The organism is Chelatococcus reniformis, assembly GCF_014640075.1.
Taxonomy (GTDB): Bacteria; Pseudomonadota; Alphaproteobacteria; order Rhizobiales; family Beijerinckiaceae; genus Camelimonas; species Camelimonas reniformis.
This window is the reverse complement of sequence record NZ_BMGG01000001.1, coordinates 1,027,976-1,079,485: the sequence shown is the minus strand read 5'-3', so window position 1 is coordinate 1,079,485 and position 51,510 is coordinate 1,027,976. Positions and strand designations below refer to the sequence as shown.

The 51,510-nt window shown below is 69.7% G+C and carries 44 protein-coding genes (1 of these 44 running past the window's edge); 26 read left to right on the top strand and 18 right to left on the bottom strand.

The window, feature by feature from the left end; all coding sequences use genetic code 11:
* The first annotated feature begins 228 nt into the window (after positions 1–228).
* On the top strand, positions 229–915 hold the full coding sequence (gene trmB / locus IEW34_RS04615; RefSeq protein ID WP_188607897.1) for a tRNA (guanine(46)-N(7))-methyltransferase TrmB: 687 nt from the start codon (positions 229–231) through the stop codon (positions 913–915).
* 68 nt (positions 916–983) lie between these two features.
* On the opposite strand, the gene IEW34_RS30270 is transcribed toward trmB, so the two are convergent.
* Positions 984–3,053: an adenylate/guanylate cyclase domain-containing protein gene (locus IEW34_RS30270; protein WP_210324435.1), complete on the bottom strand. Its 2,070-nt coding sequence runs from the start codon at positions 3,051–3,053 to the stop codon at positions 984–986.
* A gap of 356 nt (positions 3,054–3,409) precedes the next feature.
* Between IEW34_RS30270 and msrB the strand changes: the two genes are divergently transcribed.
* Entirely contained in the window at positions 3,410–3,829 is a 420-nt protein-coding gene (gene msrB, locus IEW34_RS04605; RefSeq protein WP_188607896.1) for a peptide-methionine (R)-S-oxide reductase MsrB, read from the top strand.
* A gap of 87 nt (positions 3,830–3,916) precedes the next feature.
* On the opposite strand, the gene IEW34_RS04600 is transcribed toward msrB, so the two are convergent.
* Together IEW34_RS04600 and lepA are read right to left on the bottom strand one after the other, a co-directional pair.
* Complete coding sequence (locus tag IEW34_RS04600; RefSeq protein ID WP_188607895.1) at positions 3,917–5,494, bottom strand: gamma-glutamyltransferase family protein; 1,578 nt, start codon at positions 5,492–5,494, stop codon at positions 3,917–3,919.
* 739 nt (positions 5,495–6,233) lie between these two features.
* Complete coding sequence (gene lepA / locus IEW34_RS04595; RefSeq protein WP_188607894.1) at positions 6,234–8,039, bottom strand: translation elongation factor 4; 1,806 nt, start codon at positions 8,037–8,039, stop codon at positions 6,234–6,236.
* Positions 8,040–8,435: 396 nt separating this feature from the next.
* Here lepA and IEW34_RS04590 point away from each other — a divergent pair, with 396 nt between their 5' ends.
* Positions 8,436–9,845, top strand: coding sequence for an MFS transporter (locus IEW34_RS04590; protein WP_188607893.1), 1,410 nt, complete (start codon positions 8,436–8,438; stop codon positions 9,843–9,845).
* 357 nt (positions 9,846–10,202) lie between these two features.
* Here the strand turns inward: IEW34_RS04590 and IEW34_RS04585 are convergent, their stop codons facing one another.
* Both IEW34_RS04585 and hrcA read right to left on the bottom strand, forming a co-directional pair.
* Complete coding sequence (locus IEW34_RS04585) at positions 10,203–11,018, bottom strand: SDR family oxidoreductase (protein ID WP_188607892.1); 816 nt, start codon at positions 11,016–11,018, stop codon at positions 10,203–10,205.
* A gap of 180 nt (positions 11,019–11,198) precedes the next feature.
* Positions 11,199–12,293 carry a heat-inducible transcriptional repressor HrcA gene (gene hrcA / locus IEW34_RS04580; protein WP_188607891.1) on the bottom strand — a complete coding sequence of 365 codons (1,095 nt, stop codon included), beginning with the start codon at positions 12,291–12,293 and terminating at the stop codon, positions 11,199–11,201.
* 177 nt (positions 12,294–12,470) lie between these two features.
* On the opposite strand from hrcA, the gene rph reads away from it, so the two are divergent.
* Positions 12,471–13,184, top strand: a complete 714-nt coding sequence (gene rph, locus IEW34_RS04575; RefSeq protein ID WP_188607890.1) for a ribonuclease PH — start codon at positions 12,471–12,473, stop codon at positions 13,182–13,184.
* The gene (locus tag IEW34_RS04570; protein WP_188607889.1) at positions 13,184–13,858 is read left to right on the top strand and encodes a non-canonical purine NTP pyrophosphatase; all 675 of its coding nucleotides are present in this window, start codon (positions 13,184–13,186) and stop codon (positions 13,856–13,858) included. The genes rph and IEW34_RS04570 overlap by 1 nt, the downstream gene beginning before the upstream one ends.
* A 114-nt stretch (positions 13,859–13,972) precedes the next feature.
* Here IEW34_RS04570 and IEW34_RS04565 read toward each other — a convergent pair whose 3' ends face one another.
* A complete protein-coding gene (locus IEW34_RS04565; protein ID WP_188607888.1) occupies positions 13,973–14,413 on the bottom strand; it encodes a DUF2852 domain-containing protein in 441 nt (146 codons plus the stop codon).
* Positions 14,414–14,580: 167 nt separating this feature from the next.
* Between IEW34_RS04565 and hemW the strand changes: the two genes are divergently transcribed.
* A complete protein-coding gene (gene hemW, locus IEW34_RS04560; RefSeq protein ID WP_188607887.1) occupies positions 14,581–15,765 on the top strand; it encodes a radical SAM family heme chaperone HemW in 1,185 nt (394 codons plus the stop codon).
* A 243-nt stretch (positions 15,766–16,008) separates the two neighbouring features.
* Here the strand turns inward: hemW and IEW34_RS04555 are convergent, their stop codons facing one another.
* A complete protein-coding gene (locus tag IEW34_RS04555) occupies positions 16,009–17,187 on the bottom strand; it encodes a penicillin-binding protein activator (RefSeq protein ID WP_244641758.1) in 1,179 nt (392 codons plus the stop codon).
* Between the two features lie 400 nt (positions 17,188–17,587).
* Between IEW34_RS04555 and rsmI the strand changes: the two genes are divergently transcribed.
* The 12 genes from rsmI (at position 17,588) to pnp (ending at position 32,056) form a co-directional block, all read left to right on the top strand.
* Positions 17,588–18,454 carry a 16S rRNA (cytidine(1402)-2'-O)-methyltransferase gene (gene rsmI, locus IEW34_RS04550; protein WP_188607996.1) on the top strand — a complete coding sequence of 289 codons (867 nt, stop codon included), beginning with the start codon at positions 17,588–17,590 and terminating at the stop codon, positions 18,452–18,454.
* A complete protein-coding gene (locus IEW34_RS04545) occupies positions 18,451–19,440 on the top strand; it encodes an ABC transporter ATP-binding protein (RefSeq protein ID WP_188607886.1) in 990 nt (329 codons plus the stop codon). Before rsmI ends, IEW34_RS04545 begins: the two co-directional genes overlap by 4 nt.
* On the top strand, positions 19,437–20,192 hold the full coding sequence (locus IEW34_RS04540) for an ABC transporter permease (protein ID WP_244641754.1): 756 nt from the start codon (positions 19,437–19,439) through the stop codon (positions 20,190–20,192). Before IEW34_RS04545 ends, IEW34_RS04540 begins: the two co-directional genes overlap by 4 nt.
* 194 nt (positions 20,193–20,386) lie before the next feature.
* Positions 20,387–21,022, top strand: a complete 636-nt coding sequence (rimP, locus tag IEW34_RS04535; protein ID WP_188607885.1) for a ribosome maturation factor RimP — start codon at positions 20,387–20,389, stop codon at positions 21,020–21,022.
* 133 nt (positions 21,023–21,155) lie between these two features.
* On the top strand, positions 21,156–22,763 hold the full coding sequence (gene nusA / locus IEW34_RS04530; RefSeq protein ID WP_188607884.1) for a transcription termination factor NusA: 1,608 nt from the start codon (positions 21,156–21,158) through the stop codon (positions 22,761–22,763).
* A 227-nt stretch (positions 22,764–22,990) separates the two neighbouring features.
* Entirely contained in the window at positions 22,991–23,704 is a 714-nt protein-coding gene (locus IEW34_RS04525) for an RNA-binding protein (RefSeq protein ID WP_188607883.1), read from the top strand.
* Between the two features lie 201 nt (positions 23,705–23,905).
* A complete protein-coding gene (infB, locus tag IEW34_RS04520) occupies positions 23,906–26,629 on the top strand; it encodes a translation initiation factor IF-2 (RefSeq protein WP_188607882.1) in 2,724 nt (907 codons plus the stop codon).
* A gap of 341 nt (positions 26,630–26,970) precedes the next feature.
* The gene (rbfA, locus tag IEW34_RS04515; protein ID WP_188607881.1) at positions 26,971–27,459 is read left to right on the top strand and encodes a 30S ribosome-binding factor RbfA; all 489 of its coding nucleotides are present in this window, start codon (positions 26,971–26,973) and stop codon (positions 27,457–27,459) included.
* Positions 27,456–28,454 (top strand): tRNA pseudouridine(55) synthase TruB, encoded by a 999-nt coding sequence (gene truB, locus IEW34_RS04510; RefSeq protein WP_188607880.1) that lies wholly within the window; start codon positions 27,456–27,458, stop codon positions 28,452–28,454. The genes rbfA and truB overlap by 4 nt, the downstream gene beginning before the upstream one ends.
* Positions 28,455–28,695: 241 nt before the next feature.
* Positions 28,696–28,983: an SH3 domain-containing protein gene (locus IEW34_RS04505; RefSeq protein WP_188607999.1), complete on the top strand. Its 288-nt coding sequence runs from the start codon at positions 28,696–28,698 to the stop codon at positions 28,981–28,983.
* Positions 28,984–29,220: 237 nt separating this feature from the next.
* Positions 29,221–29,490, top strand: coding sequence for a 30S ribosomal protein S15 (rpsO, locus tag IEW34_RS04500; protein ID WP_188607879.1), 270 nt, complete (start codon positions 29,221–29,223; stop codon positions 29,488–29,490).
* A gap of 412 nt (positions 29,491–29,902) precedes the next feature.
* Positions 29,903–32,056, top strand: coding sequence for a polyribonucleotide nucleotidyltransferase (gene pnp, locus IEW34_RS04495; RefSeq protein WP_188607878.1), 2,154 nt, complete (start codon positions 29,903–29,905; stop codon positions 32,054–32,056).
* Positions 32,057–32,297: 241 nt separating this feature from the next.
* Here the strand turns inward: pnp and IEW34_RS04490 are convergent, their stop codons facing one another.
* The 5 genes from IEW34_RS04490 to IEW34_RS04470 all read right to left on the bottom strand — a co-directional run bounded on the left by IEW34_RS04490 (position 32,298) and on the right by IEW34_RS04470 (position 36,486).
* Positions 32,298–32,615, bottom strand: coding sequence for an HPr family phosphocarrier protein (locus IEW34_RS04490; RefSeq protein ID WP_373288180.1), 318 nt, complete (start codon positions 32,613–32,615; stop codon positions 32,298–32,300).
* 241 nt (positions 32,616–32,856) lie between these two features.
* The gene (locus IEW34_RS04485; RefSeq protein ID WP_188607877.1) at positions 32,857–33,258 is read right to left on the bottom strand and encodes a PTS sugar transporter subunit IIA; all 402 of its coding nucleotides are present in this window, start codon (positions 33,256–33,258) and stop codon (positions 32,857–32,859) included.
* 174 nt (positions 33,259–33,432) lie between these two features.
* Complete coding sequence (locus tag IEW34_RS04480; protein WP_188607876.1) at positions 33,433–33,876, bottom strand: HPr kinase/phosphorylase; 444 nt, start codon at positions 33,874–33,876, stop codon at positions 33,433–33,435.
* The gene (locus tag IEW34_RS04475; protein ID WP_373288184.1) at positions 33,873–35,609 is read right to left on the bottom strand and encodes a stimulus-sensing domain-containing protein; all 1,737 of its coding nucleotides are present in this window, start codon (positions 35,607–35,609) and stop codon (positions 33,873–33,875) included. The genes IEW34_RS04480 and IEW34_RS04475 overlap by 4 nt, the downstream gene beginning before the upstream one ends.
* 178 nt (positions 35,610–35,787) lie before the next feature.
* Positions 35,788–36,486, bottom strand: coding sequence for a response regulator transcription factor (locus IEW34_RS04470; protein WP_188607875.1), 699 nt, complete (start codon positions 36,484–36,486; stop codon positions 35,788–35,790).
* Between the two features lie 316 nt (positions 36,487–36,802).
* On the opposite strand from IEW34_RS04470, the gene IEW34_RS04465 reads away from it, so the two are divergent.
* The 8 genes from IEW34_RS04465 to IEW34_RS04430 all read left to right on the top strand — a co-directional run bounded on the left by IEW34_RS04465 (position 36,803) and on the right by IEW34_RS04430 (position 46,727).
* A complete protein-coding gene (locus IEW34_RS04465) occupies positions 36,803–37,531 on the top strand; it encodes a HugZ family pyridoxamine 5'-phosphate oxidase (RefSeq protein WP_188607874.1) in 729 nt (242 codons plus the stop codon).
* Between the two features lie 6 nt (positions 37,532–37,537).
* On the top strand, positions 37,538–38,461 hold the full coding sequence (locus IEW34_RS04460) for a sensor histidine kinase family protein (protein ID WP_188607873.1): 924 nt from the start codon (positions 37,538–37,540) through the stop codon (positions 38,459–38,461).
* A 402-nt stretch (positions 38,462–38,863) separates the two neighbouring features.
* On the top strand, positions 38,864–40,477 hold the full coding sequence (locus IEW34_RS04455; RefSeq protein WP_188607872.1) for a phosphoenolpyruvate carboxykinase: 1,614 nt from the start codon (positions 38,864–38,866) through the stop codon (positions 40,475–40,477).
* 744 nt (positions 40,478–41,221) lie between these two features.
* Positions 41,222–41,986, top strand: a complete 765-nt coding sequence (locus tag IEW34_RS04450; RefSeq protein ID WP_244641753.1) for an ABC transporter permease — start codon at positions 41,222–41,224, stop codon at positions 41,984–41,986.
* A gap of 26 nt (positions 41,987–42,012) precedes the next feature.
* Positions 42,013–43,002 carry an ABC transporter substrate-binding protein gene (locus IEW34_RS04445; RefSeq protein WP_188607871.1) on the top strand — a complete coding sequence of 330 codons (990 nt, stop codon included), beginning with the start codon at positions 42,013–42,015 and terminating at the stop codon, positions 43,000–43,002.
* 13 nt (positions 43,003–43,015) lie between these two features.
* Positions 43,016–43,834: an ABC transporter ATP-binding protein gene (locus IEW34_RS04440; protein ID WP_188607870.1), complete on the top strand. Its 819-nt coding sequence runs from the start codon at positions 43,016–43,018 to the stop codon at positions 43,832–43,834.
* Between the two features lie 40 nt (positions 43,835–43,874).
* Complete coding sequence (locus tag IEW34_RS04435; protein ID WP_188607869.1) at positions 43,875–45,548, top strand: carbon-nitrogen hydrolase family protein; 1,674 nt, start codon at positions 43,875–43,877, stop codon at positions 45,546–45,548.
* A gap of 270 nt (positions 45,549–45,818) precedes the next feature.
* Entirely contained in the window at positions 45,819–46,727 is a 909-nt protein-coding gene (locus tag IEW34_RS04430; protein WP_308424358.1) for a LysR family transcriptional regulator, read from the top strand.
* Between the two features lie 32 nt (positions 46,728–46,759).
* Here the strand turns inward: IEW34_RS04430 and IEW34_RS04425 are convergent, their stop codons facing one another.
* The 6 genes from IEW34_RS04425 to murJ all read right to left on the bottom strand — a co-directional run.
* A complete protein-coding gene (locus IEW34_RS04425; protein WP_188607867.1) occupies positions 46,760–47,242 on the bottom strand; it encodes a GNAT family N-acetyltransferase in 483 nt (160 codons plus the stop codon).
* An 8-nt stretch (positions 47,243–47,250) separates the two neighbouring features.
* The gene (tsaB, locus tag IEW34_RS04420; protein ID WP_188607866.1) at positions 47,251–47,934 is read right to left on the bottom strand and encodes a tRNA (adenosine(37)-N6)-threonylcarbamoyltransferase complex dimerization subunit type 1 TsaB; all 684 of its coding nucleotides are present in this window, start codon (positions 47,932–47,934) and stop codon (positions 47,251–47,253) included.
* 168 nt (positions 47,935–48,102) lie between these two features.
* Positions 48,103–48,666, bottom strand: coding sequence for a NifU family protein (locus IEW34_RS04415; RefSeq protein WP_188607865.1), 564 nt, complete (start codon positions 48,664–48,666; stop codon positions 48,103–48,105).
* Positions 48,667–48,782: 116 nt separating this feature from the next.
* A complete protein-coding gene (locus IEW34_RS04410) occupies positions 48,783–49,283 on the bottom strand; it encodes a universal stress protein (protein WP_188607864.1) in 501 nt (166 codons plus the stop codon).
* A gap of 67 nt (positions 49,284–49,350) precedes the next feature.
* Positions 49,351–50,391 (bottom strand): tryptophan--tRNA ligase, encoded by a 1,041-nt coding sequence (gene trpS / locus IEW34_RS04405; RefSeq protein WP_188607863.1) that lies wholly within the window; start codon positions 50,389–50,391, stop codon positions 49,351–49,353.
* Positions 50,392–50,574: 183 nt separating this feature from the next.
* Positions 50,575–51,510: the 3' portion of a murein biosynthesis integral membrane protein MurJ gene (gene murJ / locus IEW34_RS04400; protein ID WP_188607862.1), read on the bottom strand. The gene runs 621 nt beyond the window's last position; only the last 936 of its 1,557 coding nucleotides appear in the window; the start codon falls outside the window, past its right edge — the gene reads right to left on this strand; its stop codon occupies positions 50,575–50,577.

Here is a 51,510-nt window from a genome sequence, read left to right as displayed (position 1 = left end):
GCGCACCTCGGCCTATGGGCACTTCGGCCGCGCGCCGGAGGCGGACGGCGGCTTCTCGTGGGAACGCACGGATCTGGCCGAGGCCATCCGCTCGGCCGCCGGCTGAGCGGCAGCTTCAGCGACCCGTCGGGTATCGTCGGGGCGCTCGACTGGAGCATGTCCCGATCGGAAGCATCATCCGATCGGACAAGGGCTTAGAGACCCGGCGGTAACTGCGGACGCGCCATCATGACCACTGGCTTGCCGCATGCCGGCGCCTTCCATGGCCGCCGCAAGGGACACCGCCTGCGCGACCGGCAGGCGGCCTTGATGGCCGACGTGCTGCCCCGGCTGCGCCCGCCCCCGGCGGGCGCCGTCGCGCCACGCACGCTCTTCCGGCGCCCGATCGGCGAAGTCTGGCTCGAGATCGGCTTTGGCGGCGGCGAGCATCTCGTCGCTCAGATGGGCCGCCACCGCGACGTCGGCTTCATCGGTTGCGAGCCGTTCGTCAACGGCGTCGCCAAGCTCCTGGCCAATGGCGAGGCGGACCTGGATCGCCTCATCATCCACGACGGCGACGCCACCGAACTCCTGCCGCGGCTGCCGGCCGCCTCGATCGACCGGGCCTTCATCCTCTATCCCGATCCCTGGCCCAAGCGCCGGCAGCGCAAGCGCCGCCTCGTCTCGCCGGCGACCCTGGCGCTGCTCGCCCGCGTCCTGAAGCCGGGCGCGACGCTGCGCTTCGCCACCGACATCGACGACTACGCCGCCTGGACGCTGGCGCGCGCCGCGGCTTCGCCCGATTTCGACTGGCCCGCAGCCTCGGCCACGGACTGGACGCGCGCTTGGCCGGACTGGCCCGGGACGCGCTACGAGGCCAAGGCCTTCCGTGAAGGCCGCGTGCCCAGCTACCTCACCTTCGTGCGCACCGGCTGAGAGGGTCGCGGCAGGGCACGCGCCGAGCCGCTGGCCGCTGAGGCCTCGGTGAATTCACGCATCCGACCTTAAGGCCGCTCGAACGTCCTGACCTCGGAGGGCGAGCCGTCGGCGTAGGTGAGCGCGACGGAGACGCCGGTCACGTCGGCCGGCACGGGCACCGAGACGCGGGCGTCGGCGGGCACCCCATAGGGCTTGATCTCGTCGCAGGGCGGCAACGGCAGCGCCATGTCGATCGGCCCATCGCCGAAGCCGATGCGCGCCTCCTTGAGCGCGCAGCGGTAGACGATGAGGTGATTGAAGTAGACGAGGTCGCGGTCCGCAGCCCAATCCAGCCACGAGCCGGAGGTCAGCTCCAGGACTTGGCGCTGGTTCGCCGCCAGCGCCTCGCGCGGGTCGAAGGGAATCGGGAATGGCCCGGCATGTCCGCCGGACAGGTCGTTATAGGACAGGTAGACCGTCGTCCGCGTCTGGTCGGCCGGCAGGTTGAAGTTCGCGGTGGCCGTCGGCTTGCGGCTGCCGCTGTCCGCGCTCTCGGCCGCGGCGACCGGAACGAAGGCGCCGCTGTCGCCGATCCGATAGGCGATTCCAGTCGCCGGCTCCGGCAGCGTGACGGCCGCCAGCCAGCCTTGATCGCCGCGGCGGAACGAGGCGGTCGGCCGCGTCGATGCTCCGTTGAAGCGTGCCTCGATGGCGGCCTTGCGGCGCTTGGCGTTGTCCACCCATTCCGCGCGCATGCGCTGGTCGAGGAAGAAGGGCGCCAGCTTGCCGTCCTCGTCGGCGCTCAGCACCCGATCCAGCGCGTCATATTCGAGCCGCCGCTCGGTCAGCGTCGGCACGCTGCCGGATTCATCACCATAGACGCCCGCGAGCGCGTACCAGCCGGGAATGAAGCCGGGATCATCGGCGACCAGCGCCTCAATCTTGCTGCGCCGCTCGGCCGGCGGCAGCTGCTGGACATAGACCAGTTGCACAGCCCGCGCCGGATTGCTGGCGGCGAGATCGGCGTAGACCTCGCGCGCCCCGGCACGTCCGTCCTGGATCCGCAGCAGCGCCGCCAGGCGCAGCTGCGGATCGATGAACTCGCCGGGCAGCCGCACCAGGGTGAGATAGGCGCGGCGGGCACCCAGCGCGTCGCCCTTGGTCTCCAGCACCCGCGCATTGTGATAGAGTTCCGCCACGGTCGACGCGTTGGCGACCGGCTTGGGATCGCGGGCAAGCTGGGCGAAGGCAGCGGACGGGTCTGCCGGCAGGGCCGGCTTGGCGGCCTTGGCTGGCCCGCCCCCCGCGGGCTTGCGGTCGGTGGGCTTGACGTCCACCGGTTTCGTCTCGGGCGGCTTGGCGCCGCCCCCTTCGCCGGCGGCGCGCGGCGGCACGACGATCTCGCCGCTGGCCAGCATGCCGCCTTCCTTCTCGATGGTCCGGCGAACCAGGCGCAGCGTCGGCAGCACGATGAAGACGATGGCGAGCGCCACCAGCATCCAGCGCAGCGCCCCCCACGGCATCCGGCCACCCCCGCGCCTGGCCGGACGGCCCGCTGTGGCGGTGGGCGCCTCCACGCGCTCGCCCGGCCAGGCCACCATGTAGGCGTGGACCGGAGTGGGTATGTGTTTCAGGGTCTGCGGACCGAGGTCTCGAAACGAGACCGGCACCTTTGTGGTCACCGCCTCGTGCACCGTGCGCGACACGCAGATGCCGCCCGGTGCCGCCAGGCTTTGCAGCCGTGCCGCGATGTTGACCCCGTCCCCCAGCAGGTCGCCGTCGCGCTCGACGACGTCGCCGACGGTGATGCCCATCCGGAATTCCAGCCGGCGGCCGGGGGCGAAAGACAGGTTGCGACTGCGCAGCGTCGTCTGGATGTCGACGGCGGCGCGCACCGCCTCGACCACCGAATCGAACTGCGACATGACTGAGTCGCCGGCGGTGTTGAAGATCCGCCCGCCGTGCCGTGCGATGCAGCCGTCGAACAAGGTGCGGTATTCGGCCAGTCGCCGCAGCGTGCCTTCCTCGTCTTCGGCCACCAGCCGGGAATAGCCGGCGACGTCGGCAGCGACGATCACCGCCATCCTGCGCTTGAGCGTGCCGGCCCCCTCGCGCGGCTCGGGCCAGGGCGCGGCCGTCGGCTTGATGACGCCCATGGCTAGTGCGCCTCGCCGGGCCGGCGGCCACCGCGCAGGCGCCACGGCAGGCCGCCGATGTGCGGGAAAAAAGCATGTGTCATGGTTCGTGACGAGGCTCTGTGCGGCGGCGGGCGGCGAATGCTCCGGGCGGCGTCCGGCTCTGTCTGTGATCCAGCGCACACCGCGGTCCAGCCACCCATAGCCTTGCGCATCGATTCGGTCATTTCGAAGTCCGCCGCGGCGCGGCGGTCCCGTCCACCGGCCTCCGCGGCCGATGGTGCGCCCGACGGCTGGGGAGTTGAGCGGAGGCTCGTTCGCAACCATATTCCAGGGCAAGCGGACATGGCCACACTGCCAGACTTCGAGGAGACGACATGTACACCGCAGCCTCCAGCCAGAGCAAAGCCTATCCCGTCAGCCACACGGACGAGGAGTGGCGCCGCCTGCTCACGCCCGAGCAGTACGAGGTGCTGCGCGGGCACGGTACCGAGCGGCCAGGCAGCTGCGCCCTCAACTACGAGAAGCGACCTGGCAGCTTCGTGTGCGCCGGCTGCGGCCAGAAACTCTTCACCTCGGGAACCAAGTTCGACAGCGGCACCGGCTGGCCGAGCTTCGACAGCCCCGAGCCCGGTTCGGTCGAGACCAGCAGCGACACAAGCTACGGCATGGTCCGCACCGAGGTGCATTGCGCCAACTGCGGCGGGCACCTGGGTCACGTCTTCCCGGACGGCCCGCCGCCCACCGGCCTGCGCTACTGCATCAACGGCGTGGCGACCAACTTCGAGCCGGAGTAGAGCACCCCTCTCGTCGATCGCAAGCCAGCGATCGGACGGCGGCTTCATGCGCCACGGCCGGAGCGGGTCGGCCGTGGCCCGCGGACCTCAGAACCCCAGCGCCATGCCGTCCTTGCGATGATCGGAGGCGCCCAGCAGCAGCCCGCGTGCAGCGTCGATCATGATCGCCTGGGAGCCGCCGATCGGCGAGGCGACGATCTCCAGGTCGTGGCCACGCCGCGCCAGATCGGCCAGCACCGCGCTCGGCACGGTGGGCTCGACCTGCAGGCGGCCGGCAGTGGCGAAGCTGCGCGGCGCTTCGTTCGCCTGCTGAATATCGAGCCCCTCCTCGAACACGTGGGCGAGGAGGTGCGCGTGGCCGGTCGCCTGGTACTGGCCGCCCATGACGCCGAAGGGCATCAGGGCTCGCCCGTTCTTCATCACCATGCCGGGGATGATCGTGTGCAGCGGCCGCTTGCCCGGCGCGATGGCGTTGGGATGGCCGGGCGTGGTGCGGAAGGCCGAGCCGCGGTTGTGCAACAGCACGCCACAGCCGGGTGCGTAGATGCCCGAGCCGAAGCTGTGGAAGATCGAGTTGATGAAGGAGACCGCGTTGAGGTCCCGATCGACCACCGTCAGATACACCGTGTCCTTGTGGGCGACGTGGTCCCAGGCGCCGAAGGCGCTGGCGCGGTCCATGCGGATATGCGCGCTCACCCGGTCGAGCCAGGCGTCCGAGAGGAAATGCTCGACCGCAACGTCGATGTGATCGGGATCGCAGAGATAGGCGTCGCGGGCGTGGTAGCCGGCCTTGGTGATCTCCGCCATCAGGTGGATGCGGTCGGCCTCGCCATGGGCATCGCCGGCGAGGCGCTCGTGCAGCCGCATCATCATCAGCGCGATCAGGCCCTGCCCATTGGGCGGGCATTCGTACACCTCCACGTCGCGATAGCGGGCGTGGATCGGCTTCACCTCCAGCGAGGCCTGCGCCGCGAAATCCGCGGCCGTGTGCAGGCCGCCCAGACCGCGCAGCTTGCCGACGATCTCCTCGGCCACCTCGCCCTCGTAAAAGGCGGCGCGGCCGCCCCGGGCAATGGCCGCGAGCGTGCGGGCCAGCGCGGGCTGGCGCACGAGGTCGCCCGCCACCGGCGCCCGCCCCCCCGGCAGGAACTGCGCCGCCGCGTCGCCATCGCGCCCGAGCTTGTCCACCGATCCTGCCCAGTCGAAGGCGACGCGCGGGGTGACCCGGTATCCCTCCTCGGCCGCGCGGATAGCCGGTGCCAGCAGCAGGTCCAGGCCGCGCGTGCCGTGCGCCTGGTTGAGCCGGCACCAGGCATCGACGGCGCCCGGCACGGTGACCGCGTGGGGCGACAGCGGATTGATCTCGGTGACGGCGCGCTCGGCGAACCAGGCGCACGTCGCCCCGGCGGGAGCCCGGCCCGAGCCGTTGAGCGCGATCGGCGGCCCGCCGGCGCGGCTGTAGAGCATGAAGCAGTCGCCGCCGATGCCGGTCATGGCCGGTTCGACGACGCCCTGCACGGCGACCGCGGCGATGGCCGCGTCCATGGCGTTGCCGCCGTCCCGCAGGACGTCGATCGCCGTCAGCGTCGCCAGGGGATGGGAGGTCGCCGCCATGCCGCCGCTGCCCATGGCGAGCGAGCGGCCGGGGCTGATGAAATTGCGCATCGCTCAATCCTCGTGTGCGAACGGCGGCGGGCTCGCGCGGTGCCGACCGGCAGGTGCCGGCGGACCCTCGCGGATGAACAGGACGCTAAAAGCGCTTCGCGATGGGGCGGAATTACCCAATCGCTGACAAGGGCTCCAGGTTCAATGGTCCGGAGGCTCCCATCCAACATGCAAAATCGCGACCGGTCGCGTCGCAATTTGCAAAGCCGCTTCGAAGACGCGTACCGACGTTTGCCCCAACAACGGCGATGAGCCCTTGAACTGTGGGGTTTCTGCCACCTGGCCCAATTGCAAGACGGTTGCACATAGGGGCATGCCCAGCGCGGCGACGACGACCGGCGGGCCAACGCGGTGATCGTGTCCCGGCTCGATTTCCGCAGCTCGATCGCCGACGTGCGCCTGCTCAAGGTGGCTGGCGACGTGGTGGTCTGCGAGTTCCGTTCCGCCTACGAGGGCGTCGACCCGATGGTCATCGAGCTGCCGGTCGCCGCGATCGGCGGCATCGTCGGCTGGCCGAGCGGGCCGCGGCGCCGGGCAAGGCCGCGGCGGCGCCGGGGCCCGCGGCCGAGCGGCGGATGCCGGAGCTGCCCCGGTGCGCCACGCCGCGGCCCCGATCGGGACCAGCCCGCGCCGCAGCCGCCGATGGCCTCGAGGCGTCAACGCCGAGGATTTCGTGCTAACCGAGGAAGAGCTCGCCTGGCTGATGCAGCCGGTGTTGGACAAGGCCGCCTGAGGTGCCTCAGCTGTCCATCTTCAGGGCGGCGATGAAGGCCTCCTGGGGGATGTCGACGCGGCCGAACTGGCGCATGCGCTTCTTGCCCTCCTTCTGCTTGTCCAGCAGCTTGCGCTTGCGCGAGGCGTCGCCGCCGTAGCACTTGGCGGTCACGTCCTTGCGCAGCGCCCGGATGGTCTCGCGGGCGATGATCTTGCCGCCGATCGCCGCCTGGATCGGGATCTGGAACAGGTGCGGCGGGATCAGGTCCTTCAGTTTTTCGCACATGGCGCGGCCGCGCATCTCGGCGCGCGCGCGATGCACCAGCATGGACAGCGCATCCACCGGCTCGGCGTTGACCAGGATCGACATCTTGACGAGGTCGCCCTCGCGGTAGCCGGTGATGGCGTAGTCGAACGACGCGTAGCCCTTCGACACCGACTTCAGCCGATCATAGAAATCGAACACCACCTCGTTCAGCGGCAGGTCGTAGACGACCATGGCGCGCTTGCCGACGTAGTTGAGGTCGATCTGCTCGCCGCGCCGGTCCTGGCAGAGCTTCAGAATGGCGCCGAGGTAGTCGTCGGGCGTCAGAATGGTGGCGCGGATCCACGGCTCCTCGATCGAGGCGATCTTCATCACGTCCGGCATGTCGGCCGGATTGTGCAGCTCCATCATCGTGCCGTCGCTCATATTGAGCCGATAGACCACCGACGGCGCCGTCGAGATCAGGTCGAGGTTGAACTCCCGCTCCAGCCGCTCCTGGATGATCTCCAGGTGCAGCAGGCCGAGGAAGCCGCAGCGGAAGCCGAAGCCCAACGCCGCCGATGTCTCCATTTCGAAGGAGAAGCTGGCGTCGTTGAGACGCAGCCTGCCCATGGCGGCGCGCAGGTTCTCGAAGTCCGCCGCATCGACGGGGAACAGGCCGCAGAACACCACGGGCTGAGCGGGCTTGAAGCCGGGGAGGGCGTCGGTGGTCGGGCGCCGGTCGTCGGTGATGGTGTCGCCGACGCGGGTGTCGGCCACCTCCTTGATCGACCCGGTGAGGAAACCGACCTCGCCCGGGCCGAGCGCGGCCACATCGCGCATCTTGGGCCGGAAGACGCCGACCTTGTCGACGCCGTAGGTGGCACCGGTGCCGAGCATGCGGATGGTCATACCCTTCTTGAGGACACCATCGACGACGCGCACCAGCACCACCACGCCGAGGTAGGCATCGTACCAGCTGTCGACCAGAAGCGCCTTGAGCGGGGCCGCCTCGTCGCCCTTGGGCGGCGGCAGGCGGGTGACGATCGCCTCGAGCACGTCGGGGATGCCGAGGCCGGTCTTGGCGGAGATCGCGATCGCCTCGGAGGCGTCGATGCCGATGACCTCCTCGATCTGCTCCTTGATGCGGTCCGGCTCGGCCGCCGGCAGGTCGATCTTATTGAGCACCGGCACGATCTCGTGGCCGGCGTCGAGCGCCTGGTAGACGTTGGCCAGCGTCTGCGCCTCCACGCCCTGGGACGCGTCGACGATGAGCAGGGAGCCTTCGCAGGCGGCGAGCGAGCGCGACACCTCATAGGCGAAGTCGACGTGGCCGGGCGTGTCCATCAGGTTGAGGACGTAGGTCTTGCCGTCCTTGGCCGGGTATTCCAGCCGGACGGTCTGCGCCTTGATGGTGATGCCCCGCTCGCGCTCGATATCCATCGAATCGAGCACCTGCTCGGTCATCTCCCGCTCGGAGATGGCGCCGGTCGTCTGGATCAGGCGGTCGGCCAGCGTCGACTTGCCGTGATCGATGTGGGCGACGATCGAGAAGTTGCGGATGTTGTCGATGGAATGCGAGCTCATTGCGACGAGATAGCAGCGCCCTGCGGCAACGCCAAGGCGGCATCGAAAGCCTCGAGAGCCTTGTGTCCCCTTGGCCGACGGCGGCCCGGCCCCGCCGCAGAGACCGCTGGAGCATGTCCGACAGATGGAATCATCCAATCGGTTAGAAATTCACCAAGTCTTTGAATCCGGATCGCTTCTCTTGCGATTGGGTGATTGCAGCCAATCGCGGCGCGATCGAGCGCCGATTTGGGGGCAGGCCGCCCCTGCACCAGCCGCACGCGGCGCCTGCCCGCCTTGTGCTAGAGCGTTGTAGGGGCGGCTGGAATTGCACACGAGCGCGCTCCGATGGCGTCGGCCCGGGCTGGCAAGCGGGTTAATGCGGACCGCCGTGCGCCGTCCGCGCGGGATCAGCCAATGCGTCTCTTGGACGAAGCACAGCCGCCGCCGGTCCGCCAGACCCCGGCCGAAGCGCCGCCCGACGGCCTGCCGCAGCGCGAGCGGCTGCCGGCGCTGCTGGCGATCCTGATCTCCGTGGGCATGGCGACGCTGGACACCGCCATCACCAACACAGCGCTGCCGACCATCGCCGCCGATACCCACTCCGATGCGGCCGCGACGATCTGGGTGGTCAATGCCTACCAGCTCGCCATGGTCGCCACGATCCTGCCGCTCGCCGCGCTGAGCGAGATCGTCGGCCACAAGCGGGTCTACATCGCCGGCCTCGTGGTCTTCACCGTCACCTCGCTCGCCTGCGGCCTGGCCTGGTCGCTGCCAACCCTGGTCGGCGCCCGCGCGCTACAGGGGCTGGGGGCTGCGGCGATCATGAGCGTCAACGCCGCGCTCATCCGCTTCATCTATCCGGCCCGCATGCTGGGCCGCGGCGTCGGCGTCAACGCGCTGGTGGTCGGTCTTGCCTTCACCGTCGGGCCCACCGTCGCGTCGGCCATCCTGTCGGTCGCGACCTGGCACTGGCTGTTCCTGATCAACGTGCCGGCGGGCGTGATCGCGGTCGCCCTGTCGCTCCGCGCCCTGCCGCACACGCGGCGCAGCGACCGACCCTTCGACGTCGTCGCGGCGCTGCTGTCGGCAGCGGTCTTCACGCTGCTCATCCTCGGCCTCGGCACGGTCGCCCACGGCGGCGCGTGGCTGCTCGTCGCCGCACAATGGGGCACGGCGATCGCCTGCGGCTATGCGCTGCTGCGGCGCGAATCCGGCCGCGCGGCACCGATCCTCGCCGTCGACCTGTTCCGGCGGCCCGCCTTCGCGCTGTCGGCCGCCACCGCCGTCTGCTCCTTCGCGGCGCAGGGGCTGGCCTTCGTGTCGCTGCCCTTCCTGTTCCAGAACGTGCTCGGCCACAGCCAGGTGGAGACCGGCTTCCTGATGACGCCCTGGCCGGCGGTCGTGGCGCTCATGGCGCCGATCGCGGGTCGCCTCTCGGATCGCTATGCGCCCGGCCTGCTCGGCGGCATCGGGCTCGTCTGTCTCGGCGCCGGCATGGCGAGCCTGGCCCTGCTGCCCGCCGACCCGGGCTTCGGCGACATCGCCTGGCGTCTGGTGCTGTGCGGCGCGGGGTTCGGCTTCTTCCAGTCGCCCAACCTGCGCGCGCTGATGACCAGCGCCCCGCGCGAACGCGCTGGCGGCGCCAGCGGCATCGTCGCCACGGTGCGGCTGCTCGGCCAGAGCATCGGGGCGGCGCTGGTCGCCCTCTGCCTGAACTCGGCCGGTCTGCTGGGGCCGGAGCTCGCCCTCTGGCTCGGCGCGGGCTTTGCAGCCGTCGGCAGCCTGATGAGCTTCCTGCGCCTGCACCCGGCCTCGCGGCGGTAGCGGGATATCTCACGGCGGCCGTTTTCGGGGAGGGGGCGCCGAGGCACCCCGGTGGCGGTCGATGTGAGACGGTGTTCCCCGCGCAGGGAAATCCTGACACTCCCGCGGGAGCGCGCCGCCCCCTCCACCGCCTTCGGCGGTCCCCCTCGCCCGCTGCGCGGAGGAGGAACAGCACGTTGTCCTCACCCGCGAAGCGGGGGAGGGGGACCATGCGCAGCATGGTGGAGGGGGCAACCGCCCGTCCCCGCCATGCCGGGCCACGGCGCCTACGAACACAAAGCCGGCGCGGTCGGCTTCGCACCGCGCCGTCGTCGCATCAGCAGCGCGCCGGTGCCGGATGTGATCGCCGAGAGCCGCTCAAGCGCCGGCTGCGCCCTCCATCTTCCAGCTGCTGCCCTCGAAGCCGCCCTTGCCGAAGGCGATGCCGCCGTCGACGGTGATCGTCGAGCCGACCACGTAATCGCCGGCGCGGGAGGCGAGGAAGATGGCAGCGCCCGCCATGTCCTCCTCGGTGCCGACGCGGCCGGCCGGCACGCGCTTGGCCACACCGTCGGCATTGTCGCGCGCGTCGATGTTCATGTCGGACTGGAACGGGCCGGGCGCGATGGCGGTGACTACGATGTGGTCGGCGATCAGCTTGGCGGCCATGCGCCGGGTCAGGTGGATCAGGCCGGCCTTGCTCGCCGCGTAGGAATAGGTCTCCAGCGGGTTGACGAAGATGCCGTCGATGGAGGCGATGTTGATCACCTTGGCCGGCCTCGCCGGGCTCGCCGCCTTGCGCAGCGGGGCGGCGAGCGCCTGAGTCAGGAAGAACGGCGCCTTGAGGTTCAGGTTCATCACCTTGTCCCAGCCGTTCTCGGGAAAGGTGTCGAATTCCGCCGCCCAGGCCGCGCCGGCGTTGTTCACCAGGATGTCGAGCTTGGACTCGCGCTCGCCGATCGCCTTGGCCAGGGTGCGGGCGCCCTCGACCGTCGAGATATCGATCGGCAGCGAAATGCAGGTGCCGTGCTGCGACAGCTCGGCCGCCGTCGCGTCGCAGGCGGCCGCCTTGCGGGCGGTGATGTAGACCTTGGCGCCGCTCTCGACGAAGCCCTTGGCGATCATCTTGCCGATGCCGCGCGAGCCGCCGGTCACCAGCGCGACCCTGCCCGCGAGCGAAAACAGATCCTTCATGGACGCTCCCACCGATTGTCTTGCAGATACACTTATCGTTGTGCGACGGGCCGGGGCTCGAGACAAGCACCTGTCGCGCCGACCTCGGAGCCTGTTTGGGAATTGGGCGCGGAGGGCTGTCGCGGGATTCTTGCGCTCTGGGGCGTCGGACCGGCCCGCCCGACATTTCCAAACAGGCTCTCAGCGCCCTTCGTAGAGGATCGATACCAGCCGGGCGGTATAATCGACCATGGGAACGATGCGCGCGTAGTTGAGCCGCGTCGGGCCGATGACGCCGACGACGCCGACGATGCGCTGCTGGCCGTCGTGGAACGGCGCCGCGATCATCGACGAGCCGGAGAGCGAGAACAGTTTGTTCTCGGAGCCGATATAGATGCGCACGCCTTCGCCGCCCTCGGCCCGAGAGAGCAGCTCGATGACGTCCTTCTGGGTTTCCAGGTCGGCAAAGAGGAGGCGCACCCGCTCCAGTTCCTCGCCCAGGGTCACGTCTTCCAGGAGGTGTGCCTGGCCGCGCACGATGAGCTGGCGGGCATCGGTCGAGGAGCCGACCGCGATCGCCAGGCCCATGTCGACCAGCCGCGCGGTCAAGGCGTCCAGCTCGCGCTCCATGTCGGAGCGGCGGTGGCTGAACTCGCTCTTGAGATCGGTCAGCGTCTTGCCGCGCGCCCGCGCGCTCAGGAAATTGCTGGCCTCCACCAACGCCGACACCGGCAGCCCCGCCGGCAGGTCGACGATACGGTTCTCGACATTGCCGTCCTCCGCCACCAGCACCACGAGGGCGCGCCGGGGGTCGAGGCGAACGAACTCGATATGCTTCAGGCGGACGTTGCTCTTGGTGGTCACCACCACGCCGGCGCTGCGGGCCAGTCCGGAGAGCATCTGCGTCGCCTGAGTCAGCGTCCCCTCGAGCGACTGACCGGCTGCGGCGGCGCGCAGCTCCGTCTCCATCCGCCCCTGCTCGTCGGCACCGAGGTCGCCGATTTCCAGCATGGCGTCGACGAAGAAGCGCAGGCCGGACTCCGTCGGCAGACGGCCGGCCGACGTATGCGGGGCGTAGATCAGGCCGGCATGTTCGAGATCCGCCATGACGTTGCGGATCGACGCCGGCGACAGCGTCATCGGGATGATGCGGGACAGGTTGCGGGAGCCCACCGGCTCGCCGGTCGCCAGATAGCTCTCGACGATCTGCCGAAAGATCTCGCGGGACCGCTCATTGAGCTCGGCCAATGCAGACGCACGGTCCGGACCGGTCCCGGCGCCGAAAGGAGCTGTCATCCACACCCTCGCACGACATGCTAAACATAAGTGGTGTTGCGCCTTTTTTTCAAGCGCCGGCAGCCGAGCGGAGCGCGGGGGCCCGGTTGCGGCGGCACGCTTCGACAAATAGCGCTTCACAGCCCTCTTCGTCCCGCTCTAGAAGCGCACTCCGGCATCGGTAACCAGGACCTGTTCATGCGGCCCTCCAAACGCCCCTCCGACGAAATGCGCAAAGTGACCCTCGAACGGGGGGTGGCGCGGTATGCGGAGGGCTCCTGCCTCGTCAAGTTCGGCGACACGCACGTGTTCTGCACGGCCTCGCTGGAGGAGCGGGCGCCGCCGTGGCTGCGCGGCCAGGGCCGCGGCTGGGTGACGGCGGAATACTCCATGCTGCCGCGCGCCACCCTCGAGCGCACCCGGCGCGAGGTGAATTCCGGCAAGCCCTCCGGCCGCACCCACGAGATTCAGCGGCTCATCGGCCGCTCTCTGCGCGCGGTCGTCGATCTGCCGGCGCTCGGCGAGCGCCAGATCTCGGTCGACTGCGACGTGCTCCAGGCCGACGGCGGCACGCGCACCGCTGCCATCACCGGGGCCTGGGTCGCCCTGCACGACTGCATCGCCTGGATGAAGGCCCGCTCGATCGTGTCGGGCCAACCGCTCAAGGACCATGTGGCGGCGGTCTCCTGTGGCATCCACCAGGGCGTTGCGGTGCTCGACCTCGACTACGCCGAGGATTCGACGGCGGAAACCGATGCCAACTTCGTCATCACCGGCACCGGCGGCATCGTCGAGGTGCAGGGCACCGCCGAAGGCAAGCCCTTCTCAGAGGCGGAGCTGATCGAGCTGCTGCGCCTTGCCAAGCTCGGCACGGGCAAGCTGGTCGACCTGCAGAAGATGGCGGTGACCTGATGGCCGGCCCGTCGCCCGCGCCGACCGCGCGCCGGCTCGAGGGGCGCGTCGTCATCGCCACCCACAACCCCGGCAAACTCCGGGAGATGCGCGACCTGCTCGGCCCCTTCGGGGTCGATGCGGTGTCGGCAGGCGAGCTGGGTCTGCCCGAACCGGAGGAGACCGGCACCACCTTCGCCGAGAACGCCGCCATCAAGGCCCGCGCCGCGACCGTTTCGGGCTGGCCGGCCCTGGCCGATGATTCCGGTATCTGCGTGGATGCGCTCGACGGCGCGCCCGGCATCTTCTCGGCCCGCTGGGGGGGCCCGGCGAAGGACTTCGCCGCCGCCATGGCGCGCATCGACGCCGAGCTCAGCCGCCGCGGCATCGGGCGCGACCGGGCGCGCACGGGCCATTTCGTCTCGGCGCTGGTCGTCGCGTGGCCGGACGGCGAGGACGCGCTGTTCGAGGGGCGGGTGTTCGGCGATCTCGTCTGGCCGCCGCGGGGCGGCCAGGGCTTCGGCTACGATCCGATGTTCCGGCCGGAGGGCTTGGCCCAGACGTTCGGCGAACTCTCTGCCGAAGCCAAGCACGGCATCGACTGGACCAAGGCCGCGGCGGGCGGCGAGCCGCCCGCGCTCTCGCACCGGGCCCGCGCCTTCGTCAGCCTCGCACGGAGCTGTCTTGGCCTGTGATGGCCGCCGTTGATGCGCTGACGCCGTTGATTCTCTGATGTGGCGCAAAGCAAAAGCCAATGGCCGGACCACGGGGGACCGGCCATTGGGCAGGATACGACCTACAAGCGAAGCTTACGCCTCGCGGGTCGGCTCGGCGGCTTGGCGCCGACGCATATAGGCGTCGAACTCCTCGCGATCCTTGGCGCGCTTCAGCTCCTCGACGAAGGCAGCAAAGTCGCGCGCCTCCTCGTCGAGGCGACGGCGCTCGGCCTCCAGACGCTCCAGCTCAGCCCGACGGTATTCGTCGAAGTGGCTGTTGCCCGTCGGCGCGTGGGCACCATAAGCGGGGCGCAGCGAGCCTTCCGAGAGGAAGGCGAAGTTGCGCTCGACGAACTCCCTGAGGTCTTTTGGCACGGGGTAGCCCATGACCTTCCAGACGATATACGCAACAGCCAGCGGCCAGAACCAGATGAAGGCGAACACGATGCCGACGATCTCGAGGGCGCGCTTGGGGGGACGGCCGCAGCGTTGGCCGGCCGCATTACCGTTCCAGGCGGAGGCAGAGGTAGACATCAACGTCTCCAAAAAGTGAACCAGACCGTTATGTGGGGGGGCGATCCCAACGCTTTCAAGAAGTGACGGAGTCGATTTCGTCGGGTGTTCATGGCAAGGCGAGTTTTGACGAGTCGAAGGATGACTTGATGCACCCGGGCCAGACGTTTCGCCCTGATGATGCTGCAATGCACCGCTCCGCCGACGCGGGCCTCTCCGCGCGGCCGCCGTTCGCGGCGGGCTTCGCCGTCTACGTGCACTGGCCTTTCTGCGCCTCCAAATGTCCCTACTGCGATTTCAACAGTCACGTGCGGCGAACGCCCGTGGACGAGCCCCGCTTCGTCGCCGCCTTCGAGCGGGAGCTCGCCCACCGCGCAGAGCTCGCCCCCGGCCGCACGGTGACGAGCATCTTCTTCGGCGGCGGCACACCCTCGCTCATGCAGGGCCGGACCGTCGGGGCGATCCTCGATGCCATCGGCCGGCACTGGGCGGTCGACAGCGACGCGGAGGTCACGCTCGAGGCCAATCCCACGAGCGTCGAGGCCGGCCGGTTCCGCGACTATCGGGCGGCCGGCGTGAACCGCGTGTCGCTGGGCGTGCAGGCGCTCGACGACGACGCCCTCAGGCAGCTCGGGCGGTTGCACACGGCGGCCGAGGCCCTGTCGGCGGTGGGGGTGGCGGCCCGACACTTCGAGCGCTTCTCGTTCGACCTGATCTACGCCCGACCTGCGCAGAGCCCGGCGGCCTGGCGCGCCGAGCTGGAGCAAGCGCTGGCGCACGCCGCCGAGCATCTGTCCCTCTACCAGCTGACCATCGAGCCGGGGACCTGGTACGAGCGTCTCTACCGCGCCGGCAAGCTCACCATCCCCGACGAGGACCTCGGCCGCGCCCTGTGGGACGTGACCCAGGAGGTCTGCGGGCGGCACGGCCTGCCCGCCTACGAGGTCTCCAACCACGCCCGCCCCGGCCGCGAATGCCGGCACAACCTGGTCTACTGGCGCTACGGTGAGTATGCCGGCGTGGGTCCCGGCGCCCACGGGCGTCTCGTCGGCCCCGCGGGGCGCCTCGCCATGGCCACCGAGCCGGCGCCGGAGGCCTGGCTGGCCGCCGTCGAACGGCAGGGGCACGGCCTGATCGAAGCCGAGCCGCTCACCGCCGAGGCCCAGGGCGACGAGTTGCTGGTGATGGGCCTTCGGCTGGCCGAGGGGGTCGAGACCGGCCGCTACGCCCTGTTGGCCGGGCGAGCGCTTCGGCGCGAGCGCATCGATGAGCTGGTTGGCGCCGGCCTGATCACCAACGAGGCCGGGCGGCTGGCACTGACGGCAGAGGGCTTCCCGCTGCTCGACGCGGTCATCGCGCGCCTCGCCGCTTGACGGCGGCACTGGCCGCGACTCGCGGGGCGGCGCATCTCGCCCCGCTTGCGGGCGAGGGGTCGGCTTGCGCGGCGGGGCAAGCCGGATGAGAAGAGCGCCAGGCCGCTCGCGGCGCGCGGCCGGGCGTCGGTCACGGTACGACTAGAGCGTTTTCGAGCGAAGTGGACGCCGGTTCGCGTGAAGAAAACGCGCCAGAACAAGCAGATAGAGCGTTTCGGCGATTCGAAGAAACGCGGAAAGGCTCTAGCTGCCGAGGCTCTTGGGCGCGGGGCTGATCGCCACGCCGTCGCCCGCCCTCACCTCGTAGACGGCGAGGGCGCGATCGTTAAGGCCGTCGCTGCGGAAGCGGAACACCCCGTCGGCGCCGCTGAAGCCGGACGGGTTGGTCAGCGTCGCCTCGGAGAAGCGCGCCGCCCCCTGGGTGCGCTCCAGCGCCGCGACCAGCGAGACGGCATCGTAAGTGAGGCTGGCGATGCGGGACGGCTCACCGCCGTACTTGGCGCGGTAGCGGTCTGAGAAGGCATAGAAGCCCGTCGACGGCGGGGCCGCGAACCATCCCCCCTGGAGGGCGGGGAGCCGCAGGAGTGAACCCTCGTTCCATTGGCTGGTGCCGAGGGGCTTCACCTTGGCCTTGTCGAATCCCGCGCCCGGCAGCGCGCCGGCAGTCGACGGCAGGGCGGCGCCGTCGGGCAGGAACAGGGCGTCGGCAGCGGCGAGGACACCGGCGAGCCGCCGCACCGCGTCGGCCCCGTTGTCGCCGGAGAAGCGCTCCAGGCCGACGATACGGCCCTGCCGGGCCGGCACCACCTGCTGGAAGGCGCCGGCCGTCACGTTGCCGTAGGGGGTCTCGGAGATGGCCGCCGCGAAGGCCGTCCGGCCCTGCGACGCGGCGTAGCTCACCACCCGCTGCACGTCGCTCGCGGGCAGGAAGCTCATGAGGTAGACGCCCGGGGAGGCGACCGAGGCGTCCGTGGAGAAGGCGATGACCGGCCTGCCCGCGGCCTTGGCCACCTGGCCCGCCGCCGCCACGGCCGGCGCCAGCAGCGGCCCGAGGATCAGCTCCACGTTCTGGGCCACGGCCGCCCGGGCCGCCGCGCGCGCCCCCTCCGCCGTGCCGCCGTCGTCGAACACCACGATCTGGATATTCGCCTTGCCGAATTCCGCGAGGGCGAGGTCGGCGGCGTTGCGCATCGACGCCGCCGTGTTGGCGACGCCGCCCTGTGCCGACAGCGGCAGGATCAGCCCCACCTTGACCGCCCCGCTGCCGAGCGTTGCGGCGGGCTGGACCGGTTCGCCCGTCGTCAGGCCGCCCATGTCGTTGGTGCAGCCGGCGGCGAGGCCGAGCACCGGCGCCGCGACGCCGAGCTTGAGGGCTAGGCGCAGCATGTCGCGGCGACTGGGAGGATCGGTCAAGAACGGCACAGGCTACTCCCCGTTCGTCGCGCCGGAAGGGCTCTCGCTCTACGCCAATACAGCCGCCATGCCGTGCGCAGAGCACAGTAGAGCGCAAATGTGTGGTTTCCGATTCATTTGTGGCGCGGCCGCCGATGCGCTCGCGGTCATCTTGCGCGGCATCGGTAAACGCCGGGTTTCGAGAGCCCTCGACCGAAGCGCTTGCCGAACGGCTGGAGCCGCCGGGATTCATCGGCTCGCCGCATGCCATTCCGCTCGCCGTTCTGATCCGCCACGCCGGCGGGCGACGCTTCCGGTTGACACCTGTTCCATGCCAGGGTGCGGCACGGGCAGGGGGTAGAGCGTGACGAAGGCACCGGAGCAGCGGGCGGCGACAGGAGCGGAGCCATCGCGCTTCACCGCCTTCGGCATGGCGGCGGAAGCCGATCGAATCGCGCCAGGGCTGCACCTGGTGGCGACGCCCATCGGCAACCTGAAGGACATCTCGTTCCGGGCGCTCGGCACGCTCGCGGCTGCCGACGCGGTCATCGCCGAGGATTCGCGCGTGACCAAGGGCCTGCTCGCCCACTATGGCATCACCACGCCGCTGCTGAGCTACCACGAGCACAACGCCGCCCAGATGCGGCCGAGAATCATGGCGCGCCTGCACGAGGGCCAGGCCCTGGCCCTGGTCTCCGACGCCGGCACGCCCCTCGTTTCCGACCCCGGCTACAAGCTGGTGGAAGACGCCCTGGCCGCCGGCATCGAGGTGACCAGCGTGCCCGGCCCGTCGGCGGTGCTGACCGCGCTGGTGGTGTCGGGCCTGCCGACCGACAGCTTCTTCTTTGGTGGCTTCCTGCCGCCCAAATCCGCGGCACGGCGGGCGCGCCTGCTCGGCCTCGCCCAGGTGCCGGGCACGCTGGTGTTCTTCGAATCGGCCCAGCGCCTGGGCGACATGCTGGCCGATGCCGCCGCCATCCTGGGGCCGCGGCCGGCGGCGGTGGCGCGCGAGCTCACCAAACTCTACGAGAGCGTCGTGCGCGGCGATCTTCCCTACCTCGCCGGCCACTACGCCGAGGCGGGGCCGCCGCGCGGCGAGATCGTGGTGCTGATCGGCGGCCCGATCGCCGCAGCCGTCGCGGAGGACGACCTCGACGAACGGTTGCGCCGTCTGCTCGCCGACCATTCCCTGAAGGAGGCGGTGGCGCTGGTCACGGCGGAGACGGGCCTGCCGCGGCGCGACGTCTACGCCCGGGCGCTGCTGATCGGCCCGAAGGACCGCGGGGAGCCCGAATGACGGCCGCGCCGGCCGCGCCCGACACGGCGGACGACGCCCGCGCGCGCCCCGCGATCGTGTTCGAGGCCGTGACCAAAGCGCTCGGCGGCCGCACCATCCTCGACCGCCTCGACCTCGAGGTACCGCCCGGCCGCTTCGTCGTGCTGATCGGCCCCTCGGGTTGCGGCAAGACGACGACTCTCAAGCTCGTCAACCGGCTGGAGAGCCCCGACGGGGGCCGGGTGCTGGTGGACGGCGAGGACATCGCCCGGCGCGACGCCGTCGAGCTCAGGCGCGGCATCGGCTACGTGATCCAGTCGGGCGGCCTGTTCCCGCACTGGACGGTTCGCGACAACATCGCCACCGTGCCGCGGCTGCTGGGCTGGCCGCGGTCGCGCATCCGGGCTCGCATCGAAGAGCTCGTCGGCCTGCTGCGCCTGCCGGCCGATCACATCGGCCGCTACCCTCACCAGCTCTCGGGAGGTCAGCAGCAGCGCGTGGGCATCGCGCGGGCGCTCGCCGCCGATCCGCCGATCCTGCTGATGGATGAGCCGTTCAGCGCGCTGGACCCGGTGACACGCCTCGAGCTCCAGGACGAGATCAAGGAGATTCAGCAGCGCACGGGCAAGACCGTGGTGTTCGTCACCCACGACGTGGACGAGGCGATCAAGCTGGCGACCGACATCGCCCTGCTCAACGCCGGCCGCCTCGCCTGCTTCGGCTCCCCGCGCCAGGTGACGGCGGCGCAGGCCGGCTCCTTCACCTATGATTTCCTGGGCGGCGGCGCGATCGGCCTGCGCCGGCTGGCGCTCGAGCAGGTGGCCGACCGGGCGCGGTCGCCGGGCCCCGGCGCCCCTGGGCGCGGCGGACCGCAGGTCGCGGCCGACGCGAGCCTGCGCGAGGCGCTCTCGGCCATGCTGGAGCATGGTGCCGACCGCCTGAGCGTCGTCGACGCGGCGGGACGGCCGGTAGGCACCCTCGGCTGGTCGGACCTGGCGCCCCGATGAGCGCGGCCGAGGCGGGCGGCGGCGGCCGGCTCGGGCGGGCCGCCATGCTGCCGGCGCTGCTGACGGGCTGGCTCGTGCTGCTGTGGGCCCTGCCCCATGCAGGGCCACTGTTCGCGGGGCTGGCGCCGGCAGGCGCACCCGCGGTCTACACACGCTCGCCGCTACTGATGCTGGCGCTCAACCACCTGCTGCTGGTTGGCGTCGCCTGCACCATCGCGCTGGGCCTCGGCCTGGGCACCGCCATCGCCGTGACGCGCGGCGCCGGCGCGGCCTTTCGGCCGCTGGTGGAATCCCTGGTGGCGCTGGGCCAGACCATCCCGCCGGTCGCCGTGCTGGCGCTGGCGGTGCCGATGATCGGCTTCGGCGCCGTGCCGACGATCGTGGCGCTGGTGCTGTACGGGCTGCTGCCCGTGCTGCAGACGGCGCTCGCCGCCTTCGACGGCACGCCCCCGCAACTCAAGGAGGCGGCGGCGGGCATGGGCCTGAGCTCCGGCCAGATGCTGCGGCAACTGGAATTGCCCTTGGCCGCCCCGCTCGTGCTCGCGGCGCTGCGCACCAGCGCGGCCACCGCCATGGGGACGGCGACGATCGGCTCCGTCGTCGGCGCCTCGACCTTGGGCGATCCGATTATCGCCGGCCTGGTCGGTTCGAACCCTGCCTTCGTGGTGGAGGGCTGCATCGCCGTCGCCGCCACCGCCATCGCGGTCGATGCGGTGCTGCGGCAACTGGAGCGCGCCAGCCGCCGGCGATGATGGCGCCCCGCGGGGATGGGCCCTGTCGGCAAGATCTTGCGGCGCGCCGTCTTTTCGATTACATGTGCGCTATTCCTACATTCCAGACGGGTCCTTCATCGGACTAATCCGGAGAGTGGTCCTTCTCGTGGGGGCCGCTCTTTTCGCACTGGCGCATCACATCGGCCTGATTTGGCATCGGGGACTGGCGGCCCATGACAGTGGAAGCATCCGACAGACGCGTCGTCGGCGAGAGCGGTGTGGCGGCGCGTGTCGCGACGATCGTCGAGCCGGTGCTCGCCGACCTCGGCTACCGGCTGGTGCGCGTGCGCGTCACCGCCCTCAACGGCTGTACGGTGCAGATCATGGCCGAGCGGCCGGACGGCACCATGGGCGTGGACGACTGCGAGGCCGTGAGCCGGGGCGTGTCGCCGGCGCTCGACGTGGATGATCCGGTCGGCCGTGCCTATCACCTTGAGGTCTCGTCGCCGGGCATCGACCGGCCGCTGGTCCGCCGCTCGGACTTCGAGCGCTGGTCGGACCACGAGGCCAAGCTCGAGCTGGCGGTGCCGGCCGCGGGCCGCAAGCGCTACCGCGGCATCATCCGCGGCGTGGACGGCGAGGAGGTGCTGCTGGAGCGCCCCGACGCCGGGCCGGACGAGGAGCGCCTGGTGCGATTGCCGCTCAGTGACATCGGCGAGGCGCGCCTGGTGCTCACCGACGCGCTGATCACCGAAGCCCTGCGCCGCGACAAGGCGGCACGGCGCGCGCGCGCCGAAGCGGTGGATGACGATGACGACCATGATGTCGATGTCGATGAGGACGAGGGTCCGCTTGAGCGGCCGCACTAGTTGATGTTCGGGCGTTTCTCTCGCGGTTGGGGTCTTCCGATCGCCGGGCGCTCCGGAGCGATGATTTTTGAGTTGCGTGCGGGCGGAGGGCCGAAGGCCGCGCCCGCGGCGGTGGTTGTAGAAGGAGAATTCCATGGCCGTCAGCGCCAACAGGCTTGAGCTCTTGCAGATCGCCGACGCGGTCGCCCGCGAGAAGGTGATCGATCGGCAGATCGTGCTCGCCGCCATGGAGGACGCCATCCAGAAGGCCGCCCGGTCCCGCTACGGCAGCGAGACCGACGTGCGCGCCGAGATCAATCCCAAGAGCGGCGAGATCCGGCTGTCGCGGCTGCTGCTGGTTGCCGACATGGTCGAGAACGACGCGACGCAGATCGCTGTCGAGGATGCCCGCCGCCGCAACCCGGCGGCGCAGATCGGCGACTACATCGCCGAGACGCTGCCTCCCTTCGACTTCGGGCGCATCGCCGCGCAGTCGGCCAAGCAGGTGATCGTGCAGAAGGTGCGCGAGGCTGAGCGCGACCGACAGTACGACGAGTTCAAGGACCGCATCGGCGAGATCGTCAATGGCCTGGTGAAGCGGGCCGAATACGGCAACGTCGTCGTCGATCTCGGCCGCGGCGAGGCGATCGTGCGGCGCGACGAGCTGATCCCGCGCGAGACCTTCCGTCCGGGCGACCGGGTGCGCGCCTATGTCTACGACGTGCGCCGCGAGACCCGCGGGCCGCAGATCTTCCTGTCGCGCACCCATCCGCAGTTCATGGCCAAGTTGTTCGCGCAGGAGGTGCCGGAGATCTACGACGGTGTCGTCGAGGTGAAGGCGGTGGCACGCGATCCCGGCTCCCGCGCCAAGATTGCCGTGATCTCCCGCGACAGCTCGATCGATCCGGTCGGCGCCTGCGTCGGCATGCGCGGCTCGCGCGTGCAGGCGGTGGTCGGCGAGCTGCAGGGCGAGAAGATCGACATCATCCCCTGGTCGCCCGACCATGCCACCTTCATCGTCAACGCGCTGCAGCCGGCCGAGGTGGTCAAGGTGGTCCTCGACGAGGACAATGAGCGCATCGAGGTGGTGGTGCCGGACGACCAGCTGTCGCTGGCCATCGGCCGCCGCGGCCAGAACGTGCGGCTCGCCTCCCAGCTCACCGGCTGGGACATCGACATCATGACCGAGGCGGAGGAATCGGAGCGCCGTCAGAAGGAGTTCGCCGAGCGCACCACCGCCTTCATGGACGCGCTGGACGTCGACGAGGTGGTCGGCCAATTGCTCGCCTCCGAGGGCTTCAGCTCGGTCGAGGAGCTCGCCATGGTGGAGCTTGCGGAACTGGCCTCGATCGAGGGCTTCGACGAGGACACTGCGCTGGAGATCCAGACGCGCGCGCAGGAATACCTGGCCAAGGTGGAGGGCGAGCAGGATGCCCGTCGCCGCGAACTCGGCGTCGCGGACGACCTGCTGGAGATCGACGGCGTCACCATGCCCATGCTGGTGGCGTTCGGCGAGAACGACATCAAGACGGTGGAGGATCTCGCCGGTGCGGTGACCGACGACCTCGCCGGCTGGACCGAGCGCAAGGACGGCGAGGCGGTCCGCCACAAGGGCGCCCTCGATGGCTTCGACCTGTCGCGGGCGGAGGCCGAGGCGATGATCATGGCGGCCCGCGTCAAGGCCGGCTGGATCGAGGCGCCGGCGCCCGCCGAGGACGACGGGGTCGAGGACGATGGCGGCGAGGAGCAGCCGGAGGCCTAGGGCATGTCGCCGTTGGATGCGGTCATCCAAGGCGCAGCAATGCTCATAAGCTTTTGATCGGGCGGAGCCCGCCCCGATCGCACGGGACGCACTCCTGATCGGGAGGGGTGGAGCAATTTTGTGCAGATGGATGATCTCGTTCATCTGCGAACGCGCGATCGCCCGTCGATCGCCGTGGCCGGGGCGCCGCAGCCGGCTATCCATTGCAACGCGAAAGGACGACCTGATTGGCGCAGCAGCAGCGCAGCAGGAACGAGGACGGGCCCGAACGATCGTGCATCGTATCGCGTGAGGTGCGCGCGCCACACGAGATGATCCGGTTCGTCGTCGGCCCGGACGGCGTGCTGGTGCCGGACCTCAAGGCTCGTCTGCCTGGCCGTGGCGCCTGGGTGACGGGGGAAGCCGACGTGGTGCGCGAGGCGGTTCGGCGCAAGGCGTTCGCCCGCCGCCTGAAGACGCAGGTCACCGTCCCGCCGACGCTGGCCGAGGACGTCGACCGGCTGCTCGAGCGCGACGCGCTGCAGGCGCTGTCCTTTGCCAATAAGGCGGGGGAGGCGGTCTGCGGCTTCACCAAGGTGGAAACCGCGATCGGCAAGGGCCATGTGGTGATGATGCTGCACGCCCGCGAGGCGGCTGCGGACGGCGTTCGCAAGCTGGAACAGGCGGTGCGGCGGCGCGGCGACGCGGCGGTAGAGCGAATAATTATTGCTCATGCCTTTGCCGGCGACGATTTGGGTTTGGCATTAGGGGCCCCACATGTGATACATGCGGCCCTTATTGCTGGCCCGGCGAGCACAGGCTTTCTGGCTCGCTGGCGACGGCTATCTTGTTTTCGGGGTCCGCGGCCGGCCGAGTCGGCCGGCGGGGCCGTTAGGCCCAGCGCCCCGGAAGCGGATGAATTACACCCGTCGCAACGCAGTGCCTCCGGGCACGACGGCTAACGCTCCGGCACGTTCTGGGGCTGCGCGTGGGGCCGAATACGGCCGCAACGGAACATCAAGGGTCGGGTGACCCGCCGGAGCATGTCTTGATCGGATGTTTCCGACCGGTGGAAATGCTCCCACTTTTGAGTCATGAGCACGCGTCGGACGGGAGGGACCACCCGATCGACGAGGCGCTGAAGGGCGAGCGGCAGGAACGGAATGAGTGAAAGCAAGAACCCGGGCGACAAGACGATCAGCGTCGGACAATCCAAGACGTTGACGCTCAAGCGTCCGGTCGAGCACGGCACGGTACGCCAGAGCTTCTCGCACGGCCGGAGCAAATCGGTCGTGGTCGAGAAGGTGAAGCGTCGTGCCCTGGGCCCCGGCGAGCTGAAAGAGGCGCCGCCGGCCCCCATCGTGCGCCAGCCGCCGCCGCAGACCGTGCCCAGCCGTCCGCCGCCGCCGCCGCAGCGCCCCACCGGGGTGGTGCTGCGCACGCTGACCGAGGACGAGCGCGAGGCGCGCATCCGCGCCCTGACTCAGGCCAAGGGCCGCGAGGAAGAGGATCGCCGCGCCGCGCTCGAGGAGGCGCGTCGCCGCGCCGAGCGGGAAGCCATCGAGCAGGCCGAGCGCGAGGCCGCCGAAGCGCGCAAGCGCGAGGAAGAGGATCGCCGCCGGCGCGAGGACGAGGGCAAGCGGCGGGCGGAAGACGAAGCCAGCCGCCGGCTGGGTGACACCCGCCCCGCAGTGGCAGGGCGCGAGCCCACGCCGCCGCTGCCCCGCGGCGAAGCGGGGCCCGGGACGCCGACCGCCATCGTGGCGCGGCCGCGCCCGTCCGGCTCGCGGCCGCCGGTGCTGCTGTCGCCGACCCCGCCGGCATCCGCCACCCCGAAGCCGACAACGACCGCACAGCCGTCGACGCCCGCCGCCGCGCGGCCTGCCCAGACGTCCGAGGACGAGACGCCGCGTCCCCGCCGGCCGCTCGGCGCCGGTGCGCCGGCCCGGCCCGCACTCGCTCCCAAGCCCACCAAGACCGCCGGCGACGCCCGCCAGCGCGGCCGCCTGACGGTGTCGACGGCGCTGACGGCCGGCGACGAGCGCACCCACTCGGTCGCCGCCTTCCGTCGGCGCGTGCAGCGCATGAACCGCGGGAACGCCAACGAGCCGCGTGAGCGCCTCTCGCGTGAGGTCGTGGTGCCGGAGACGATCACCATCCAGGAGCTCGCCAACCGCATGTCGGAGCGGGCGGTGGACGTGATCCGCATGCTCATGAAGCAGGGCCAGATGCATAAGATCACGGACGTGATCGATGCGGACACGGCCCAGCTGATCGCCGAGGAGCTCGGCCACACCGTGCGGCGCGTGGCCGAGTCGGACGTCGAGGAAGGCCTGTTCAGCTCCGACGATCCCGACGACACGCTGGTGCCGCGGCCGCCGGTCGTGACCATCATGGGCCACGTCGACCACGGCAAGACGTCGCTGCTCGACGCCGTCCGCAAGACCAACGTGGTCTCCGGCGAGGCCGGCGGGATCACCCAGCATATCGGCGCCTATCAGGTGACCTCGCCGCTCGGCGGCAAGATCACCTTCATCGACACCCCCGGCCACGCGGCGTTCACCTCCATGCGCGCCCGCGGTGCCAAGGTGACCGACATCGTCGTGCTGGTGGTCGCCGCCGACGACGGCGTGAAGCCGCAGACCATCGAGGCGATCAACCACGCCAAGGCGGCCCGGGTGCCGATCATCGTGGCGATCAACAAGGTCGACAAGCCGGACGCCAACCCGCAGCGGGTGCGCACCGAGCTGCTCCAGCACGAGGTCGTGGTGGAGTCGATGGGCGGCGACACGCTGGAGTTCGAGGTCTCGGCCAAGGTCGGCACCAACCTCGACAAGCTGCTCGAGGGCCTGCAGCTGCAGTCTGAGATCCTCGACCTCCGGGCCAATCCCGATCGCTCGGCCGAGGGCAACGTCATCGAGGCCAAGCTCGATCGCGGCCGCGGCCCGGTGGCGACCGTGCTCGTCGATCGCGGCACGCTGCACGTGGGCGACATCGTCGTGGCCGGCAGCGAATGGGGCCGGGTGCGCGCGCTCATCGCCGACACAGGCGAGCACATCAAGGAGGCGGGCCCGTCGATGCCGGCCGAGGTGCTGGGCTTCAACGGCACGCCGGAGGCCGGCGACCGCGTGGCGGTGGTGGAGAACGAGGCGCGGGCTCGCGAAATCACCGAGTTCCGCGCCCGTCAGCGGCGCGACCTGGCGGCCGCGCGCGGCGCCGCGAGCGGCCGTTCGCTCGCCGACATGATGCGCGACCTCAAGGAAGGTGCCGGCAAGAAGGAGTTCAATCTCGTCGTCAAGGGCGACGTGCAGGGCTCCGTCGAGGCCATCCGCGGCGCGCTGGAGAAGCTCGGCAACGACGAGGTCACCGCCCGTATCCTGCATGCGGCGGTCGGCGGCATCACCGAGTCCGACATCACCCTGGCGGAGGCCTCCAAGGCCGTCGTGGTCGGCTTCAACGTGCGCGCCAACAAGGAAGCCCGCGAGGCGGCCGACCGGGCCAGCGTCGAGATCCGCTACTACAGCGTGATCTACGACCTCGTCGACGACGTGAAGCAGGCCATGTCCGGTCTCCTGGCGCCGACGCTGCGCGAGCATCGCCTGGGCGAAGCCCAGATCCTGGAGATCTTCGACGTGTCGAAGGTCGGCAAGGTGGCGGGCTGCCGGGTCGTCGACGGCGTCGTCGAGCGCGGCGCCTTCGTTCGCCTGATCCGCGACAGCGTGGTGATCCACGAGGGCAAGCTCTCCCAGCTCAAGCGCTACAAGGACGACGCCAAGGAGGTCGGTGCCGGCCAGGAGTGCGGCATGTCCTTCGAGAGCTACCAGGACATGCGCAAGGGCGACGTCATCGAGTGCTACCGCGTGGAGGAGATCCGGCGCAGCCTGTAAGGGCGGCACGGATCACGCCACTGTCCGCCGGACAGAGGGCGGACCGGCGCGCGGACATGCGCCTGCGCGATCCCGCCGACCGCAAGCGGGATCGCTCCCGGACACACCTGTCCAGCGCCAGAGCATTTCGCCACTGGATGAGGTCATCCCATGGCACGGAAATGCTCATGACTTTTGAAACTGGAGCGTATCGCTTCGCGACCGGGTGACCCGCCCCGTCGCGGAGCGCCCTGACCATCGCAGCCGGACGGGCCTTGCCGGCCGGCCGCCGATCCTTTCGCAAGACGGTCGCGACAGCACGGCTGCGCGGCCACAGCCCGGTCCGAGCCCGGGAGAACCCAATGAAGAAAACAACCCCCACCGCCGGTCCATCCCAGCGCCAGCTGCGCGTGGGCGAACTGGTCCGCCACGCCCTCGCCGACGTGCTGGCGCGCGGCCATATCGCCGACGACGTCCTGGCACGGCACGTCATCACCGTGCCCGAGGTCCGCATGTCGCCGGACCTGAGGCTCGCCACCTGCTACGTCATGCCCCTCGGCGGCAAGGACGAGACGGCGGTGGTCGCCGCGCTCGAACGCAACAAGAAGGCCCTGCGCACCGAGGTCGCCCACCGGGTGAACCTGCGCTATGCGCCCGAGCTGCGCTTCCGGCGTGACGAGACTTTCGACGAGGCGAACCGCATCGATCGCCTGCTGCACTCGGACAGGGTGCGGCTCGACCTCGACCGGCCGCAGGCCGAGGCCGACGACGAGGCCCAAGAGGCCGAGCCCCAAGAGGCAAAGCTCCAAGACGCCAAGCCCCAAGACGACGAGTCCCACGACAAGCCATGACCCGCGACCTTCCGCCGGTGCCGGATCCGGCCGCCCAGCGCCCCGCCCCGCCCGAGGCCGATAGCCCTCCGCCACGCCCGCCACGCCCCAAGAAGCGCGACATCAGCGGCTGGATCGTACTCGACAAGCCGGTCGGCATGACCTCGACGCACGCGGTCGCCGCCGTGAAGCGGCTGTTCCATGCCAAGAAGGCCGGCCACGCCGGCACCCTCGATCCGCTGGCGTCGGGCCTGCTGCCGGTGGCGCTGGGCGAGGCGACCAAGACCGTGCCCTTCGTCATGGACGGCCGCAAGGCCTATGCCTTCACCGTGGCCTGGGGCGAGGAGACCGACACCGACGACGCGGAAGGCAAGGTCATTGCCCGCTCCGACGAGCGGCCGCAGCCGGAGATGATCACCGAACTGCTGCCGCGCTTCACCGGCACGATCCTGCAGGTGCCGCCGCGCTTCTCGGCCATCAAGATCGACGGCGAGCGGGCCTACGACCGCGCCCGCGACGGCGAGGAGGTGGAGCTGAAGCCCCGCGCCGTCACCATCGACCGGCTGACGCTGGTGTCGCACATCGACGACCGCTCGCTGTTCGAAGCCGAATGCGGCAAGGGTACCTATGTCCGGGCCATCGCGCGGGACCTCGGCCGCGGGCTCGGCTGCTACGGCCACGTCTCCGCTCTGCGGCGCACGCGGGTGGGCCCGTTCGGCCTTGCCCACGCGGTCACGCTGAACGCCATCGGCGAGGCCGCGGCCAATAGCGGTGCCTTGAACGATGTGCTCCTGCCGGTGGCGGCGGCGCTCGGCGAATTGACCCACATCGACGTGAGCCGTGGCGACGCCGCGAAGCTCGCCCGCGGCCAGGCCATCCTCATCCGTGGCCGCGATGCGCCGATCCACGCCGGCACCGTGGCGGTTACCGCACTCGGCCATCTCGTGGCGCTGGGCGAGCTGGAAAACGGCGAGTTGCATCCGCGCCGCATCTTCAATCTCCAGCCGCGCAGCTAGCGCGTCTTCGAGCGAAGTGGACGCCGGTTCGCGTGAAGAAAACGCGACCAAACAAATGATCTAGCGCGGGATGATCTGACCCGGACGAGCGACCAATTCCTCCGCCATGTGCGCTGCCGCCCGTCGCCGGGCCGCAGCCCGAGCCATCGTGGGACGGCTGCGTCGGGCAGCGGTATCACATGATGGACCGGCACGCCGGGGCCTCCCCAGCGAGCGCCCGTCGTTTCGGCTGGAGGAACCCATGCGTCTTCGGATCGCGGTTGCGAGTGCATTCATCGTCGCCCTGGCCGCTGCGCAGGCCCAGGCGGCAGGCCGCTGTGCGGTGACCGATCCCACAGGCACGCCGCTCAACCTGCGCGCCGCGCCGAACGGGCGCATCCTCGCCACGCTCAGCAACCGCCAGACCGTGCAGTTCCTCGACCAGGTCTACGACGACCGCGGCCGGCCCTGGGCGCTGGTGCGGATGGCGGGTGGCGGCGGCACCGGCGTGCGCGGCTATGTCTACCGCGAGTTCGTCAGCTGCTATTGAGCAGGCTGCGCGGCGCACGGCGAGGCCCGGAAACGCAAGGCGGTAGCCAAGGCACCCGGTTTCGTGCATAAGGGTCCGCTCCGCATGGAGCTGATGGCTTCAGACGGATCCACAGCGCACGACCGCGTCCCTCGCCGCCGGGCACACCGCCTGGCGACTCGGCGTTTGTCGACGTTGCCCCAGACCTTGCTGGACGACATCCCGGCAGGGCCAATTCTCTCGACGAAAGGACTATCGATGTCGATCACTGCCGAGCGCAAGCAGGCGCTCCTGTCCGAGTATGGGCTGAAGGCCGGCGATACCGGCTCACCCGAGGTGCAGGTGGCGATCCTGACGGAACGCATCGTCAACCTGACCGAGCACTTCAAGACCCACGCGAAGGACAATCACTCCCGGCGCGGCCTGCTGAAGCTCGTCTCGCAGCGCCGCTCGCTGCTCGACTACGTCAAGCGGAAGGAAGAGGCCCGGTACCGCTCGCTGATCGAGCGCCTGGGCATTCGTCGCTAGCGGCTTCGGCCGCGTCATGGCATGGCCGGGCTCGAACCCGGCCATTCGTTCATCCGGGCCGCCATCCGGATCACGTCGCGGGGGCGGCGATGCGGCCTGCCACGCGGAATGGGCCGGCCGCCGGCGAGGCCGGCGGAGATCATGGGGATGGCGGGGCCGCGCCCGGCCATGACTGACGTGGGGAGGACAAGGCGCCCTCCCCGACCCGGCGGCGAACCAGTCGCCGCCTCGGATGCCCGATGGTCGGGTGTCCGGTCCGGCGCCCGGGCCGACCAGGGCAGGATAGCCGGATGCTCGCGGCTCGAGCGCTTCGCGATCCGATGAACCATCGATCGGGAGGGTGCTCCGGCCACCAGCATCCCGCCGTCTTGCTCATGGCGCGCACGGGTGCGATGCATGAGAAAGTAGAGCAATGTTCGATATCCAACGCGAAGAACTGATCTGGGCGGGCACCAAGCTCACCCTCGAGACCGGCCGCATCGCGCGCCAGGCGGACGGCGCGGTGCTCGCCACCTACGGTGAAACGACCGTGCTGGCGACCGTCGTCGCCGCCAAGGAGCCCAAGCCCGGCATCGACTTCATGCCGCTGACGGTCAACTACCAGGAGAAGGCGTTCGCCGCCGGCCGCATTCCCGGTGGCTTCTTCAAGCGCGAGGGGCGCCCCTCCGAGAACGAGACGCTGGTCTCCCGCCTCATCGACCGCCCGATCCGTCCCCTGTTCATCGACGGCTGGCGCTGCGACACCCAGGTGATCGTGACGGTGCTGTCGCACGACCTGGAGAACGATCCCGACATCGTGGCGATGGTGGCCGCCTCGGCGGCGCTGACGCTGTCGGGCGTGCCCTTCATGGGCCCCATCGGCGGCGCGCGCGTCGCCTACAGCAAGGGTGAGTTCAAGCTCAACCCGACCCTCGCCGAGCAGGAGACCTCGGAGCTCGACCTGATCGTCGCCGGCACCCAGGATGCCGTGCTGATGGTCGAGTCGGAGGCCAAGGAGCTCGGCGAAGATGTCATGCTGGCCGCCGTCATGTTCGGCCACAAGCACTTCCAGCCGGTGATCGAGGCCATCATCCGCCTGGCCGAGCGCGCCGCCAAGGAGCCGCGCGACATCGCGGCGCCGGACAATTCCGAAGTCGAGAAGGTGGTGCTGGAGATCGCCGAGGCGGATCTGCGCCAGGCCTACGCCATCACCGACAAGCAGCAGCGCTACGCCGCGGTCGACGCGGCCAAGCACAAGGTCGTCGCCGCCCTGCTGCCGGCCGGCGCGGAGCCGCGCTTCCCGGCCGAGACCATCAAGGCCGTGTTCAAGGACGTCCAGGCCAAGATCGTCCGCTGGAACATCCTCGATACGGGCGCCCGCATCGACGGCCGCGACGTCAAGACCGTGCGTCCGATCGTGGCCGAGACCGGCTTCCTGCCGCGCACGCACGGCTCCGCCCTGTTCACCCGCGGCGAGACGCAGGCCCTCGTGGTCGCCACCCTCGGCACCGGCGACGACGAGCAGTTCATCGATGCGCTGGAAGGCACCTACAAGGAGACCTTCCTGCTGCACTACAACTTCCCGCCCTATTCGGTGGGTGAGACGGGCCGCATGGGCTCGCCCGGCCGCCGCGAGATCGGCCATGGCAAGCTGGCCTGGCGCGCCGTCCGGCCGCTGCTGCCGGCGCACCACGAATTCCCCTACACGCTGCGCGTCGTGTCGGAGATCACAGAGTCGAACGGCTCCTCGTCGATGGCGACGGTGTGCGGCACCTCGCTGGCGCTGATGGACGCGGGTGTCCCCCTGCGCCGTCCGGTGGCCGGCATCGCCATGGGCCTGATCCTGGAGGGCGAGCGCTTCGCCGTGCTGTCCGACATCCTGGGCGACGAGGATCACCTGGGCGACATGGACTTCAAGGTGGCGGGCTCGGAAGCCGGCATCACCTCGCTGCAGATGGACATCAAGATCGCCGGCATCACCGAGGAGATCATGCGCGTCGCCCTCGACCAGGCCAAGGGCGGCCGCGAGCACATCCTCGGCGAGATGGCCAAGGCGCTGACCTCGGCGCGTGCCGAGCTCGGCCAGTATGCGCCGCGCATCGAGACCATGAAGATCCCGCAGGACAAGATCCGCGAGGTCATCGGCTCGGGCGGCAAGGTCATCCGCGAGATCGTGGAGAAGACCGGCGCCAAGATCGACATCGGCGACGACGGCACGATCAAGATCGCCTCGGCGGATCTGAAGTCCATCCAGGCGGCGCAGAACTGGATCAAGTCGATCGCCTCGGAGCCCGAGGTCGGCATGGTCTATGACGGCACCGTGGTGAAGACCACCGACTTCGGCGCCTTCGTGAACTTCTTCGGCGCCAAGGACGGCCTCGTTCACATCTCCCAGCTCGCGCCGCAGCGCGTGCAGAAGGTGACCGACGTCGTCAAGGAAGGCCAGAAGGTCAAGGTCAAGCTGCTCGGCTTCGACGAGCGCGGCAAGGTGCGCCTGTCCATGCGCTCGGTCGACCAGACCACCGGCGAGGACCTGGAGGCCAAGCCGAAGGCCGACACCGACGAGGGCGGCCAGGCGGCGGAGTAATCCGCGCCCCGAGCGTCCGTTTCGGGATGGCCGGACTTGGTCCGGCCATCCCGGCAACGACCAAGAGGCCAGCCCGTGAGGCTGGCCTTTTTTGTGCCGCCCGCCCCGAGGGGTTGGATGGTCCGCCCACGACGGGCGGACAGGGGCGCGCTGCGCCCCCTATTCAAGAGCTGTGAGCATCGCGCCGTTGGATGTCACATCCGATGGCGCGGAACGCTCCAGGCCCTCGGTGGACTATGGATTACTCGTCCTCGCCGAAGCGCTCGGCCAGCAGCCGTTCGATCGCCGCCAGGCAAGGCTCTGCGTCGCTGCCCTTCGCCGTCACGGTGATGCTGGTGCCCTGCGCCGCCGCCAGCGTCAGCAGACCCATGATCGAGGTCCCGCCGACCGTCTCGCCGCAGCGCGTGACGGTGACGTCGGACTCGAAGCGGTCGACGGTCTGGACGAACTTGGCCGAGGCGCGCGCATGCAGGCCTTTGCGGTTGACGATGGGCAGCACACGCACCAGCGCCCCCTCGGGCACCGGCGCGGGCGGGCAATCCTCCTCCAGCTCCTGCACGAACGTCTCCCCTCCCCCTAGCGTACGATCCCAAAAGGTGGACACCGGTTTTGGGACAAGATCATGCTTAAAAAGCCTTAGAGCGGGATGATGATTCAAGGAAAAATCGTCCCGATCGGCGCGATAGCATCTCGCAATCGGATCAAATCATCCAATTGCACCAACATGCAGCAAATCTGTGAATCCGGAGCGGCTCGTTCAGCGGTCGGGTGAGGCCACCCGTCGCGAGTGGCCCGCGCGCCTACTTACCGGCGAGCACCCGGCTCGCCACGTTGATGTACTTGCGGCCGGCCTCCTGCGCCTGCAACACCGCATCGGCGAGGGGCATATCTTCGCGCACGCTCGCCAGTTTGATCAGCATGGGGAGGTTGATGCCGGCGATCACCTCGACCTTGAGGCCGTTCATGCAGGAGATGGCCAGGTTCGACGGCGTGCCCCCGAACATGTCGGTAAGGACGACGACGCCCTCGCCGGTGTCGACGCGCTTGACCGCGTCGAGAATGTCGCGCCGGCGGCCATCCATGTCGTCATCGGGACCGATGGTGACGGTCTCCACCTGTTTCTGGGGGCCGACGACGTGCTCGAGCGCGGAGCGGAATTCCGTCGCCAGACAGCCGTGCGTCACGAGCACAAGACCGATCATATGGGTGTCCGAGCGGGACGCTTCAGGAGCGTCGCCGAAGAGGGCTCATTTTGTGCATTGCGGCGCGAAGCGCAAGCCGGATGCGACCATTTAGTCACGACCATGTCACGCTTGCCGCACATTGCCCAAAAGGGCGTAGGGAGGATGAACCGGACATACCCCGCATTGGTCCGCTCACCGGTCCAGAACCTGCTCGAGCACGGCCCAAACGACAGCCTCGACGCCGTCGTCGACCCGCACCTGGAGCCGGTCGATCACGATGCCCTCGATGGCGGCGGACCGGGACGCTGCGGCCGGCAGCCGCTCCGGCTGCTCGTGGCTGCAGTCGACGACCAGCCGCACGACGGCCGCGCCCTCATTGACGAGCCCCACGATGCCTACCCCGCGAATCTCGCATCGGCCGGCGATCGCCGGCACGGGCCGGGCGATGAGGCGGCCGCCGTTGACGGCGAGGCGCGTGCGATCGTCGGCGACGAGACTGGCGAACAGTCCACGGCCACGGGCGGCGGCCATGAGCCGGAGCCCCAGCTGCGACTTGCCGGTGCCGCTGTCGCCGCGGATCAGGACGCCGGCCTCGCCGACGAGCACGCAGCCGGCATGGACGGTCGTCCCGTTCATGGAGCCGCCGCCGGCAGGCGGACGACGAAGCGCGCGCCCAAACACCGCTGGTGGCCGTCCGCATCGCGCGTGGCCAGCCGATTCTCGGCGCGGATGGAGCCCTGGTGGGCCTGGACGATCTGCCGCGAGATGGAGAGGCCGAGGCCGGAGTTCTGGCCGAAGCCCTCGGGCCGGTCGGTGTAGAAGCGCTCGAAGATGCGCTCCAGCGCATGCTCGGGGATGCCCGGGCCATCGTCGTCGACACGGATCTCGATCTCGTTGCGCACGCGGCGCAGGTTGAGACGGACGCTGGCCCCCGGGGGCGAGAACGAGCGGGCGTTGTCGAGCAGATTATTCACCACCTGGCCGAGACGGCCGTCGTGGCCGACCGTGAAGTAGGCGTCGCGGCCCTGGGCATTGGGCTCGACGGTCACCCCGATCGGGGCCTGGCCGTCGCGGCGGACCTCGTTGGAGATGGCGGCCACCGCCTCCGCCAGGCGGGCCAGGTCGACGGGCTCGGCGTCCTCACGCGACAGCTCGGCATCGAGGCGCGAGGCATCCGAGATATCGCTGATCAGCCGGTCGAGGCGGCGCACGTCGTGCTGAATGACCGCGAGCAGGCGCCCTCGCGACTCCTCGGTTCGGGCGAGCGGCAGCGTTTCGACGGCAGACCTGAGCGAGGTCAGGGGGTTTTTCAGCTCGTGCGCGACATCGGCGGCGAAGCTCTCGATCGCGTCGATCCGGTTGTAGAGCGCGCGCGTCATGTCGCGCAGGGCGCCCGACAGGTGCCCGATCTCGTCCGAGCGGCCGGTGAAATCGGGAATCTGCGGGCGCGAGCGCGTGCCGCGGCGGACCCGCTCGGCGGCCTCGGCCAGACGCCGCATCGGCCCGGCGATGGTGCCGGCCAGGAGGAACGACAGCACGACCATGACCAGCGCGGCGACGCTGAAGACCTGCAAGAGGCTCATGCGCTCCTTGGTGAGGATCTGATCGATATCGCCGCCCTGCGTCGACAGCAGCAGGGCACCGCGCACCGTCCGCAGCCGCTGGATGGGCACGGCAACCGAGACGATCGTCTCGCCGGCGGCGTTGACGCGCACCACCGTGCCGGGCGTGCCGGTGAGGGCGCGCGCCACCTCGGGCAACGAGCGGCCGCTGATGCTGCTGAGCTCCTCTGGCGTCAGGCCCTTGCGCTTGAACAAGCCCTTGGCATCGGCCCACAGCCGCTGCAGCATCGTCGGCGGCTCGCGCGGGATGGGCGGCAGATCGAGCCGCAGCACATCGCCGCGGCTGTAGAGCGAGCGCGAATCCAGCAGCAGCAGCCCGTCGCGGTCGAAAACGCGCGCGCGCGTGCGCGTCGGCGTCACCAGGCGGCGCAACAGCGGCGCCACCCGCTCCGGATTGATGGAGAACTCCAGAGGCGACAGCGTGTCGTCGTTCAGGCCCGAGCTTTCACCCGCCTGCAGCTGGAGCAGCTTGTCCGGATCGATGGTGATGGTGTCGGTCTCGACCGTGGCCGAGGAGGCGATGGCGCCGGCGATGATCTCGCCCTGGGTGAGCAGGCTCTGCACCCGGGCGTCGATCAGGCCCTCGCGAAACTGGTTGAGATAGCCGAAGCCGACGAGCAGGGCGACCAGGCCCACCAGGTTGAGGATGACGATGCGCCGCGTGAGGCTCGATGATCCGCGGGCCAGGATGGCCCGGCCGAGGCGGCGCAGCCGCCGCGCCAATTTGCGGCCAATCCCACGCGCCACCGCCGGATGCGGTGGGCAGGCCGCGCCATCCTCCTCCGCGGGACCGATGGCCGGCTCGGCGGCTTGCGCCGGCACGCCGTCATCGCGGCGCGGCGCCAGGCGCGCCACCGCGTCGGCGCGCCCGTCGGCGCCGGCTGCCGGCCCATCCGCCACAAGCGCCGCGGCAGGCACCTGCGGCTTAGGCCTCCTTGAAGCGATAGCCGACACCGTACAGGGTCTCGATCATGTCGAAGGCGTTGTCGACCACCTTGAACTTCTTGCGCAGCCGCTTGATGTGGCTGTCGATGGTGCGGTCGTCGACGTAGACCTGGTCGTCGTAAGCGGCGTCCATCAGCGCGTTGCGGCTCTTGACCACCCCGGGCCGCTGAGCCAGCGCCTGCAGGATCAGGAATTCGGTCACGGTCAGCGTCACCGGCTCGTTGCGCCAGGTGCAGGTGTGCCGCTCCGGATCCATCTTGAGCGCGCCGCGCTCCAGCGCCTTGGCGTCGGCCTCCTTGACCGCCGCCTGGTCGCGCGGGCTGGCGCGGCGCAGCACGGCCTTGACCCGCTCCACCAGCAGGCGCTGGGAGAACGGCTTCCGGATGAAGTCGTCGGCGCCCATCTTCAGGCCGAACAATTCGTCGATCTCCTCGTCCTTGGAGGTGAGGAAGATGACCGGCAGGTCGCTCTTCTGCCGCAGACGGCGCAGCAGCTCCATGCCGTCCATGCGCGGCATCTTGATGTCGAGGATGGCCAGATCCGGCACGTTCGTCTTGAGACCGTCGAGCGCCGAGGCGCCGTCCGTATAGGTGAGGATCCGGTAGCCTTCCGACTCGAGGGCAATCGAAACGGAGGTCAGGATGTTGCGGTCGTCGTCAACGAGGGCGATAGTCGGCATGGGCTTCTTCGATGTTCCTGGCGCTCCCGGGGCGAACCCGAGATTCGCATGACCTTGGAGCAGCGCAATGGGTGAATGTCGGATTCGCCACGCTAAAAGATCATAGAATCCAGTTGGAGCTCGGGGCTCAAAGACCCGAGCGCGGAGGTCGGTGCCATCCGCGCCGGCGCGGATGGCTTGACAGCACCGCACGCTGTTAGGGTTCAGTGCGGCCGAATCATGACGTTCGGCCGGCGCGCAGGGTCGTATTTTAACCCCACACCGGGCGGAAGACCACCGCCGTTCGCCGGCTCGACATCGTTTGGAAGGATAGGCCGTGAGTGAGTTCGACCCCAAGCTCGTCGCCAAGGCCCTGCTCCGCCGGGCGCGGATCGGAACCCTGGCCACCCTGGGACCGGACGGCGCTCCCTACGCCTCGCTGGTCAGTATCGCGACCGATCTGGACGGCGTGCCGGTGACGCTGATCTCGGACCTCGCGCTGCACACCGGCAACCTGGCGCGTGACGCGCGCGCCTCGCTGCTCGTCGCCACCATCGGCGCGGGCGATCCGCTGGCCCATCCGCGGCTGAGCGTCGCCGTCGTGGCCGAGCGCAGCGCCGGTGAGCGGCCGCGCCATCGCTTCCTCGCCCGCCACCCGGGCGCGGCGGGCTACGCCGACTTCCCCGATTTCTCGTTCCGCCGCCTGGTGCCGACGGGCGCCCATCTGGTCGCCGGCTTCGGCCGCATCGTCGACCTGTGCGCCGCCGACCTGCTGACCGAACTCGGCGACGCCGACGAGCTCGTCGCGGCCGAGGCCGGCGCAGTGGCGCATATGAACGAGGACCACGCGGATGCCCTCCTCCTCTACGCGACCCGGCTGCTCGGCGAGGGCCGCGGGGACTGGACGGTGTCGGGGCTCGACCCGGAGGGCCTCGATCTCGCCTGCGGCGACCGCACCGCCCGGCTGCCGTTCCCCCGCCGCGTCACCTCCCCCGGCGCGCTGCGCGGTATTTTGAAGGAACTCGCCGACGCGGCCAGGGCCGTCCCCGCCGCCGCGGCGCCCTAGGCTCCCATGGACGCGGCAGCTGCCCTCGTCGCGCGTCTCGCCGCCGCCGGGTTCCTGGTGGACGTCCAGGCGCCCGGACGGCCCATTGCCCATATCAACGATGCGTTCGCCCGCTTCACCGGTCTGGCTGCGGGGCGGCCGCTCGCCGCAGTGCTCGGCCCCCACGCCAACGCCCGCGACCGGGCCCGGCTGGAAGCTCTCGTCGCGGCCGGCGAAGCGTTCGCCATGACGGTCAGCGGTGCGCGGCCGGACGGCGCCATCTGGCGCGCCGCCATGCAGATGACGCCGGTCACGGGCGATCGGGGCGAGCCCCGCTGGCTCGGCATCCTGGTCCCCGCCGAGCGGTCCGAGGCGCCGGCCGTGGCGCAGCTCCGACACGGCTATCAGAACATCATGCAGACCATGACGAGCCTGGTGAGCCTGCACGCCCGGCACGCCCCGGAGCCAGCGACCGCGGCCGCCATGCGCGACCTCGCTGCCCGCTGCGAGGCGCTCGCGGGGCTCTACGGGCCGGCGGACTCCGCCCCGGGCGAGTTGATCGATCTCGGTGACTTCCTGCACGGGCTGGCCGATCGCGTCGCGGCCGTCTGTGATCCGGGCCACCACCGGCCGATCAAGCTCACCGCCGACGCCGTCCTGACCGCACGGCGTACGGCGGCCGTCGTCGGCCAGCTGCTGGCGGAGCTCATGATCGTCATCTGCGGCGAGCGCCGCGCCGGTCCCATCGGCATGACCCTGCGCGCCCATGGCGGCGATGCCGAGCTCGTCGTCCGCGCCGGACTGCCGGATCGGCACGACGACGCCGGCGCCGAAAGACGGCTCGGCGGCACGCTCACCCGCGCGCTGGTGCGCGGCCTGTCCGGTCGCCTGAGCGAGGAGGCGGCCGATGACGGCGGACGGAGCTGGCGCTTGACGTGGCCGATCCTGTAGAGCGGCAGCGGCCGCTTGGATGGCTGCGCGAGCTCGGGAAAGCTTGCGGGCTACGACCGTGGCCGGTACTTCTGGGCTCGCTGCCACGCAGCGGGTGAGCGGCAGCCCCGTCCTGCGGGATCACCCGATCGGATGGCCGCCCTCCGCCCATTTTGAATCTGGAGGAGCGTCATCGGAAGGGGTAGATTCCTAGCGAGTGGGCGTTCCGACGGGCGGCGGCAGGCGGTCGCGGAGAGCGCGCCGGAACCGCGACCGTTGGACGCTCGCGGCGGCCAGCCAACCCCAGCCGCGCGCACGTAGCATGTTTGCTATTTTTCTGTCATAGGACTTTTGTGGGATCGACAGGACGCCGCCGGTGAGGACGTTTCGCGTGGCGCGGTGGCGGCCGAGGGAGGACGTTTCGTGGAGAACGTAGGCGTATTCAACGGGGCAGTCGGTGCGGAGGCCTCCGGGTTCCGCGGGCTGAAGCGGGTCTACTGGAACTTCGAGACGCCGCGTCTCTACGAGGAAGCGCTGAGGCGCAACGAAGCGCAGCTGGTCCGTGGCGGCGCTCTGCTCGCGGAGACGGGCGTCCACACCGGCCGGTCGCCGAAGGATAAGTTCGTCGTCCGCGATGCCTCGACCGAAAACGAGGTGTGGTGGGACAACAACGGCGCCATCTCGCCGGACCAGTTCAAGACGCTGCTCGACGATTTTCTCGCCCATGCCCAGGGCAAGGAGCTGTTCGCCCAGGACCTCTACGGCGGCGCCGATCCGGCGCATCGGGTCAAGGCGCGGGTGTTCACCGAGTACGCCTGGCATTCGCTGTTCATCCGCAACCTGCTGATCCGCCCCGAGCGCGCCGAAGTCCCGGGCTTCGCGCCCGAGCTGACGATCATCGACCTGCCGTCGTTCAAGGCAGATCCCGCCCGTCACGGCGTCCGCTCCGAAACGGTGATCGCCATCGACTTCTCGCGCAAGATCGTGCTGATCGGCGGCACGAGCTATGCCGGCGAGATGAAGAAGTCGGTGTTCACCTATCTGAACTACGTGCTGCCCGCCGCCGGCGTCATGCCCATGCACTGCTCGGCCAACAGCGGCGGCGATGGGGACGTCGCCATCTTCTTCGGCCTGTCCGGCACCGGCAAGACGACGCTCTCGGCCGACCCGCAGCGGACTCTGATCGGCGACGACGAGCACGGCTGGGCGCCGACCGGCGTCTTCAACTTCGAGGGCGGCTGTTACGCCAAGACGGTGCGTCTGTCGCGGGAGGCCGAGCCCGAGATCTACGCGACGACCGAGCGCTTCGGCACGGTGCTGGAGAACGTGATCGTCGATCCGCTCACCCGCGAGCCGGATTTCGACGACATCTCGAAGACCGAGAACACGCGCTGCGCCTACCCGCTGGACTTCATCCCCAACGCGTCCAAGACGGGCCGCGCCGGCGTCCCCAAGAACATCATCATGCTGACGGCCGACGCGTTCGGCGTCATGCCGCCGATTGCCAAGCTGACGGCGGCGCAGGCGATGTATCACTTCCTGTCGGGCTACACGGCTAAGGTCGCGGGCACCGAGAAGGGCGTGACGGAGCCGCAGGCGACCTTCTCGACCTGCTTCGGGGCGCCGTTCATGCCGCGCCATCCGTCCGTCTACGGCAACCTGCTGCGCGAGCTCATCGCCAAGCACGATGTCGACTGCTGGCTGGTCAACACCGGTTGGACCGGCGGCAAGCACGGCGTCGGCCGGCGCATGCCGATCCGTGCCACGCGCCGCCTGCTGACGGCGGCCCTGGACGGTTCGCTCAACCGTGCCGACTTCCGCACCGACCCCTACTTCGGCTTCTCCGTGCCGACCTCCGTGCCGGGCGTCGAGCCGCATATCCTCTATCCGGTCAAGACCTGGGCGGATAAGGCCGACTTTGCGAAGACCGCGACCCGGCTGGTCGAGATGTTCCACGAGAATTTCACGAAGTACGAGGACCACGTGGACGCCGACATCCGCGCCGCCGCGCCCGAAGCGCAGCTCGCAGCCGAGTAGCGCGGCAGATCCCGGCGGCGCGGCCCGTTCCGCACGGGCCTATCCGCCGCATCGTGCATCGCCAAGCAGAATGCTCCCCGGCCCGGGTGGACACCCGAGCCGGGGAGACGCGTTTTAAGAGGGCTTGCCGCCTCCCTCCACGCTCGCCGGACTGGCCGCGAGCGTACGTGCCAGCCCGACCTCCGCGGCGAACACGCCGAGCGCCGGGCTGAGTGGTGCACGCGCCCCGGCCGGATCCACCCTTCCGATCGACCAACGCCCAGCCCCACACCGGACATCGTGCCGGGGCGCGTGCGCAGGCCGCTCCCGCCGGCCCATGGCCCCCGGCGCCTCGAAAAAGATCTGTCCACATATTGGTCCGCCGGCTGCGAGGCCGCTCACGGGATCACGGGCGGTGCGCCGTCGCGGGCGGCTCTGACGTGCCGCTCGACGGCCTGTGACATCCCGCCGCCGGCGAACGCGCCGCGCGCCGTCGCTGACGCGTCCGACCGCTGCATAAGAATTAATCACAGCGACGTGGCGCTGAATCGCGAGGCAGGCCTCCGAAAAGGGCCGGCCGGTGACCGCGCATATGCGATCCCGCCTAAAGTTCGATCAACTTTATTGCACGATTGCGCATAAAAACTGCACTTTCAAAATGCAAATCTGCCCGATGCCATGCACATCTGGGCGTATCGGCCACCGGCCCTGCTCGCTAAGACTTGACCTCAGGGGGCACTGAGCACGTTCATGATGTCGCAAAGCTTGAGCAGGGATACCGCAGCGCGAACGCTGCAATATGCAGCCGGTCCCGTGTTGCTCGTGGCGGCATGGTGGGTCGCCTACGCGACCGGCGCTGTAAACAGCGACCTGCTGCCGTCGCCTTTTCTTACGATCGCCGATACCGTCAAAAATATTCAGTCCGGACGCCTCGGCGTGGACTTTGGCGCGACCTTGATGCGGGTCGGCTACTCGATCCTTATCGCCGTCGCGGCGGGCGTCCCGGCCGGCATCGCGCTCGGCGCCAACGCCTCCGTCTACCGGTCGGTCGAGTTCTTAATCGACTTCTTCCGCTCCACCCCGGCGACGGCGCTCTTTCCGCTCTTCCTCCTGCTGTTCGGGCTGGGCGATCCGGCCAAGATTGCCGTCGCGGCGTTTGCCGCCTGGCTCGTCCTCGTCTTCAACGTGGCCTACGGCGTGTTGAATGCGCGCCAGACACGCATCCTCGCGGCGCGCTCCATGGGCGCATCGTCGCTGCGTGTGTTCCGCGACGTCACCTTCTTCGAGACGCTGCCGCAAACCTTCGTCGGCCTGCGAACCGCCGTGTCGATTGCGCTGGTGGTGATCATCGTCGCCGAGATGTTCATCGGCGCCTCCGACGGGCTCGGCCATCGCATCATCGACGCGCAGATCTCCTACAACCTCACGGACATGTACGGCTCGATCGTCGCCACCGGGGTCATGGGCTACGGGCTGAACCTGCTTCTCCTGCTCGTCGAGAAATCCGTCATCCACTGGTCCGGTCGCTGACCGGCCCGAACGCCGAGGTCCGAATCATGCTCAAGCTTGCTCCTCTGCTGACGGCGGCCGCCCTCGCCGCCTCCACCGTCCATGCCCAGGCGGCCTGCGAGAAGACGGACAAGGTCGTAGCCGCCTGGCTGCCGATCATGCAGACCACGGCCTATTACGTCGCGCTCGAGGAGAAGCTGTTCGAGAAGGCGTGCATCGAAATCGACTCCCAGAAGATGGAGTCGCCCAACCACATCATCGACGCGCTCGTGGGCGGACGTGCGGATTTTGGACCGCCCGGTGCAGCAGCCGGGATCGCGATGCTGGCCGAAAGCAAATTCCCAGGTAAATTCAAGGTCTTCGGCCTTCAAGGCGGGGGCATCCGGGCGGGTCGCATCAACGACGGCCTGATCGTCAAGGCCGACAGCCCGATCGCCGGCTTCGCCGACCTGAAGGGCAAGACGCTGGGGCACGTGCCCGGCATCCAATGGCGGACGATCGCCCGGCATATGGTGCGCTCGGCCGGCCTCGATCCCGACAAGGACGTCAAGCTGGTCGACCTTGCCGTCGCCATGCAGGTGCCGGCCGTGCTCGGCGGCACCGCCGATGCCGTGCTGGCGCTCGAGCCCGTCGGTTCGGTCGCCGTAGCGACCGGCAAAGCCAAGCGGGCCATCACCAACCCCGTGGCAATGACCATCGCCGACCCCTTCTACTCGGGCGCCTCGGTCATGACCACGAAGTTCCTGACCGAGCGCCCTGACGTGGCCCGCCGCGTGGTCGACGTCATCGATCAGGCGACCGATCTCGCCAACGCCGACTTCGACAAGTACAAGTCCGTCATCCCCAAATACACACCGGTCAAGGACGATCAGCTCGCGTTGCTGGCGCAACCTTACCTGCGCGGCTTCAAGGATCTCGATGAGACCGATCTGAAGTCCTACCAGGCGCTCGTCGACGTCTTCGTCGCCGAAGGCGTGCTCAAGGGCCCGATCGACGTGCGCTCGAAGATGCTCAAGCCCGCCGACGTCGGGCAGTAGAGGGACCATCGCCATGCATGCGCCTCGACAAGGGGTGGCCGGGGCCGACGTCGTCAGCCCGCGCAGCTCGGGGCGCACGCGCCTGATCACCATCCGGGGACTCGACAAGACGTTCGGCGGATCGACGATCTACAAGGACTTCTCGCTCGACCTGCCGCAGGGCCGGTTCATCTCGATCTTCGGTCCGAACGGCTGCGGCAAGAGCACCCTGATCAATATGATCTCCGGCCTTGCCCCGATGGATGCCGGCGAGGTGCTCTACGATGGCCAGACCATTCAGGAGACCCGCATCTCCTACGTCTTCCAGAACTACCGCGAAGCGCTGTTTCCATGGCTGCGGGCCATCGACAACATCCACTACCCGCTCAAGGTCATGGGCGTGCCTGCCGCCGAACGAAGGGCCCGCGTGGACAACCTGCTGGCGGAGTTCGAGGTCAAGATCGACCTCAACGCCTATCCCTATACGCTCTCGGGCGGGCAGCAGCAGACGGTTTCGATCCTGCGGGCCCTGGTCACCTCGCCGGAAGTGCTGTTTCTGGACGAGCCGTTTTCGGCCCTCGACTACGAGATGACGCTGTTCATGCGCGAACAGCTGCAGAAGATCTTCATGAAGACGCGCACGACCATGCTGCTCGTCTCGCACGATCTGGAGGAGGCGATCCAGCTCGCCGACAAGGTATTGCTGCTGACGCGGCGGCCGACACGGGTGGCGGAGATCGTCGACGTGGACCTGGCGTGGCCCCGTACCGCCGCGGTTACGACGAGCGAACGCTTCACCGGCCTGAAGCGCCATTGCCTGGATGTGTTCTGGCGCCAGGTCAAAGGCGAATAGTCCCTTTACACGACGAGACTGACTTATACTGGAGACAATCATGACGAAGCGACGCTTCCGCGCCGCGGCCGTGCAGACACTCGCGCGCCTCGGCGACCTCGACCACAACATCGCCATTGCCCGCGCCTACGTCGAGGACGCCGTGCGGCAGCAGGCGGAACTCATCGTGTTCCCCGAGTGCATGGACACCGGCTATCTGTTCGACTCGCCGGCGCACTGCCGGGACCTGGCCGAGACCGTCCCCGACGGCCGCTTCGTGAGCGCCCTGGCGCAGATGGCCCGCGAGCACGGCGTCTACATCGCCAGCGGCATCACCGAATGGGATGCCGCCAAATCGAAGATCTTCAACAGCGGCGTCATGTTCGGACGCAACGGCGAAGTCGCGTGCCACTACCACAAGCAGTTCCTGGCCACGCACGATCAGAACTGGTTCGAATTCGGCGAGCGCGGCTGCCCGGTGGTCGACACCGACCTCGGGCGCATCGGCCTGCTCATCTGCTTCGACGGCCGCATCCCCGAGATCTTCCGCTCGATGGCCATGCAGGGTGCCGAGGTGATCGTCGACATGGCGAACTTCTTCGCCATGGACCAGGCGGACATGTGGGGCCCCGCCCGCGCCTACGAGAACGGTGTCTGGCTCGTCGCGGCGACCAAATCCGGCTACGAGCGCTCCATCTACTATCCCGGCGGCAGCATGATCGTGGACCCGCGCGGCCGCGTCTTGTCGAAGGTTCCCTACGACACGCACGGCCTGGCGATCGCGGACGTCGATCCGGCGCTGGCCGGCGACAAGTCGATTTACGCCGCGAACGACAAGATCGCCGACCGTCGCCCCGATACCTACGGCATTCTCGCCGCCCCCTATGAGGCGACGCCGGTCTACCGCATCGCCGACAAACCGCTGATCCCGTCGCAGTCTACGGCGAAGGTGGCGGCCGTCCAGATGCATGTGGCGGCCGATACGTCCGCCGACGACGTGTTCGACATGATGGACCACACCGCCAAGCTCGGCGTGAAGGTCATCACGCTACCGGAATACGCCTTCTGCACCTCCTGGCTGCCGAACGCGGCGGTGGCGCGGGCGCTCGCGGCGCAGACGCCGGCGCACGCGCTGCGCGCCGCCGCCATCGCGCGGCGCTATGGCAGCCTGATCGCCCTGCCGGGCGTCGAGGCGGCCGATGGCCGGCTGTATGTCACGACCCTGCTCATCGGGCCGGACGGGGGCGAGATCGGCCGCTACCGCAAGACTCACCTGACGGCCGAGGAGCGCCCCTGGGCCACCGCGGGCGACACCTATCCGGTGTTCGAGACGCCGTTCGGCCGCATCGGCGTCATGTCCGGCTACGACGCCGTCTTCCCCGAGACCTCGCGCTGCCTGGGCGTGGCGGCGGCCGACATCATTCTGTGGCCCGCGGCCTTGCGCGAGCCGTTCGAGCGCGAGTTGCTGGCCGTGCCCCGGGCGGAGGACAACCGGGTCGCCATCGTGCTCTCCAACCGGGTCGACTGCGCCTACCCCGGCGGCAGCGTGGTCATTCCGCCGAACGGCTTCCCGCACTGGGACATCAACGTCGTGGCGCCGCGCAGCCTGAAGATGGGCGCTGTCATGCCCAAGCACATCGACCTGGCGCTGTGCCGGCAGAAGCTGATGATCCCGAAGGTGGACATGTTCGCCAACCGCCTCACACAGACCTACGCGCCGCTCGTGGCGGCCTAGCGCGTTTTCGAGCGAAGTGGACGCCGGTTCGCGTGAAGAAAACGCACTAAATCAAACAGATAGAGCACTTCGGCGATTCGCAGAAACGCGGAAATGGTCTAGTCTGGAGCACATAATCTTTTGAAACTGGAGCGCTTCTTAGCGATCGGATGATTCACCCGATCGCGCAGCGCTCTGGGCGCGCACAGCCACCTGCCGCCGCGACGGCGGGTGGCTGCCCCCACCGGAACGGGTAGATTGGTCATGTCAATTGCGCCGCCCGAGACCTCCGTGAGCCCGTCATCGAAGCCAAGATACGACTGGAACGACATCGTCTATTTCCTGGAGCTGGCGCGGCAGCGAAATCTCGTCCGCGCCGCCACCGCGCTCAAGGTGGACCATACGACCGTCGGCCGGCGGATCCGGGAGCTCGAGCGGAACCTGGGCTGCACGTTGTTCAACCGCAGCAAGCATGGCTTCACGCTCACCGAGGAGGGGCACCGCCTGCTCCAGTATGCCGAGGGCATGGAGAACCAGGCCAACCTGATCGCGGAGGCCATCGGGCTCGGCGCGGAGGCCGGCGGAGCCGTGCGGGTCGCGAGCCTGGAGGGCATCGGCAGCTTCTATCTCACCCGCTGCATCGCCGACTTCAACCGCCTGCAGCCGGCAATCCAGATCGAGCTGATCACCGATAGCCGCATCCTCGACCTGAGCCGGCGGGAAGCCGACATCTTCGTCAGCTTCTTCAACCCACGCGGCCGCCGCCTCAGCACCAGCAAGGTTGGAGAATTCAAGGTCTCGCTGTTCGCATCCCCCGCCTACCTGCAGACCAGGGGGCCGCCGCGCAGTCTCGCCGACCTCGACAAGCACGATTTCATCGACTTCATCGACGAGCATGTCCACATCAAGGAGAATCTCTGGCTCTCCGATATCCTGCGGCCAACCAGCGTCGTCTTCCGCTCCACCAGCCTGCTGGCCCAGTACATGAGCGCCATGGCGGGGCAGGGAATCGTCATGCTGCCCTCCTTCGTCGCGGCGCACGATAAGGCCCTGATCCCGGTGCTGCCGGAGATCTTCACGGTCCGCGACATCTGGATATCGGTGCACGAGGATCTGCTGCACATCTCCCGCGTCCGCGCCGTCCTGCGCTTCTTCGAGCGGCGCATCGCCGCCGACGGCGCGCTGCTGCGCGGGGCGTGACGAGGCCGGCCGCGCCGCAGCTGGCGCTGCGGTCACCCGAGCGCGCGCGCCATCAGCAGGGCGCCGGCCGTCGTCCCGTCCGGCCGGGCATAATAGCCGCCGCGCTGGCCCACCTGGCCGAAACCCAGCGAGCGGTAGAGCGCCAGCGCCGGCTCATTGCCGTCCTCGACCTCCAGATGCAGCGTCCGCACGCCCAGCGCCGCCAGCCGCGGCATGTGGGAGACGAGCAGGGCGCGCCCGTAGCCGCGGCCGCGGCAGCGGCGGGCGACGGCGATGGTGAGGATCTCGGCTTCGTCCAGCACGCGCCGCGACAGTACGAAGCCCGCGGGCGGGACGCGGCCGGGCGCCCGGACGCCGTCGGCGACCACCGCCGGATCGGTCAGCATCTGCTCGAAATCTGCCGCCCCCCAGGGCCGGGCGAACCCCTCGGCGTGGATCGACGCGAGGGCCGCCGCATCGACCGGTGCGAGGCGCCCGACGCGTCCGGTCAGATCCCGGTGCCACGGCCACTTCATCGCCGGCCTCACTGCCGCGGCAAGGCGCCGTGGTCCTGCGGCTTGGCGTCGGGCGCGCGCAGGTAGAAAGGCTTGGGTGGCGCCTGGGCCGGATCGGCGAGGGCGCCGAGCCGCGCCACCCACTGGGGATCGGCATAGAGTGCCTCCGGCGCAATGGTAGCGCTGACGCCCAGGGCGCTCGCCTCCGCCGCCAGCAGGCCGGCGCCGGACCCGGCGATCATGACCGGGCTCGTGCCGAGCAGGCGCACCGCCTCGCGGGCCGCCAGCAACCGCGGCGCCACGATGACGCGGCCGCCCGGCGCCAAGGCCTGGAGGTAGACGTGGCCGTTGCGGGCATCGACAGCGGCCACCGCGACCCGGTCCACGTTGCCGGCGACCAGTGGGCCGAGCAGCGCCGACAGGGTGGTCACTCCGACCACGGGGACCTCGAGAGCGAGGCCGATGGCGCGCGCCGCCGCGATGCCGATGCGCAGGCCGGTGAAGCTGCCCGGCCCGACCACCACCGCGACCCGGTTCAGCGACGGAAAGCCGCCGGGGGTGTGGGCGATGACGCGCTCGATCAGCGGCAGCAGCGCCTCGGCGTGGCCCCGCTCCATGGTGATCGTCTCGCGCGCCAGCGCCTCGCCGCCGCCGCTGTCGGCAACGCACGCGGAACAGGCGCCAAGCGCCGTATCAATCGCCAGAATACGCACGCGGCTCGATCATGCTCCCGGGTGAAGCGAAGAGATTCGCAACGCCTGTTTAAGCGTGATCGGCTCGCCGCTCCAGCCCCTCTGATTCCGCCATGCCCAATGGCCTGGTGCGCGCCGAGACCAGCCGAGCGGGCGCGCTCCGCGCGCGCGTCAAATGGCTTAGTTGGCTTAGACGGCTTCGACTTCCCGGACGTCCGGCAGGAAGTGGCGGAACAGGTTCTCGATACCGTGCTTGAGGGTCGCCGTGGACGACGGGCAGCCGGCGCACGAGCCCTTCATCGACAGGTAGACGACCCCGTCCCGGTAGCCCGCAAAGGTGATGTCGCCGCCGTCGCCGGCCACCGCCGGCCGCACCCGCGTCTCCAGCAGGTCCTTGATCGTCTCCACCAAGCCGGCGTCCTTCTCGTCGAAGAACTCGTCGCCGTCCTCGCCGGCAGCGTCCCGGTGCTCATCCACCACGATCGGCGCGCCTGACTGGTAGTGCTCCATGATCGCACCGAGGATGGCCGGCTTCAGGTGCTGCCACTCGCCCCCCGACTTGGTCACGGTGACGAAATCGTGCCCGAAGAACACCGCGGCGACGCCGTCGACGGCGAACAGCCGCTCGGCCAGCGGCGACTTCTGGGCCTGCTCGCCGTCGCGCAGGTCCAGGGTGCCCTGCGCCATGACCACCCGGCCGGGCAGGAACTTCAAGGTGGCGGGGTTGGGCGTGGCTTCGGTCTGAATGAACATCTCGTCCTCCTCGCGTGCCGGTTCAAGGCCGGCCGTTCGGTCGTGTCACCGTGCATATGGATGAGCAGCGGCCGCAGATCAACGCAGCGCGACGTTGCGGGCGGGCCTGGCGGCGGTCAAGCCACCGCGTCGATCTCGCCGTCGCTCAGGCCCCCGGGCACGATGGCGACGGGGATCGGAAAGACCGGACCGGACGAGCTCGCCAGCAGCGACACGAGCGGCCCCGGGCCGCTGCTGTCGGTGCCTGCGGCGAGCACCAGCAGCGCGATGTCGGTGTCCTCCTCGATCAGCCTGAGAACCTCTTCGGACGCGAGGCCGGCGCGGATGATGCGCTCGGGCGCGGCGCCCGTGACGGACCGCACGCAGACCTCCGCCTCGTCGAGCAGGCTATTGGCGTCGTCCTCCGCCTCGGCCTTGAGCGCCTCACCGACGCCGAGCCAGGTCTGGAACTCCGCCGACGAGATGACGCACAGGAGGGTGACGCCGACGCCGGTGCGAAGTGCCCGGCGAGCCGCAAAATAGACGGCCCGGTCGCATTCGGCCGTCTCGTCCACGACGACGAGAAACTTGGCCCGATGCCCCGGCTCGTAGGCGGTGCGCCGTCGGCTGCTGCTCATCGCCTCTCCAACGTCGTCGCCGGATTCTTGAGGCGCGCGAGCGGCGGGTCAAGCCCCGCCACCGATGTCAGCGCTTGCGGATGAAGCCGACGATGTCCTTCACGTCGTCCATGGTGCTGCGCGCGATGAGACGCGCGCGGTCGGCGCCGTCGGCCAGGACCTGGTCGATGTAGGCGGGATCGCCGACCAGGCGCTGCATCTCCGAGCCGATCGGCCCGAGCTTGGCGACCGCGAGGTCGACCAGCGCGGACTTGAAGGCCGAGAACTGGGCGCCGGCGAAGTCCTCCAGCACCGCGCCCTTGGTGGTGCCGGCGAGCGCCGCATAGATGCCGAGCAGGTTGTCCGCCTCCGGCCGAGCCGCCAGCCCCGCCTCCTCGCCCGGCAGCGGCTCCGCATCGGTCTTGGCGCGGCGAATCTTCTGGGCGATGGCGTCCGGCCCGTCGGTCAGGTTGATGCGCGAGTAATCCGAGGGATCGGACTTCGACATCTTCTTGGAGCCGTCGCGCAGGCTCATGACGCGCGTCGCCGGGCCCTGGATCAGCGGCTCGGTCAGCGGGAAGAAGGCCTCGCCGAAGCCGTGCGCGGCGATGCTGGTGGCGAAGTCGTTGTTGAACTTCTGGGCGACGTCGCGCGTCAGCTCGAGGTGCTGCTTCTGGTCCTCGCCGACCGGCACGTGCGTCGCCCTGTAGACCAGGATGTCGGCCGCCATCAGGCTCGGATAGGCGTAAAGACCGAGCGAGGCGTTCTCGCGGTCCTTGCCGGCCTTCTCCTTGAACTGGGTCATGCGGTTGAGCCAGCCGATGCGGGCCACGCAGTTGAACACCCAGGCGAGCTCGGCGTGCTCGCTGACCTGGCTCTGGTTGAAGACGATGTGCCGCTTGGGGTCGATGCCGCAGGCGAGGAACGCCGCCGTTACCTCGCGGATGTGCCGCGTCAGCTCGGCTGGATCCTGCGCCACCGTGATCGCGTGCATGTCGACCACGCAATAGATGCAGTCGAACTGGTCCTGGAGCGACACGAACCGCGTGATGGCGCCGAGGTAGTTGCCCAGGTGCAGGTTGCCGGTGGGCTGAACGCCGGAAAAGACGCGCTGGCTGAACATCGCCATGGTCACTCCCCTAGAGCATTCCGCAGACATGCTCCAAGTCTTTGAATTACGATCGCTTCTGCCGTCAAAGGCGAAACCGCCCGCTGGCGGGGCGCCCTGCCGGAAAGCGGGGGTTATGGCGGCCCGCCGCCGCGCGCGCAAGACGCCTGTTGCACGATACGCGTCGGAGCGATCCTCACCCCGTCAGGCGGCCCGCCGGCGGGCCAGCACGCGACGATCGATGCCGCCGAACGCCAGGGCGGCGACGGCGTAGACGGCGAGACCCGTCAGGCACAGGCCGGCGAGCGCGGCGGCGCGGAGCAGGAGGCTTTCGGCGGCGAGCGCCGGCGCCCCCCATCGCGCCAGCGCGGCCACGACGAGGCCCATGACGGCGCTGGCGGCGAGCAGCCCGGCGAACCGGCCCGCCAGCACCCCATCCGGGCGCCACCAGTGGCGGGCGGCGAGGATGCCGCCGAGCAGAACGGCCTGGACGGCAAGCCCGGCCGTCACCGCGGCGGCGAGGCCGGCAACGCCGAGCGGCCCGGCCAGAAACAGGGCCGCCAACCAGGTGACGGCGAGCGCAGCGAGACCGGTCACGAGGGGAAGGACGGCGAGCTCGCGGGCGAAGAACGGCTGCAGCAGCACCTTGGTCACGACGCCGCAGGGCAGCCCGGCAGCCAGGCCGGCGAGCGCCGCCGCTGTGCCCGCCGTATCGCCGGCCGCGAAGGCGCCGCGCTGGAACAGGATGCGCACGATGGGCTCGGCCAGCACCGCCAGGGCCACCGCTGCCGGCAGGGCGAGAGCCAATGCCGCCTCAAGCGGGGCATTGAGCGGGTCGCGGCCATCGCCGCCGCGGCGCACGGCCGGACCGGCCGCGCCCGCCATGTCGGCGAGCAGCACGGTGCCGGCGGCGACCCCGGCGAACGACAGCGGCAGCTGGAACAGGCGGTCGGCATAGTAGAGCCAGGACACGGCGCCGGCCTCGGCGGAAGCGACCCCGGCCGCCACCAGGACGAGCATCTGGGCACTGGCGCTGGCGACGAGCCCCGGGGCGCCGAGGACCAGGAGGCGGGCGAGCCCGCGCCAGGGCGGCGGTCGCAGCAGCCGGAAGGCATGGGGCAGGCGCCGGGCGGCGGCGAG

Bases quoted from the DNA above. Each gene is read 5' to 3' on its own strand.
- trmB (WP_188607897.1), top strand. From the start codon at position 229: ATGACCACTGGCTTGCCGCATGCCGGCGCCTTCCATGGCCGCCGCAAG.
- IEW34_RS30270 (WP_210324435.1), bottom strand. From the start codon at position 3,053: ATGGGCGTCATCAAGCCGACGGCCGCGCCCTGGCCCGAGCCGCGCGAG.
- msrB (WP_188607896.1), top strand. From the start codon at position 3,410: ATGTACACCGCAGCCTCCAGCCAGAGCAAAGCCTATCCCGTCAGCCAC.
- IEW34_RS04600 (WP_188607895.1), bottom strand. From the start codon at position 5,494: ATGCGCAATTTCATCAGCCCCGGCCGCTCGCTCGCCATGGGCAGCGGC.
- lepA (WP_188607894.1), bottom strand. From the start codon at position 8,039: ATGAGCTCGCATTCCATCGACAACATCCGCAACTTCTCGATCGTCGCC.
- IEW34_RS04590 (WP_188607893.1), top strand. From the start codon at position 8,436: ATGCGTCTCTTGGACGAAGCACAGCCGCCGCCGGTCCGCCAGACCCCG.
- IEW34_RS04585 (WP_188607892.1), bottom strand. From the start codon at position 11,018: ATGAAGGATCTGTTTTCGCTCGCGGGCAGGGTCGCGCTGGTGACCGGC.
- hrcA (WP_188607891.1), bottom strand. From the start codon at position 12,293: ATGACAGCTCCTTTCGGCGCCGGGACCGGTCCGGACCGTGCGTCTGCA.
- rph (WP_188607890.1), top strand. From the start codon at position 12,471: ATGCGGCCCTCCAAACGCCCCTCCGACGAAATGCGCAAAGTGACCCTC.
- IEW34_RS04570 (WP_188607889.1), top strand. From the start codon at position 13,184: ATGGCCGGCCCGTCGCCCGCGCCGACCGCGCGCCGGCTCGAGGGGCGC.
- IEW34_RS04565 (WP_188607888.1), bottom strand. From the start codon at position 14,413: ATGTCTACCTCTGCCTCCGCCTGGAACGGTAATGCGGCCGGCCAACGC.
- hemW (WP_188607887.1), top strand. From the start codon at position 14,581: ATGCACCGCTCCGCCGACGCGGGCCTCTCCGCGCGGCCGCCGTTCGCG.
- rsmI (WP_188607996.1), top strand. From the start codon at position 17,588: ATGGCGGCGGAAGCCGATCGAATCGCGCCAGGGCTGCACCTGGTGGCG.
- IEW34_RS04545 (WP_188607886.1), top strand. From the start codon at position 18,451: ATGACGGCCGCGCCGGCCGCGCCCGACACGGCGGACGACGCCCGCGCG.
- IEW34_RS04540 (WP_244641754.1), top strand. From the start codon at position 19,437: ATGAGCGCGGCCGAGGCGGGCGGCGGCGGCCGGCTCGGGCGGGCCGCC.
- rimP (WP_188607885.1), top strand. From the start codon at position 20,387: ATGACAGTGGAAGCATCCGACAGACGCGTCGTCGGCGAGAGCGGTGTG.
- nusA (WP_188607884.1), top strand. From the start codon at position 21,156: ATGGCCGTCAGCGCCAACAGGCTTGAGCTCTTGCAGATCGCCGACGCG.
- infB (WP_188607882.1), top strand. From the start codon at position 23,906: ATGAGTGAAAGCAAGAACCCGGGCGACAAGACGATCAGCGTCGGACAA.
- rbfA (WP_188607881.1), top strand. From the start codon at position 26,971: ATGAAGAAAACAACCCCCACCGCCGGTCCATCCCAGCGCCAGCTGCGC.
- truB (WP_188607880.1), top strand. From the start codon at position 27,456: ATGACCCGCGACCTTCCGCCGGTGCCGGATCCGGCCGCCCAGCGCCCC.
- IEW34_RS04505 (WP_188607999.1), top strand. From the start codon at position 28,696: ATGCGTCTTCGGATCGCGGTTGCGAGTGCATTCATCGTCGCCCTGGCC.
- rpsO (WP_188607879.1), top strand. From the start codon at position 29,221: ATGTCGATCACTGCCGAGCGCAAGCAGGCGCTCCTGTCCGAGTATGGG.
- pnp (WP_188607878.1), top strand. From the start codon at position 29,903: ATGTTCGATATCCAACGCGAAGAACTGATCTGGGCGGGCACCAAGCTC.
- IEW34_RS04485 (WP_188607877.1), bottom strand. From the start codon at position 33,258: ATGATCGGTCTTGTGCTCGTGACGCACGGCTGTCTGGCGACGGAATTC.
- IEW34_RS04480 (WP_188607876.1), bottom strand. From the start codon at position 33,876: ATGAACGGGACGACCGTCCATGCCGGCTGCGTGCTCGTCGGCGAGGCC.
- IEW34_RS04470 (WP_188607875.1), bottom strand. From the start codon at position 36,486: ATGCCGACTATCGCCCTCGTTGACGACGACCGCAACATCCTGACCTCC.
- IEW34_RS04460 (WP_188607873.1), top strand. From the start codon at position 37,538: ATGGACGCGGCAGCTGCCCTCGTCGCGCGTCTCGCCGCCGCCGGGTTC.
- IEW34_RS04445 (WP_188607871.1), top strand. From the start codon at position 42,013: ATGCTCAAGCTTGCTCCTCTGCTGACGGCGGCCGCCCTCGCCGCCTCC.
- IEW34_RS04440 (WP_188607870.1), top strand. From the start codon at position 43,016: ATGCATGCGCCTCGACAAGGGGTGGCCGGGGCCGACGTCGTCAGCCCG.
- IEW34_RS04435 (WP_188607869.1), top strand. From the start codon at position 43,875: ATGACGAAGCGACGCTTCCGCGCCGCGGCCGTGCAGACACTCGCGCGC.
- IEW34_RS04425 (WP_188607867.1), bottom strand. From the start codon at position 47,242: ATGAAGTGGCCGTGGCACCGGGATCTGACCGGACGCGTCGGGCGCCTC.
- IEW34_RS04415 (WP_188607865.1), bottom strand. From the start codon at position 48,666: ATGTTCATTCAGACCGAAGCCACGCCCAACCCCGCCACCTTGAAGTTC.
- IEW34_RS04410 (WP_188607864.1), bottom strand. From the start codon at position 49,283: ATGAGCAGCAGCCGACGGCGCACCGCCTACGAGCCGGGGCATCGGGCC.
- trpS (WP_188607863.1), bottom strand. From the start codon at position 50,391: ATGGCGATGTTCAGCCAGCGCGTCTTTTCCGGCGTTCAGCCCACCGGC.